39 protein-coding genes and 1 pseudogene (2 of these 40 cut by a window edge) are annotated in these 57,671 nt (G+C 65.2%); 16 read left to right on the plus strand and 24 right to left on the minus strand.

Features of this window, described 5'->3' with window-relative positions; translation table 11 throughout:
- On the plus strand, positions 1 to 442 hold the final stretch of the coding sequence (locus IPJ87_09045; protein ID MBK7942007.1) for an ABC transporter ATP-binding protein. 1,289 nt of this gene lie to the left of the window's left edge; the window shows 442 of its 1,731 coding nt (coding positions 1,290-1,731); its start codon lies off the left edge, out of view; the stop codon is at positions 440 to 442.
- On the opposite strand, the pseudogene IPJ87_09050 reads toward IPJ87_09045, so the two are convergent.
- Together IPJ87_09050 and IPJ87_09055 are read right to left on the minus strand one after the other, a co-directional pair.
- Positions 427 to 840, minus strand: a pseudogene (locus tag IPJ87_09050) (NUDIX hydrolase). The gene IPJ87_09045 and the pseudogene IPJ87_09050 overlap by 16 nt on opposite strands.
- 2 nt (positions 841 to 842) lie before the next feature.
- On the minus strand, positions 843 to 1,328 hold the full coding sequence (locus tag IPJ87_09055) for an SRPBCC domain-containing protein (GenBank protein MBK7942008.1): 486 nt from the start codon (positions 1,326 to 1,328) through the stop codon (positions 843 to 845).
- A 357-nt stretch (positions 1,329 to 1,685) separates the two neighbouring features.
- On the opposite strand from IPJ87_09055, the gene IPJ87_09060 reads away from it, so the two are divergent.
- From IPJ87_09060 to IPJ87_09085, 6 genes are all read left to right on the plus strand, one after another.
- A complete protein-coding gene (locus tag IPJ87_09060; protein MBK7942009.1) occupies positions 1,686 to 1,841 on the plus strand; it encodes a hypothetical protein in 156 nt (51 codons plus the stop codon).
- Positions 1,842 to 1,890: 49 nt separating this feature from the next.
- The gene (gene msrB, locus IPJ87_09065) at positions 1,891 to 2,397 is read left to right on the plus strand and encodes a peptide-methionine (R)-S-oxide reductase MsrB (protein MBK7942010.1); all 507 of its coding nucleotides are present in this window, start codon (positions 1,891 to 1,893) and stop codon (positions 2,395 to 2,397) included.
- A 148-nt stretch (positions 2,398 to 2,545) separates the two neighbouring features.
- Positions 2,546 to 4,273, plus strand: a complete 1,728-nt coding sequence (locus IPJ87_09070; GenBank protein MBK7942011.1) for a T9SS type A sorting domain-containing protein — start codon at positions 2,546 to 2,548, stop codon at positions 4,271 to 4,273.
- 277 nt (positions 4,274 to 4,550) lie between these two features.
- On the plus strand, positions 4,551 to 5,216 hold the full coding sequence (locus IPJ87_09075) for a hypothetical protein (GenBank protein ID MBK7942012.1): 666 nt from the start codon (positions 4,551 to 4,553) through the stop codon (positions 5,214 to 5,216).
- 44 nt (positions 5,217 to 5,260) lie between these two features.
- A complete protein-coding gene (locus IPJ87_09080; GenBank protein ID MBK7942013.1) occupies positions 5,261 to 5,752 on the plus strand; it encodes a YajQ family cyclic di-GMP-binding protein in 492 nt (163 codons plus the stop codon).
- A 3-nt stretch (positions 5,753 to 5,755) separates the two neighbouring features.
- Entirely contained in the window at positions 5,756 to 6,253 is a 498-nt protein-coding gene (locus IPJ87_09085; GenBank protein ID MBK7942014.1) for an acyl-CoA thioesterase, read from the plus strand.
- A gap of 304 nt (positions 6,254 to 6,557) precedes the next feature.
- On the opposite strand, the gene IPJ87_09090 is transcribed toward IPJ87_09085, so the two are convergent.
- The 10 genes from IPJ87_09090 to IPJ87_09135 all read right to left on the minus strand — a co-directional run bounded on the left by IPJ87_09090 (position 6,558) and on the right by IPJ87_09135 (position 14,656).
- Positions 6,558 to 6,881: a hypothetical protein gene (locus IPJ87_09090; protein MBK7942015.1), complete on the minus strand. Its 324-nt coding sequence runs from the start codon at positions 6,879 to 6,881 to the stop codon at positions 6,558 to 6,560.
- Between the two features lie 82 nt (positions 6,882 to 6,963).
- Complete coding sequence (locus tag IPJ87_09095; GenBank protein ID MBK7942016.1) at positions 6,964 to 7,629, minus strand: hypothetical protein; 666 nt, start codon at positions 7,627 to 7,629, stop codon at positions 6,964 to 6,966.
- A gap of 38 nt (positions 7,630 to 7,667) precedes the next feature.
- Entirely contained in the window at positions 7,668 to 8,591 is a 924-nt protein-coding gene (locus tag IPJ87_09100) for an endonuclease/exonuclease/phosphatase family protein (protein ID MBK7942017.1), read from the minus strand.
- Positions 8,588 to 9,085 carry a hypothetical protein gene (locus IPJ87_09105; protein MBK7942018.1) on the minus strand — a complete coding sequence of 166 codons (498 nt, stop codon included), beginning with the start codon at positions 9,083 to 9,085 and terminating at the stop codon, positions 8,588 to 8,590. Before IPJ87_09105 ends, IPJ87_09100 begins: the two co-directional genes overlap by 4 nt.
- Before the next feature lie 2 nt (positions 9,086 to 9,087).
- The gene (locus IPJ87_09110) at positions 9,088 to 10,506 is read right to left on the minus strand and encodes a B12-binding domain-containing radical SAM protein (protein MBK7942019.1); all 1,419 of its coding nucleotides are present in this window, start codon (positions 10,504 to 10,506) and stop codon (positions 9,088 to 9,090) included.
- A gap of 3 nt (positions 10,507 to 10,509) precedes the next feature.
- A complete protein-coding gene (locus tag IPJ87_09115; GenBank protein ID MBK7942020.1) occupies positions 10,510 to 12,195 on the minus strand; it encodes a DUF4173 domain-containing protein in 1,686 nt (561 codons plus the stop codon).
- Positions 12,192 to 12,488, minus strand: a complete 297-nt coding sequence (locus tag IPJ87_09120; GenBank protein MBK7942021.1) for a transcriptional regulator — start codon at positions 12,486 to 12,488, stop codon at positions 12,192 to 12,194. Before IPJ87_09120 ends, IPJ87_09115 begins: the two co-directional genes overlap by 4 nt.
- Positions 12,485 to 13,156, minus strand: a complete 672-nt coding sequence (locus IPJ87_09125) for a hypothetical protein (protein MBK7942022.1) — start codon at positions 13,154 to 13,156, stop codon at positions 12,485 to 12,487. Before IPJ87_09125 ends, IPJ87_09120 begins: the two co-directional genes overlap by 4 nt.
- 73 nt (positions 13,157 to 13,229) lie before the next feature.
- Positions 13,230 to 13,931, minus strand: a complete 702-nt coding sequence (locus IPJ87_09130; protein MBK7942023.1) for a ZIP family metal transporter — start codon at positions 13,929 to 13,931, stop codon at positions 13,230 to 13,232.
- A complete protein-coding gene (locus tag IPJ87_09135; protein MBK7942024.1) occupies positions 13,928 to 14,656 on the minus strand; it encodes a class I SAM-dependent methyltransferase in 729 nt (242 codons plus the stop codon). The genes IPJ87_09130 and IPJ87_09135 overlap by 4 nt, the downstream gene beginning before the upstream one ends.
- 61 nt (positions 14,657 to 14,717) lie before the next feature.
- Between IPJ87_09135 and IPJ87_09140 the strand changes: the two genes are divergently transcribed.
- On the plus strand, positions 14,718 to 15,524 hold the full coding sequence (locus IPJ87_09140; protein MBK7942025.1) for a hypothetical protein: 807 nt from the start codon (positions 14,718 to 14,720) through the stop codon (positions 15,522 to 15,524).
- 134 nt (positions 15,525 to 15,658) lie between these two features.
- Positions 15,659 to 16,051 (plus strand): DUF1987 domain-containing protein, encoded by a 393-nt coding sequence (locus IPJ87_09145; protein MBK7942026.1) that lies wholly within the window; start codon positions 15,659 to 15,661, stop codon positions 16,049 to 16,051.
- Here IPJ87_09145 and IPJ87_09150 read toward each other — a convergent pair.
- The 5 genes from IPJ87_09150 to IPJ87_09170 all read right to left on the minus strand — a co-directional run bounded on the left by IPJ87_09150 (position 16,048) and on the right by IPJ87_09170 (position 25,994).
- The gene (locus tag IPJ87_09150) at positions 16,048 to 19,116 is read right to left on the minus strand and encodes an ATP-binding cassette domain-containing protein (protein MBK7942027.1); all 3,069 of its coding nucleotides are present in this window, start codon (positions 19,114 to 19,116) and stop codon (positions 16,048 to 16,050) included. The two genes, IPJ87_09145 and IPJ87_09150, sit on opposite strands and share 4 nt — an antisense overlap.
- Before the next feature lie 85 nt (positions 19,117 to 19,201).
- Positions 19,202 to 19,621, minus strand: a complete 420-nt coding sequence (locus IPJ87_09155) for a hypothetical protein (GenBank protein ID MBK7942028.1) — start codon at positions 19,619 to 19,621, stop codon at positions 19,202 to 19,204.
- A gap of 2 nt (positions 19,622 to 19,623) precedes the next feature.
- Complete coding sequence (locus tag IPJ87_09160; protein MBK7942029.1) at positions 19,624 to 20,526, minus strand: hypothetical protein; 903 nt, start codon at positions 20,524 to 20,526, stop codon at positions 19,624 to 19,626.
- Positions 20,527 to 20,629: 103 nt separating this feature from the next.
- The gene (locus IPJ87_09165; protein MBK7942030.1) at positions 20,630 to 23,338 is read right to left on the minus strand and encodes a hypothetical protein; all 2,709 of its coding nucleotides are present in this window, start codon (positions 23,336 to 23,338) and stop codon (positions 20,630 to 20,632) included.
- Between the two features lie 274 nt (positions 23,339 to 23,612).
- Positions 23,613 to 25,994: a choice-of-anchor L domain-containing protein gene (locus tag IPJ87_09170; protein MBK7942031.1), complete on the minus strand. Its 2,382-nt coding sequence runs from the start codon at positions 25,992 to 25,994 to the stop codon at positions 23,613 to 23,615.
- 79 nt (positions 25,995 to 26,073) lie between these two features.
- Between IPJ87_09170 and priA the strand changes: the two genes are divergently transcribed.
- Positions 26,074 to 28,524 (plus strand): primosomal protein N', encoded by a 2,451-nt coding sequence (priA, locus tag IPJ87_09175; GenBank protein ID MBK7942032.1) that lies wholly within the window; start codon positions 26,074 to 26,076, stop codon positions 28,522 to 28,524.
- Positions 28,525 to 28,700: 176 nt separating this feature from the next.
- On the opposite strand, the gene IPJ87_09180 is transcribed toward priA, so the two are convergent.
- The 4 genes from IPJ87_09180 to panB are packed head-to-tail and all read right to left on the minus strand — an operon-like array spanning position 28,701 to position 32,219.
- Positions 28,701 to 30,110: a hypothetical protein gene (locus IPJ87_09180; GenBank protein ID MBK7942033.1), complete on the minus strand. Its 1,410-nt coding sequence runs from the start codon at positions 30,108 to 30,110 to the stop codon at positions 28,701 to 28,703.
- A 28-nt stretch (positions 30,111 to 30,138) separates the two neighbouring features.
- A complete protein-coding gene (locus IPJ87_09185) occupies positions 30,139 to 30,735 on the minus strand; it encodes a hypothetical protein (protein ID MBK7942034.1) in 597 nt (198 codons plus the stop codon).
- A 16-nt stretch (positions 30,736 to 30,751) separates the two neighbouring features.
- Positions 30,752 to 31,360, minus strand: a complete 609-nt coding sequence (locus IPJ87_09190; GenBank protein MBK7942035.1) for an RluA family pseudouridine synthase — start codon at positions 31,358 to 31,360, stop codon at positions 30,752 to 30,754.
- A 43-nt stretch (positions 31,361 to 31,403) separates the two neighbouring features.
- On the minus strand, positions 31,404 to 32,219 hold the full coding sequence (panB, locus tag IPJ87_09195; protein ID MBK7942036.1) for a 3-methyl-2-oxobutanoate hydroxymethyltransferase: 816 nt from the start codon (positions 32,217 to 32,219) through the stop codon (positions 31,404 to 31,406).
- 135 nt (positions 32,220 to 32,354) lie between these two features.
- On the opposite strand from panB, the gene IPJ87_09200 reads away from it, so the two are divergent.
- The 3 genes from IPJ87_09200 (at position 32,355) to IPJ87_09210 (ending at position 38,266) form a co-directional block, all read left to right on the plus strand.
- Positions 32,355 to 33,398, plus strand: a complete 1,044-nt coding sequence (locus IPJ87_09200; protein MBK7942037.1) for a DUF4249 family protein — start codon at positions 32,355 to 32,357, stop codon at positions 33,396 to 33,398.
- A gap of 125 nt (positions 33,399 to 33,523) precedes the next feature.
- Positions 33,524 to 35,428: a molecular chaperone DnaK gene (gene dnaK / locus IPJ87_09205; GenBank protein MBK7942038.1), complete on the plus strand. Its 1,905-nt coding sequence runs from the start codon at positions 33,524 to 33,526 to the stop codon at positions 35,426 to 35,428.
- 324 nt (positions 35,429 to 35,752) lie between these two features.
- On the plus strand, positions 35,753 to 38,266 hold the full coding sequence (locus IPJ87_09210) for a hypothetical protein (GenBank protein ID MBK7942039.1): 2,514 nt from the start codon (positions 35,753 to 35,755) through the stop codon (positions 38,264 to 38,266).
- Between the two features lie 84 nt (positions 38,267 to 38,350).
- Here IPJ87_09210 and IPJ87_09215 read toward each other — a convergent pair whose 3' ends face one another.
- Both IPJ87_09215 and IPJ87_09220 read right to left on the minus strand, forming a co-directional pair.
- Positions 38,351 to 40,033, minus strand: coding sequence for an aryl-sulfate sulfotransferase (locus IPJ87_09215; GenBank protein ID MBK7942040.1), 1,683 nt, complete (start codon positions 40,031 to 40,033; stop codon positions 38,351 to 38,353).
- Positions 40,034 to 40,223: 190 nt separating this feature from the next.
- Positions 40,224 to 40,970: a hypothetical protein gene (locus IPJ87_09220; GenBank protein MBK7942041.1), complete on the minus strand. Its 747-nt coding sequence runs from the start codon at positions 40,968 to 40,970 to the stop codon at positions 40,224 to 40,226.
- A 79-nt stretch (positions 40,971 to 41,049) separates the two neighbouring features.
- Here IPJ87_09220 and IPJ87_09225 point away from each other — a divergent pair, with 79 nt between their 5' ends.
- Positions 41,050 to 41,514: a hypothetical protein gene (locus IPJ87_09225; protein MBK7942042.1), complete on the plus strand. Its 465-nt coding sequence runs from the start codon at positions 41,050 to 41,052 to the stop codon at positions 41,512 to 41,514.
- A 547-nt stretch (positions 41,515 to 42,061) separates the two neighbouring features.
- On the opposite strand, the gene IPJ87_09230 is transcribed toward IPJ87_09225, so the two are convergent.
- Positions 42,062 to 42,244 carry a hypothetical protein gene (locus IPJ87_09230; GenBank protein ID MBK7942043.1) on the minus strand — a complete coding sequence of 61 codons (183 nt, stop codon included), beginning with the start codon at positions 42,242 to 42,244 and terminating at the stop codon, positions 42,062 to 42,064.
- Here IPJ87_09230 and IPJ87_09235 point away from each other — a divergent pair.
- Together IPJ87_09235 and IPJ87_09240 are read left to right on the plus strand one after the other, a co-directional pair.
- Positions 42,243 to 50,054, plus strand: a complete 7,812-nt coding sequence (locus IPJ87_09235) for a T9SS type A sorting domain-containing protein (protein MBK7942044.1) — start codon at positions 42,243 to 42,245, stop codon at positions 50,052 to 50,054. The genes IPJ87_09230 and IPJ87_09235 overlap by 2 nt on opposite strands.
- 257 nt (positions 50,055 to 50,311) lie before the next feature.
- A protein-coding gene (locus IPJ87_09240; GenBank protein MBK7942045.1) for a T9SS type A sorting domain-containing protein crosses the window boundary here: on the plus strand, positions 50,312 to 57,671 show its 5' portion. Its footprint extends 1,880 nt past the window's final position; the window shows 7,360 of its 9,240 coding nt (coding positions 1-7,360); it begins with the start codon at positions 50,312 to 50,314; its stop codon lies beyond the right edge, outside the window.

Here is a 57,671-nt window from a genome sequence, read left to right on the forward strand (position 1 = left end):
GAACATCCTCTTCCCCCGCCCCGACGCGACCGAGGAGCAATTGATGAAGGCCGTGAAGGACGCCTATGTCAATGAGTTCACCGACCGCATGGAGCTGGGCCTGGACACGGTGATCGGTGAGCGCGGCGTGAAGCTGAGCGGAGGTCAACGACAGCGGGTGGCGATCGCACGCGCCATGCTCGCCGACCCGAAGATCCTGATCCTGGACGAGGCCACCAGCAACCTCGACACCGAGAGCGAGGCGCTCATTCAGAAAAGCCTGAACATGCTAGTGCAGGACCGCACCACCTTCGTGATCGCGCACCGCCTCAGCACCATCCGGCAGGCCACGGAGATCCTCGTGATCGAACAGGGTCGGATCGTGGAGCGCGGCACGCACGCTGAGCTCATCGCCAAGGAAGGCCGCTACTACGAGCTGTACACCTATCAGGCGCGGATCTGAGCACGGTGGTCGGCGAGGATGCGCGCGTGATCGAAGCCCATGGGCACATCCTCACCGGGCTCCAGCCATCGGTGGGCGCGGGCTTCGGCGGTCACGGTCAGCGTGCCACCGATCACTTCGGCGCCGTAGGCGATGCTCACCACAGACCCGCGCGGGTCCCGTCCGGGCTCGGAGTAGATGCCGATGAGGCCGATGAGCTTCACTTCCAGTCCCAGTTACTCGCACACCTCGCGGATGCAGGCCTGTTCGACCGTTTCGCCGGGATCGACATAGCCACCTGGAAGGACCCAGGTACCGAAAAAGGGCTCGGTGCCACGCTCCATCACCAGCACACGACCGTACTCGTCAGTGATGACGGCATCCACGGTGAGCGCGACGCGATCCTGATGTTGCTCCATGCTCACGCGGCCAGGAGGCCTTGCTGCTCCTCGGCCACCCGCTTGATGCCCACCAGCACCTCGACCCACTCGCGCCCGGCTTCGCGGGCACGGCGCACATCATGGGGCAGGCCCGCGAAATCGCCATGCCAGAGCTCCAGCCTGGTCCGGCCGTCGCGTTCGGGTTCTAAAAGGATGTCCACAGTGGTATAGCTGGCCGGCTCGTCCGGAAGATCGCTGTCCGTAAGCAGGCAGGTATAGCGCAGGCGGCGTTCGGGCTGGCAGGCCATCACGGTTCCTTTGGCCCGGACCCGCTCCTGACCCTCCACTTTGCCCACCCAGACCACCGGGGCACCCGGCTTCCATGTGCTTCGGGCCTGGGAGCCTTCCAAGTAGAGCTTGGTCAGCTCAGGCTCGGTCAGTACGCGCCAAATGGCCCGCGGCGAAGCGTCCACCAGCAATGTGCGTTGGATGATGGTCTCACGTTCCATGATGGTGGAGCAACGCATGATCCGTGCCGATTGTGCGCCTACGGCGATCTGCTGAAGCACCATGCTCGGAAAGCCACCCTGATGAAGCCTTGCACGCTGCTGACGATCGGGCTTCTGGACCTTGGTCGGTGGGTTCCGTCCTCTTGATCTCGAGAGATCCACCTCAGTGAACGATCCTACGTGAAGCTCCGCACGAGCCGGGATACGTCGGCCGCGCGAACGACAGATCGTCATGACTCAACTACATTTCCTGCCAGATAACCGGTTCATGGACGCCCAGGCACCGATCAACCCGACGGATCAACCGTTCATACGGGTGGAAGGCTGATCCCGGCACGATTCTTCGTACCCTCGCGCTGACTGAACTCCGAGGCCATGCCCCGCAAGAAGACCCTTATCCTGACCCAGCCCGTCCCCGACGGGAAGACCATTAAAGTGCGCCTCGACGGTAGGACCATCGTGCACCTCAAGAGCATGAAGACCTTTGAGTTCTGGCGAAAGAAGTACCCAAAGGCCGAGGTGATCGGCTGAGCCCATGTTCCCTGTGCTCCGGTGGACCGGTCCTTTGGCCGCCGCGTCAATGACGTGGATGGCCTGTGGACAGGCGCCATCGACGGTGCCCACGTCTCCTTCGGTCATGCAGACCAATCCCTATTACAGCGAGACGGACACGTCCCGGTTGGACCTTCCGGACAGTGTCTGGCGCACGGTCCTTGAGCCCGAGGTGTACCACATCGCCCGCGAGAAGGGCACTGAACGAGCGTTCACGGGGTCTTACTGGGACCATGAAGGCCATGGGCGCTACCGTTGCGCCGCCTGCGGGAACGCCCTGTTCCTAGCGGACAGCAAGTTCGCCAGCGGATGTGGGTGGCCCAGCTTTTTCGAAACGGAACGAGCTGGCGGCGTGCTCTATCTGGAGGACCGGAGCCACGGCATGATCAGGACCGAGGTCCTCTGCGGCCGGTGCGGCGGTCATTTGGGCCATGTGTTCGATGATGGACCACCACCGACCGGAAAGCGGTTCTGCATGAATTCAGCCGTCCTACGGTTCGAACCATCGTCGGTGGCCCCCGTGCCGGGCCCGTGATGCCTTGGATCCCAAGAAAGGGGTCGATGCCCAGTGCGGTGATGAGCGGTTGGACGCTCTGAACGCTTAAACTTGTCCTTCCGTGGCGCGCAGGAGCCTGTTCCTGTGCGGCACTGGACGAACCCTCAACCATCCATCCCCTACGACCATGAAGAAAACCCTACTCGCATTGCTGCTCGGATCGGCCGGCCTTGGCGCTCAGGGCCAGGTGATCCTCAACGTGCTGGAGCCCGCGAACATCGCCGGCAGCTACAGCTTCACCTGGGCCGATCCCGGTGGAGGCTGGGGCAGCCCGGACCTGAACGATCCGTTGAACGCGTTGACCGATACGTTGGCATTGGCCACGGACGGCACAGCGGCCGACAGCCTCTGCTGCAACCCGCTGACGAATGGCGCGGATGTGGCCGGTAAGATCGCCGTGATCTACCGCGGCGATTGTGAGTTCGGGGTCAAGGCCTTGAACGCTCAGAACGCGGGCGCCATCGCTGTGTTCATCATCAACCGCGTGGCCGGTGCGCCTGTAGCGATGGGGGCCGGTGCGCAGGGCGCGAACGTCACCATCCCTGTGGCCATGATCACCCTGGAGGATGGGATCGAGGTCGAGGATGAGCTCGAGGCCGGCACTCCGGTGGTCGCTTTCCTAGGCTCCATCAACAATTTCTTTCAGTACAACCTGAGCGCCTACCGTCCAGATGTGCTCGTGGCGCCTGCCAGCGGCCAACCCGCTTTGGTGTCGCAGAACGCCAGCGAGTTCAGTGTGGAGCTGGGCCTTTGGATCCACAACTACGGCACGGCCGACCAGCCCGATGCGAGCCTGAACGCCAAGGTGGAACAGAATGGCACCGTGCTGTACGACCAGACCTCGACCGGAACGGCCATCACCTCCGGAGACAGCTTATTCGTGACCCTGCCACCATTCTCGCAGGCAAGCTACACGGACGCTATGTACACGGTGACGTACAGCATCTCCTCCGGCTCGTTCCCGGATGAGTTCATGGCGGACAACTCGTTCTCCTTCACCTTCCGCGTGGACTCAGTGCTGAGCTATGCTCCGATCGATGCCGGCACGGGCAAGCCAGCTCCCAACGCACACTACCGGCCGGCGGGTGACGTGGACGGCTTCCAATCGTGCATCCACTTCCAGAACCCCAATGCAAGCCGGATGGCGGCCACCGGTATCTACATAAGTGCCACGACATCGGCCGACACTTCCCTTGCGGACGAGTTCATCGGTGTGCGCGCCTACGAGTGGGCGGACAGTTTCACGGGACTGAGCGACCCGAACTATCCTGCTCAGGCCGCTTACAATCTGGTCGAGGAAGCAGCGGGCGAGTACTACTATCAATCCGACCTCCAAGGGGAGGTGATCTTCGTGCCCTTCCAGGATCCTCTTGTGCTGCAGGACAACACCCGCTATCTGTTCTGTGTGTACACGCTGTCCGAGCTCCTGTTCGTGGGGTACGATGCAACCCCGGACTACGACGAGCACACGACGTTGTATGACCAGCCGGTCTCTTTGACCGAGAACGATGGCAACTGGTTCAATGTAGGTTTCGGTACCGATGTCACCAGCGCCATCGGTGTGGAAATGATCCCCGCCGGGAACATCGGCATCAACGAACTGAACAGCGTCGACGTGACGCCCTACCCCAACCCGACCACGGACATGATCCGCGTGCCGCTTGCGGGCCTCACCGGAGCGGCCGACCTGCGCATCGTGGACCAGACGGGCAAGCTGGTGACCGAGCGCCGCGTCAACATCGCCAACGAGGTGCTGGTGCTGGACGTGACCGGTCTTTCCGGGGGCACCTACCAGTTCGCACTCAACTTCCAGGATGGAGGCCGGACCACCTTCCGTGTGGTGGTGACCAAGTGATCGGCCTTTTATCGTCAAGGAAGCGCGGGCCGGGCCCGCGCTTCTTTTTTCACTCCCTGCCGACCGCGACAGGGAACCTTTTGCACCGTCCCTCGTCTATCGCCCAGTCGATCCGCGCATGACGCTCCGCCTCCCGGCCTTGCTCCTCGTTCTGGGGGCGTTGCATACTTGTGCGCCAACCGTGCGCGCCCATGGCCCCGGGCTCATCCCTCGGACCAAGGGCGTATCGCTCCTTGCCGCGAGACCTCTACTGGATGGCCTTGGACGTGGGCGACGGTTGAGAACCCGCGGGACCAGTCCCCTTGCGCACGACAGCCATTACTTCTTCGGGCCTTCGGCGATCCCCCTCGAAGGCGGGCAGGGCTATTACCAGAACGTTAGCATCCTGATGCACTCGGCCTATTTCGCGCCGGTGACAGGACTGCAGATCGGCGCAGGCCTCCAAGTGGGTTCGCTCATCACGAGCATCGCCACGCGGTCCGGAGGACCCATCGTGCACCTGCGGGTGGGCGGAAGCGGGCGCATCGCACAAGGGGCCATGCACCTGGGCGGCTTCGCCATGGGGGCCCGTGTGACGGCCTCACCACCATTCAACGACCGGGAGCCGCTGTCCCTGACCGTGGGCATCGCGGCCATGCAGGCCACCTTCGGCGGCGACCTGTTTAACGTGACCTTGACCGGGGGCTGGGGCTATGAGAACGGCGCCCTCACCGATTCCCCGGTGATCGGTCTCAGCGGGCTTTGGCACATCACCGACCTCATCTGCTTCGTCACCGAGAACTGGCAGTTCCCCTTCGGCCGGTCGGACTACCGGGTCTTCAGCTATGGTGCGCGGTTCACTCACCGAAAGATGGCCTTCGACGCCGGATTCGCCGTGAACAAGGACTTCGCCGAGTTCTTCGTCCTGGGCGTGCCCTTGGTGGGTTTCGCTCTGCGCTTCTAGGCTGCTCATGAGGCGCGTAGCTTTCGGCACCTAATCGTATGCCCATGCCCAGCTTCGACATCGTCAGCAAGATCGACGTGCAGACCCTGGACAACGCCGTGAACACCGCGAAGCGCGAGGTGGAGACACGCTATGACCTCCGCGGCAGCAACAGCAGCATCGAGCTCGACAAGAAGGCGCTCACCATCAAGCTGAGCACGGAGGACACGATGAAGCTCGACGCGATCGAGAAGATCGTCCTGGAGCGGAGCACCAAACAGCGCATCGATGTCAAGGCCTACGACCTGAGCACGGAACCTCAGCCCAGTGGCAAACTGGTGCTGAAGACCATCAAGGTGCAACAGGGTATCGAGCGCGAAAAGGCCAAGCGCATCCTTAAGGCCATCAAGGACAGCGGGTTGAAGGTGCAGCCTCAGATCATGGACGACATGATCCGGGTGACCGGCAAGAAGATCGATGACCTACAGGCCGTGATCGCCTTGTGCAAGTCCTCGGACTTCGAGGTGCCGCTGCAGTACGAGAACATGAAAGCCTGACCCATGCACGCCATCACACTCCGCTTCCTCGCCGAACCCACGGACGTGAATTATGGCGGCATGGTGCACGGGGGTGCGGTGATGCGGTGGATCGACCAGGCGGGGTATACCTGTGCAGTGAACTGGAGCGGCCGGTATTGCGTGACGGTCTATGTAGGCGGCATCCGCTTCCATCATCCGATCCGGATCGGACACCTCGTGGAGGCCGAGGCCCGGCTCATCCACACCGGTAGCACCAGCATGCACATCGCGGTGGACATCCATGCACGAGACCCGCGGACCCATGATCGGGTGAAAACCACCCATTGCATCATCGTCTTCGTGGCCATGGATGATGATCGAGCCCCGGTGGCCGTACCACGGTGGATCCCGGATACGGACGAGGAGAAGGCCCTGAGCGCCTACGCGGTCCGGTTGATGGGCATGCGGCAGGAGATCGAGCATGCCATTCGGCCTCACCGGTCGGGCGATACGGGCCCGGGCAGAGGCTCCACGGCCTAGGCCGGACGGTTTTCCGCAAAGGGACCGCCAGGAACGAGGAAGCGCGCCTTACGGGGCGCGCTTCGTTCGTTCTCCCGATGCCGGCTTACGGGCCGGGCCAGGGTCTTCAGGCGCCCAGGAGGGCAAGGACCCTGAACATCAGGTATGCGTGTTCGGCCTTACGGGGCCTGTTGTTCAAGAGGCCTTACGGGGCCTCGTGACAGTGGAACGCAATGGGCGTGCCAGAAGTTTCGCTGGACGGGAAAAAAAGCGAAGGCCCCCGTCCGTGCGATGAACGAGGGCCTTGGAAGCGGGCCTGTCCACCTCAGAAGACCGAACGCCCCTGCAGGAAGAGCACGAAAATGAAGGTCATCATGAAATGATGGACCAGCAGCAGGACCGAGGCGAACGCGAGCACGGTCTTGCCGCTGCGCTTCAGTTCAGGGAACAGCTTCTTGTTGTTCAACGCGATGATCGGCAGCGGCACGGTGGCCAGTAAAAAGGTCACCGCCAGCGCTTTGAACACGAACACATTGTCCAGCACTCCGAAGAACAAGTGGGCGTAGTAGAACACGAAGCCCAGGGATGACAACAGAGCAAGCCGGACGAACATCTTGGCCTCGTAGACCATTTTGGCTTTTGTTTCCATGGGATAGACGCACCGCTCTTACGAGGTTGCGTCCTCCAGGGTTCCGACTTATCAACAGTGGCGCGGCTCTCCTGTAGGCAACCTAGCGCCCGATCTTGCGTACCGCGAGCCGGAACAGGCCTGACGATCCAAGGGCCGCGCCAGCCAAGGCCAACGGCCACGGATAGGTGGTCGGAACGAAGCCGGCAAGGAAGGCGTTCACGGCTGATGTGCCCAGCATGGGCTCCCCGTTCGCAGAGAGCCACCGCACCGGTTCCAGGATGAAGGAGGTGAGGAAGAGCGCAGCCGATAGAAGGAGCAGACCCCATGTGTACCGGTCGTGTACGGCGCGACGTGCACATGCCGACCCATGAAGGATGAGCACAGCGAGCAGGATCAGACCGACCGAGATCAGGATCGGAGCCCAGACGGGGCCGACCCATGGCAAGGGCACAAGGAAGAGCAGGTCCCACTCCGTGAGGGAGGCCGGCCAGCCGATCAGGATCCGCAGGAGAACATAGTAGAAGATGTCCCAAATGCCGAAGCAGAAGGCGAACCAGGCGAAGCGCTGCAAGGCCGACCGGGTGACCAAGGCCGCGGGAGCGAAGAGCATGACCAGAGTCGCAAGTTCACGTCCGATCTCCGTGGCCGCGATCGCGGGGTCGATCGGACCCAGGGGAAAGGCGAACCCGTCCGGGTAGTACAATGCACGGAGGTAGACCACGACGGCGCTTTCCAACAGGGCCATCGCCCCTGCGAACAGGGTCATCCAGGGCAGAACCTGGATCCAGGTACGTTCCATGCCGATCATGTGGCGATGTCGGCGATGAGGCCGCGGTGATCGGAGCCCGGTATGTGGAAGGTGGAGCTTCGAACGACGGCGGCACCTGAGCGTGTGAGCACATGGTCGATCGGGATGAGCGCGAGCCCGAGCACGGCGGGGAACGTGGGCCTCCACGGGGCCGTCCCGATCCGGAGACCGGCGGTGCTGCAGAGCGTCCACATCGCCCGGTCCCAGCTGACCGTGTTGAGGTCGCCCACCACGACCGCGCGAGGACCGCGCGAACGAACGAGCCGCGCCAGGTGCTGCAATTGGGTGTTCCGAAGGCCATGGTCCGCAGGACCGCCCGGGGAGTTGGCGTGCACACTGAACAGGTGGAGAGGGCCGTCACCACACTTCAGCACGGCCTCGATCGCCGGGGAGCCGCAAAGCGCATGCTGCACCAGGCGTTCCACCGGTCTGCGGCTGAAGACCGCGATGCCGTAGCACCTTTCGTTCGGCACGACCTTGAACTGCGGGTAGGCCTCGCGCAGGGACTCCACGAGCACCGCGGCCCAGGCCGGGCTCACCTCTTGAAAGGAGATCACATCGGCATCACAGGCGCGCACCATCCGGATCACCTCCTCATGCCATCCGTTGGGCTGAAGCAGGTTCACCTGGGCGATGCGCAGGTCGGCACTGCGCGGTCCGGGCCCCGGGCCGGCCACGGGCGCATCCACCTGCAGCAGCACCATGCAGGTCGAAAGCACGCTGGCGCAGGCCGGCCACACACGGCGCCTCCAGAGGGCCCAGGCGGCGAACGCGGCGAACGCGAGCGACCATTGGACCAGAAAGGCGCGTGCGAGCATCGGCAGAAAGGCGTCCGGTGCAAAGGCGAGGGCCGTGCCCAAGGCCAGCAGGCCGGCCGCGAACAGTACATCGCGGTCACGATGGGACAGGGTGGTCATCATGGGGCGGGCAAGGGCTGGTGTTCCAGGCGTTCGATCAGCACACGCACGCGCCACAACGGCAGGGCGCCCAGCACCCCGAAGGAGGCATCGATACACCGCCAGAAGAAGGGGATCCCGCGCACGGGTGCCCACAGAAAGGCCAGAGGCAGCACGAGCAGGCAGCACCAAAGCCCCCATTCGATCACCCAGCGGTCGCGGACCGGATCGCGCAGCGGACCGATGAACGCGAGGCCGATGACCACGTGCGCGAAGGCGAGCCAGTCGGTGCCGTAGAACAGGAAGGCGTGCTTCGAGCCCACCTCGGCGATGGCATCGGCACTGCGCTGCGCCCATGCATGCCACGGGCCCGGCCAGTTCCGTGTGAGGTCCGCGAGCCAGGCCGTGCCCCATTCCAGTGGCACCGCGGTGAGGCCGCTCAGCCACAGGGCGCCGATGAAGAACAGGATCCAGATGCGGATCTCGCGGCGGATGCGGTCGTGTTCGTGGATGCGCATGGTCAGGCGATGGGGTTCACGGGACGTAGGACCTTGTCCGGTGTAGCGGCATTGGGTTCACCGATGCCGACCTTGGCCAGGATGGCCTCCAGCACCGGCAGCATGTCGTTCAAGTGCCGGGTCTTGATGAGGAGGTTCCACACGGGCTCGAACTTCTTCCAGCCCGCCGTGTAGGCGAAGTGCTTCAGCACGTGCTTCGCGCTGTCGTGCCGCAGGCTCGCCCGCACGATGTTCGGCCACGAATAGAAATGGCGGTAGGCCCACCAATAGCCGGCCTCGAGCTGGTCCGGTGAAAGCTTGGCTGGCCGGTACACCACATGACGCGTATCGTAGCGGTCCCAATCGCGCGTCACGAGCCGGCCCTGTGCTTCCATGTCGCTGAACAAGCGAGTGCCTGGATACGGCGTGAGGACATGGTAGGTGCTGGTGGTGATCGCATTGCGCACCCCCCACTCCACCGTGCGGGCGAACACGTCCGGGCCATCGTCGTCGAGCCCGAAGACGAAGCTGCCGTTGATCATCACCCCGTGATCGTGCAAGCGTTGCACCGCCGATCCGTAGTCGCGTCTCAGGTTCTGCTTCTTGTTGCTCTGCCGGAGGTTCTCGGGGTTGAAGGTCTCGAAGCCCACGAAGAGGCTCCGCAAGCCCGCGTCCGCGGCCTTGCGCAGGAGATCACCGCGCAGCACGGAGTCGACGGTGCCTGCGGCCTGCCACACACGGTCCATGCCCTTCATGCCCTCGAACAGTTCGGCGGCGAAGCGCGCGTTGCCCAGCAGGTGATCGTCGAGGAAGTAGAGGTGCCGGCCAGGCAGCCGGTCGATCTCGGCCAGCGCGGCATCCACGGCTTGCGTGTAGAAGCCCGTGCCGCCGCTGAAGAAGGCATCCTTGTAGCAGAAGTCGCAGTGGTGCGGACAGCCGCGTGACACCACGATGGAATTGGGCACCAGGTAGCGGTCGCGCTTGATCAGGTCGCGGCGAACGGGCGGGATGCCTTCCAGGCTGCGCACCGCGCTCGCGTACCGTGGCTTCGGCTTTCCCGCGTGGAAATCGTTCAGGAACGCCGGAAAGGTGTGCTCTCCCGGACCCAGGAAGATGCTGTCCGCATGCGCCGCCGCTTCCTCCGGCAAGGAGGTCACGTGCAGGCCGCCCAGGCATACGTGCGCCCCCTTCGCCCGGTAGTGATCGGCGATGGCGTAGGCCCGGTACGCGTTGGTGATGTAGACCTGGATCACCACGAGATCCGGCTCGTCATCAAGGCGCAGGCGCTCCACGTGCTGGTCCTGCAGGTCCACCTCATCATCCGGGTCGAGGTAGGCGGCGAGGGTGGCCAGGCCGAGCGGAGGGAACAAGGAATACTTGATGGGGCGCCAGAACGGGCTCTCCGCCTCGGCCAGGGCCGGCAGGATCATCTTCACCTTCATGCCTCAACGTGCTGCGGGGTCCACCTCCGCGATCAAGGGCTCCTCATCCACCATCGTGTCCTGCAGGCGTGCTTCGACGGATGCCCCGGCGGTCCCGGTCGCATCATTCATCGCATGCCGGAGCCGTTCCTCCCGGGTCGTGACCGAGGCGAGGCCGCATGCCTTCAACGCTTCATGCGTCCGCTGATCCGCCCAGGTCCAGCTACGCCGATCCTGCTCCGCGACCCTGAACAGGAAGCGTTCCCGTTTGCGGTCCAGAGCCGTCCTGAAGGCATCAGGGTCCAGGTGCTCCACCCAGCGCACCCGGTTCCCGCGGTGCTTGGCCATCTGCGCCTCCACCTTGGGCAGGTCGGCATAGAGCAGCGGCAGCACCTTGTCGCTCATCGCGAGGTAGTTGTCCACGTCGATCTCGCCCTGGTTCCAGTGTGCGAGGTTGTACCGGACGATCACACCGTCCCAGTTCACCGTGCTCAGGGCCACCAGGGCCACGAACGCGGCCCAGCCGTTCACGCGAAGCAGGTAGACCAGCGTTCGCCGCTCGCGCACCTTCAGGTACAGCGTCACAAGACCCACCAGCATCAAGGCCAGGAACACGATGACGCCGATGCGCTTGTACGCCAACCCATGGAAGTGGATGTAGTGGTAGTTCCGCAGGAACACCGAGATGCCCAGGATGAAGTTCTGCGCGATCCAGGCGGCGGCGAGCGCACGCAGCAAGAGCTGCTTCGGGTGGAAGTTGAGGTTGCCCCGGAACAGGTGCAGAAGGAGGGCCATGCTGAGCAGGATGCTCAGGATGAGCAGCCAGGTGCCTTCATGCACGAACTGCTTCAGGTCGAACCCCTCTTCGACCGTGAAGCCGAACCATACCCAGGAGATGTCGACCAGGTTCACCACCAGCAACAGGGCATTCACCAACACCAGGAGCAGCAAGCCCATGCGACGTTCTCGGTCCAGTGCGCCCATGGCCAGTGGAGCGAGCCAATGTGAGCGTCGCTTCCGGACGCGCGTCAGCGCCTCGTTCATAGGCCAGGCCGGTCCTGCGAACAGGTGCGGCGCCGAACGATGGAGCAGTGCGACGCTCGCGATCAAGGCGAAGCCGATGAAGAGCACATGGGGGGTGACCAGCTCGGCGAAAAGGTCACCCAGGAGGTCGAGGAGACCGTCCATGAAACCCGCCGTGAGCGCCTCGAAGCGTGGGTTCGCGGCGCGGTAGATGAAGGTGTAGACCAGCAGCACCGCCACGGGAAGGAGCGCCAGCCGGGTCCACCTCCAGCCCGTGCGCGTGGCAGGCAACCGCTTGAGCCCGATGTTCACCGCACCAGCGACGCCGACGGGCGCGAAGAGGGCGTTGAATACCGCGGCCATCAAGGCCACCGGCAGGTTGCGCTGGGCCGGTTCCAACAGGAGCACGGCGCCCACCGCCAGGCACGCCAAGGCGCCCACCACCGCGATCACACTGCCGTGCACCACCACCATGGTGGCACAGATCAGCAGCCCACCGAGCACCCAGCGCGCCGACACCGAGGCGGAGCGGCGCAAGGCCAGGGCGACCCCCATCGCCACCACGGTGAAAAGGGCCAGGTTGAGCCCGATGTCCTGCCGCCAGAACAGCCGGTCGAAGACCAGGGCCAGGCCGAGCACGCAGAGCGCGGTACGGAGGTCGATGCGGTGAGGAGAGGAAGCGTTCATTGGCGGAGGTCCTTGTTGAGCAGTTCGTCGATGGCGTCCAAGTGCGCGCGGAACGCCGCGGTACCGGTGGGTGTGGCCTTGTAGCTCGTGTTGGGCCGTTTGCCCACGAACCGTTTGCGCACCTGCACATACTTCGATGCGTCCAGGGCGGCCAGGTGGCTGGCCAGGTTGCCGTCGGTCACCTGCAGCAGGTCCTTCAGCACCGCATGGTCCACCCATTCGTTCACCGCGAGCACCGCCATGATGCCGAGGCGAACGCGGCTTTCGAACACTTTATTGAGCCCCGCGATCATGCGGCGTCCTTTCCGGATGATTCGTAGCGGAGCCACATCAGGCCACCATAGAGGATGTGCAGCACCCCGAAGCCCAAAGCCCAGAAAAGGAGCCCGGCCCCCACCCAGGCGGTGGAGAGGAGACCGAGCACCACCTCGCTGAGCCCGAGCCAGCGGATCTCGTCCAAGGTGTACTTGGAGGCGTTGAGCAGCGCAAGTCCGTAGAACACGAGCGTGGCCGGTGCCACCAACGCCACCTGGCCGTGGGCGAGCATGGCGAGGCAGAAGAGGCCGCCCGCCACCAGGGGCACGGCGAGGTTCCAGGCAAGCCGCTTCGCGGATGGGTCCCAAAGCCGCTGACCCAGTCGTTGGGCCCGTCTCCAGGTGAACCAGGCCGCTCCGGCGAGGGCCAGCACCAGCACCAGCATCGCCAGGGGCACCAGGTCCCAGGCTGCGGCCAGAACGTCCGGCCCGGCGTAGGCATCCAGCCCCTCTTCCAAGGAGCGTGATCGTGCCGGGTCGATACCGAGCAGGAGCGCGTCATAGCGCTCCCGCGCGAGAAGCGCCCCCATCAGCGCCACCACACCGGCACACACACCGCTCAGCCCGCTCAAGGACAGGAACCGTGTGCTCCGCTCCATCAGCCCGCGGATGTGGGCGAGGTCCTGGTGATGCTCGTTCTGGATCATCTTCAAAGTACTTTGCGTTTCAAAGTTATGAACGCAGGGAGATCCGCCGCGGTATGTCCGTCCGGAAAAAAGATCAGTGGACCATCCAGAGCGCCAAGGCGGCGCCAAGGAGCACGGCGGCGAAGCGCTGCAGGTTGAACCGGTGCTCGGGAGTGGTCTCGAAGATGATGGTGGTGCCGATGTGGAGCAGCATGCCGATGGCCACGGCCAGGGCGCGATGCAGGAACTCCTCCCCCAGGCTTCCACCGCCGAGGGAGCCCACAAGAATGCCCGCAGGCGCGGCCAGGGCGAAGACCGTGATCATGGTCCAGCTGCGAAGGAGGGGCACCTGAGAACGCTGGAGCACGGTGGCCAGAGCGATGGCCATGGGGAGCTTGTGCAGGAGGACACCGAGCAGGAAGGGCAGATCGCTGTGCACTCGGGCATCGGCGAACGGCATGCCCTCGGTGAACGAGTGCAGGCACAGGCTCAGCAGGGTGAGCAGGGGGAGCGCGCGCCCAGGCGAAGTGTGCATGTGACCGTGCTCGATGCCGTGGCTGAAGAACTCGAGCACGACCTGCAGCATGAAACCGCCCAGGAGCCACGGTCCGATGCCTTCACCGGCCGCTTCATAGAGCTCGGGCATCATGTGGGTGAGCGCGACGCTCAACAGGAACGAGCCACTGAAGGCCAGCAGCAACCGGAGCGCGTTCGCTCCCGGCCTGCTGAACTGGACGATGGCGCCGGCGGCCAGCGGCAGCAGCAGGAAGAGGGCGAGGGTGGTGGACAGGATCATGTCAACGGTCGTTGCGCCCAGATCACCAACCGCTGGGAGCGGATCGGATCGAACGGCTCCGGCTCCGGGCCATCGGTGCTGTCCAGCACGACGAAACCGGCCTCGCGCACGAGCTGCATCAGGCGCTCAGGGGCCAGGGCCGACACGCGTTCCTCGAAGTGATGGCGACCGCTCGCATCCTCGGCCAGGATGCGCTTCACCACCATACCATCCTCGGAGCTTCGGGCGATGGTGAAGCGGACCCCACCGGCCTGGACGCACTCCATGGGCACCAGTTCCTTCAGCACGCGCACGCTGTTCATGAAGTCAAGCACGAAGCGCCCTCCCGGACGAGCGGCTGCGAACGCTGCCGCCAGGGCCTTCCGGTCATCATCCTCGTCCTCGAAGTAGCCCAGGCTGGTGAACAGGCACACCACCAGATCGAAGGCCGCCGAGGCGAACGGCACACGGATGTCGTGCACCGCGAAGTGGGCGGAGGGCACATCGTGGCGTGCCTCCGCGATGCTCTCCGCGGAAAGGTCGATGCCGGTCACATCACATCCGACCTCGGCGAACCATCGGGCATGCCGTCCCCGCCCGCAGGCCATGTCAAGCACGGTGGTCCCGGGTCCGGCCTCGCAGCGTCGCAGGATGGTACTGACCCAGACCTCCGCGTCATCCTCATCGCGATGGCCGTAGAGGAGCTTGTAGTAGGGCGTGCCGAACCAGGTGCGGTACCAGGCCATTCGAAGATCGGGGCCCGAAAGTACACCACGACCGCCCAGCGGCGGGCCCTACCTTCGCCGCATGAAGTCCCTGACCGGAGCCGTGCTCGCCGCCATAGTGCTGATGGCGTCGTGCAAGAAGGAGGACGACCTGGGCAGCGAGGAGGTGAACACCATGGTCGACCATGCCCATGCCGAGAACCTCATCGCCCCGCTCTACCCATTGGCGCAGGCCCTTCGGATCGGCCCCGGCCATTGGACGCCGGACAGCGCAACATTCTGCATGAGCGTGGACAGTGTGCAGGGTGATACGGCCATGTTCCCTGCGAACGGCCCTGTGACGCTTCATCTACGGTTCAACGAAGGCGGATGCCTGGATGCCGCTGGCCGAGGTCGCACGGGTCCGCTCGTCCTGGAGTACGACAGCCTTGAGGGCGACGGCCGCGCCCGCCTGAGCGCATTCCACACCTCTGGCCTGGAATGCGCCGGTTTCAGCTTCCGCTGCGCGGCCTCGGTGAGCCCGTTGAGCGATGGCAGGCACCGGGTTCTGGTGGACAGTAGCGCGATCTGGCGCCAGGGGGCCTGGAGCCGCCGTTATCATGGACGCCTGGACCATGAACTGATCGCCGGCACCATCGATTGTACGGCGGGTGATGATGTGTACGCGGTGACTGTCGAGGTGATCGGCCAGGACCGTTACGGGACCGCCTACACAGCCACGACGAGCACCATCCTGGAAGTCGCTACTGGCTGCAAGTGGGTCCGGGGCGGCGTGCTGACCTTCGTGCAGAGCGATGAGCGGGAGCGGACGCTGGACTACGGCAGTGGGTGCGACGCCCGGGCCGACCTCACGGTGGCGGACACCCGATTCGGGTTGATAATCCCGTGAATAACTCCCTGGCGAGGCGGACAACCACCGCGGCCGGGGGGGCTTGTTTTGCGGGAGAGCGCGCGCTCCACGCGCGCAGCACCGGCAAGGGCCGGTGGATGCTCCTCCGGGATCGAACCAGTACGCGAAGCACCATGGAACCGCTGATCTACGAAGGCACGGCCAAGACCCCCTCGATCCACTTCGATGCCGACCAGGGCCGCTTGGAGCTGAAGGGGCGTTCGATCCCCGAGAACTCCATCGACTATTACAAGCCTCTGATCGCCTGGGTGGACAAATACGCCCGGGCTCCTCGGCCATCCACGGTGGTGCACGTGCAGCTGGAGTACTTCAACACCAGCAGCAGCAAGTGCATCCTGGACCTGTTCAAGAAGTTGGAGACGATCCGCACCCAGGGCAACGAGCTCGCGGTGCATTGGCACTACGAAGAGGATGACGAGGATATGCTGGAGGCCGGCGAGGACTACCAGGCCATCATCAACATACCCTTCCGCATGATCCTCGTGAAGGACCAGGAGGGGTCCTAGGTGCCGCCGGAACGGCTGGAAAGCCGCTGCACGATCCAGGGGAAGACCTCCGCCCGGAGCGCGATGGCGAAGGCCAGGGACATCAACCAAAGGACGATCACATTGGCCCAGAACGTCGGGACACGGATCCCGCCGAGCCACTTCGCCGGTGCATAGAAGTGCGCTCCGAAGAAGCCCTTGCCCTGGGCCTCGAGGTAGATGGGATCGCTCTTGCGCACGAGGGCTCCACGGTCGACAGCGATGACGTTCACATCGTTCTTGTTGGTGACGAACTCGGCCAGGCTTTCGTTGCGGTGGGCGTCCAACAGGGCGAAGTAGCGGATCCGGGCCTCGGGTCCATCGGTGAGCTCGGCGATCAGCTGTTCCTTGGCCCGTTCGGCCTCTTTGTACATGCGGCGGTAGTGCACTGTGAGGTCGTTCAGCAGGCCGTCCGCGGCGTTCAGGGCGGTCTGGTCCACATGCCCCTCCGGCGTCATCCGCAGGTCCGGCACCACCAGACCGCTGATCCGGCCGGCCTCGGCCTTCAGCTCGTTGCGGAGGAGCTCCAGATCGCGCCCCCGTTGGGTCAGCTTGGCGGGATCGATCTCCACCCCGCGAAGGTTCGTCACCCGGTGCTGCAGTTCGCGCACCCACAGGTCCTTCTTCCAGTTGGCGGTCTTCATGCGCTGGTCCAGCGTATAGAACCGCCGCTCATAGGCATTGTCGACGAACTGGGTGACCGCGAGCCCCTCGTAGGCCCAGCGACTGGCCATCACGTTGCCGATCCAGGGGACACCCTGCTGGGACGAGAACCAGGGATGCAGCTTGTCGAAGCGCACGATGATGCCGCTGAAGAGCAACTGCGGGATGATCAGCACGGGGATCACGATGTAGATCACCTTGGCGCTGTTGAAGCTGGCGCTGACGTTGAGGCCGAGCACATTGGCGAAGCAACTGGTGCTGAACAGGAGCGCCCAGTGGACGAAGCCCATGTCCTGGATCCCCAGCACGCGGTCACCCACCACCACGAAGAGCAGCGACTGGATGGCCGAGATGAGGAAGAGGATGGCGATCTTGCTGAGCAGGTAACTGTTGCGGTTCAGGGCCAGGAACTTCTCGCGCTGCAGGATCTTCCGGTCGCGGATGATCTCCTCGGCGGCCACGGTGAGCCCGAGGAACAGCGAGACGATGACAGCGATGAACAGGTACTGCGGGATGTTGTCGTTGGCTCGGTAGATGTAGGTGGTACCCTCCTCGCCCGCACCGTGGTAGCGCAGGAAGAAGGCCATGACGAAGGCGAGCACGGGGGCCTCCAGCAGGTTGATCAGCACGTACTGACGATTGGCCAGCTTGGCGAGGATGTCCCGCGTGAAGAAGACCTTGAGCTGCACGAGCCATCCAGGTGCCTTGAACGTGCTCCGGGGTACGCTGCGCACCTCGGGCACCTGGGCCATGCGGCCCTCCATCTGGGCCTTGAACACCTCGTTCCAGGCCTCCGGGCTGATGCGGCGTTGATCGGTCTCCATGCCGTACTCGTCCACCAGCTTGGCCTCCAGGATGTTGAAGATCTGCTCGGGGTTCACGTTCCCGCAGGCCCGGCATTGGCCCACCTCGCTGTTCACCTGCCCGGTGACCCGCTTGAAGTATACCACCGACTCCACGGGGTCGCCATAGTACACCGGGTAGCCTTCCTGATCGATGAGCAGCAGCCGGTCGAACAGCTTGAAGATGTCCGAGCTCGGTTGGTGGATCACCACGAAGACGATGCGCCCACGGAGCGCGAGCTCCTTGAGCAGGTCCATGATGTTCTCCGAGTCGCGCGAGCTGAGGCCGCTGGTGGGCTCATCCACGAACAGCACACTGGGCTCGCGGATCAGCTCAAGGGCGATGTTGAGGCGCTTCCGTTGGCCGCCACTGATCGTCTTCTCCAAGGGCGAGCCGACCTTCAGGTCCTTCGTGTCGTAGAGACCGAGCTGTTGCAGGAGCTTCAGCACGCGGTCGCCGATCTGTGCGTCGGTGAGGTCGCCGAAGCAGAGTTTGGCGTTGTAGAAGAGGTTCTGGTACACCGAGAGCTCCTCGATGAGCAGGTCGTCCTGGCTCACGTGCCCGATGACACCGCGAATGCGTGCGGCCTCGCTGTGCACGTCCACCCCGTTGATGGTGACATGGCCGCTGCTGGGCTTGAGGTTCCCGTTCAGCACGTTGAGCAGGGTGCTCTTCCCGCTGCCGCTGCCGCCCATGATCCCCACGAGCTTCCCGCTGGTTTCGGCCAGGTCAAGCTCGTGGAGCCCGAGGCGGCCATTGGGGAAGGCGTATGTGATCCGCTCGGCCTTGAAGACGAGCCCGTCGCGCTGGCGCCCCGTCATGAAGCTGCCCAGGATGTCGCTGTAGTAGATCGGCCGGCCATGCGGGGGCCTGATCGACGAGCCATTGCTGAGCACGTAGTGGTGGCGGCCGTTCATCGGCTGCCCGTTGAGCAGCACCCGGTCCTGACCCAGGTAGCGCACCATGTACAGGTTCACGTTGGGCACGTGCAGCACCCGGAGCTCCCCATCCAGATGGGCGTGGAGATGGCGGGCCTGAGCGAGACCGTTCTCCACGGCGGCGTCGGCGTAGAGCAGGTGGGGTGAATCGACGCGTTCGCCAGCGGCCTGGGCCACGAAGGCCTGGCAGCGTTCAAAGTCCTCACGACCGATGTTGAAGGTCTCGGCCACGGTGTTGACGAACTCCTGCTCCTGCTCGGCCACCCCTCCGGCGTGGATGAACTCCAGCAGGTGCATGAGCACGATGAACTTCTGCCGCTGGGTGAGCTCCTCGTTGACCTGAACACAAATGCGGAGCACGCGGACGGAGTTCACCGAGATGCGCTTGCGTCCGGAGCGGCTCTCCCCACCGGTGTTGTGGAAGGCGGCCACATGGGCATCGAACCGAGCGAGGTGCTCCTCGACCTGTTCGGCGGTGAACTGCTGACGCAGGAACCGGTCCAGCATCAGTCGCCCGGCAGGTCGACCGGAACCGGCGGCCGCATCGGCCCGCGCGATGATCGCGAACAGTTGCAGCAGCGCGTTGAGGATCTTCTCGCTCATGAGGGGGTCCGCCGGGCAGGCCCGGAAAAGGAACATCCCTCTTTACGGGAGGGATGTCCGAAGGGTTCCGGAGGACCGGGGACGCCTACTGCTTGAATCCGATGAGCATCACGGCACAGCCGGAGCCCAGCTTGGACGGGTCGAGCTGCGCCTCGATGGTGACATCCAGGGTGTTGGCCACCACCAGGTCCCAGTACGGGCTGTTCGCATGCTCCTTGTTCGTGAAGAGAAGGTTCCGCTCCTGGTCGAACACACTGAAGACCAGATTCCCGTCGGCCAACCCGCTGCACGCCGCCACACGGTAGGTGGTGCCGCCGAAGAGCGTGAGGGAGAACTCCGCCAGCTCATCGCCCTGCAGCAGGGCGCGGTAGAACTGGCCATCAGGGATGTACGATGTGGTGATGTGCTTCGCGCAGAGGTCGGCGATGGTGTCGCACTGCGCGCTGGCCTGGCCGGCGGCGAATAAGCCGAGCACGGTGGCGGCCGTGGCGATGGTCGTCCTCATGGTCAGATCAGGTACTTGGTGCGCAGCACGGAGACCTGCTCAGCGATGGCCGACAGGTCCTGCGGGGTGATGGTCACTGCGGAGGTGCTATTGATGAAGGTGGTGCGCGAAGGGGCGTCGGTGACGGGCTTCTCGAAGGTGTAGGTGCTCTTGAGCCCGGCAAAGGCCTGCTTCAGGGTCTTCAGGTCGGCGCACAGCGCGGCACATTGCTGGTCCTTGTCGTTGGCCTCGATGAGCGCGATGAGATCGTCCAAGGCCTTGCGTTGTTCGGCGATGCGGGGCGCCAGCTTGGCCTGGGCATCGCCTGTGGCGTGTGCGAGTGCCAGGTGCAACGAACCGATCCACCCGCCGGCGAGCACCAGGGAGGCCACATCGCCGCGCTCATTCGTCTTCAGGTAGCGATCGGCGGCGCGGAACGCCTCACCGCTGAGCCGCAGGAGACTGTCCTGGGTGTTCACGTTCCGCTTGAACCGGTCCACGAGGCCCTTGTCGAAGGCATTGCCCATCTCCAGGGCGGCGCTCAGCTTCTCGATGGTCTGCAGGGTGGCCAAGGCGGTCTGTCCGTCCTTGTGGATAGTGGCGTAGGCCAGGTCGGAACCGAACATGCCCACGGCCAGAGCGCGGCCCATCCGGCCCGTCAACCCTTCAGCCTTGTTCTTGTCCATGAGCAGGTCGCGCTGGTAGGCCGCGCCGGAGCTGCGGATCAGCAGGGCGGTCTGCACCGGGGATGGGATGCTGAAGAGCTTGCCGCCCACGTTCACCACCCCACCGCCATCGGAGGGGGAGGGGGCGAGGGTGTCCTTGGCGGCGGGATCGGAGCCTTGACCTTCACCACCGCCGCCGCAAGCGGCCAGCAGCATGGACCCGGCGATGGTCAATACGAATTGGGGTCGATGGGAACGCATGGTCAATGGCTGTCCGCGGGTGCGGACCGGGGACGAAAGTAGAGGCCTCCCCCACCCTGTCCCGGGATGGTCTCCCGCACTTATCAACAGGGCAGGGTTCGGCTCAGCGCTTCACGACACGGCCCGTCGCGCTCAGCGCTCCCTCCAACCGATAGAAGTAGCTGCCCGCGGCCAGATCACGGCCCTCCACGCGAAGCTGACCCGTGGCCGGAGCCTCGATGCGACGAACGACGCGCCCCTGCAGATCCGTCAGAAGGAGCACGATCCGTTCGCCGGTCCGGGGGGCGTAGGTCATCACGAAGTGATCGTCGAACGGATCGGGCATCACCGAGAGGCCGGTATCCCCCTCCGGAGCGATGATGGCGGTGCTGAACACGCAGGCGTCCACCAGGAAGGTGAGCGGCACGGCGTAGTCCTCGTTCACCACGTCCACCACCTGGTCGATGCAGATCATGTTGGCCGGGTTCACGAAGTGGACGCGGAAGAGCGGGGTGAACCCGTTGTGACGATCCAAGAGACTGTCCACGTACGAGAGGCCGATGACATGGGCGGTGTTGCCGTTGAAGGAGGGCACGATGGGGAAGTCCAACGGGTCCGCCAGGTTGTCAACGCCGGTGATGGTGATGCCACTGAAGCGTAGCTCATAGCCCACCAGCTCCCGGTTCGGGTTCCGCACATGCACGTCCAGATACCCCGCACCGAGATCGAACGCACCGATGGTGAAGGTCACCGAGTCGTAGATGTTCACCATGTCGATCAACGGGAAGCTGCACCGGGTGTCCATCAGGCTGCTGTCGCCGAGCAGATGGGCCTGGTGGCAGTGGGCGATCAGGGCCGCATCGGCCACGGTGAGGGAGCCGTCGTCGTTGACGTCCGTGCAAGGGGCGGCCATCAGGGAGGCATCGAGGATGCCGGCCACATAACCGGCCGCATCGACGCTGTCGTTATCGGCGTCCACATCCAGGTCGCCGATGAGCCGGGCCCCGGCGCACACGCCCTCACAATCGATCTGCGCACTGCCGTAGATCTGGCCGAGGCAGTCCACGTAGGACGGGCAGTTCTGTTGCACGGTGACCACCAGGTTCGGGTTGTGCGAGATCTCGATGCAGGCCTGTCCCCAGTTGTTGTTGATGTCCATCTCGAAGCGGCCGAGGGCGTCGGGGCTGTTGTCCCAGTTGGTCCGCACCACCAGGGTGTAGCGTCCGTCCGGTACATCGGTGATGTCGATCCACTGACAGGAAAGACCGCTGCTGTAGATATCGCCGCAGCCCATGCTGATGCCCATGTTGCTGCAGCCATACTGGGCCGAACCGCCACCGCTGCACTCCAGGTCCATCACGCAGAAGCCGTTCTTGAAGCCCTGGGCCATCTGCTGACCGAGGCTGTCGTACAGAAGGTACTCGGCGTATCCTTCATAGTGCCAATGGTTGTGACAGGCGCCGTAGACGAACTGATCGGGGTTGGCACCGGGGTTGCCGATGTAGTAATCGGTGAATCCGATGTTCTGGATATGCGTGGTGAAACGCACGAGTTCGCGCGTACCGAAACCGGCCAGGCAGCCCTCCTGGATATAGCAGTCGTTGGCGTTCACCACCATCGTTTGGGCGTAGATGGAGCTCTGTAACACGTCGCTCCGGACCGTGAGGTCCGGTCCGAGCGGGCAGTTGGGATCGCCCCAGGGGATGCAGCTGCCATCGTCCACGGCGGCGAGGGGATCGTAGTTGCACGAGGCCGGGTCCGTACAACCGGCGATGGGACCGGCGTACACCAGCGACCAGTCGATCGATCCGCCGGCACAACTGGTGTCCGTGTCACCGATCCGGACATAGTAGGTCACCCCGGCCTGCAACAGCGCGTTCACCTGGGCCTGCAAGCCGCATCCGCCCTGGTCGTTGTCGTAGTAGATGGTGCCGATGTTGGAATCGTCCCAGATCAGACCGATGCAATGGTCGTAGACCCAGACCCGGGTGTCGCAGGTGTTCGTGCCGCAGGTGGAGATGCTGTACACCCCATTGCTGTCCGGCACGAAGACGTACCAGGTCTCGTTCCCGATGGTGCTGTGCTGACCCTGTTGTACCGTATCAGGCGACAGGCATCCGAAGCCGGGCGGGCAGTTCCATTCCACGCGGTCCGTGAAGTCGAAGTTGCCGCCCTGTGCGATCAACGCGCCGTCGTAATAGAGCCAGTAGCCCCCGGGTGAGAAGATCCCGTCACCATACGTGTCGTGCATGGTGAACACCAGGCATTCCGCGGTATCCACGCATACGGCTGCGCCAGTGGACGTGCCGGAGGCGAGCACAGCGCCGTTCCCGTTCCGCAGGTCCCAGCTCATCTCGTTGGGAAAGGCGTCGGGAACGATGTTCACCTGTACGGCCACCTCACCGGCCGCGCAGTTGGGCGGCGGCGGCGGGATGTTCGCGTTCAGGCTCCACACCACGGTGTCCGCCGCACAGGCGTTCTGGTAGTCACCCACCCGGATGTACACCTGTTGCCCACCGTTGAGGTTGAGCACCACGGCGCTCTGAAGGGCGCAGGCGTCATCGTTGTAGCCCAGGGCGTTCAGGTCCTGCTCATTGGTCACAAGCCCGGTGCAATAGGTGTAGGCCCAGAGCTTGGTGTCGCAATCACTGAGGCCGCAGGTGCTCAACGCGAACTGACCGGTGGCCGGCGCCGTGTACACGTACCACGCGTTGTCGAAGGGTGCGGTGTGGGTGCCTGGCGCGACGGGGATCGCGTTCGAGCAGGAACTGCCCGCTTGTGCATGCAGCATCAGTGCAACGAACGACAGAAGAAGGGTAATGGGTGTGCGCATCTGGGCCGGTTGATCGGCCCAAGGTAGGGGATCCGTTATCGGTTCACGGACCGTCTGTAATGGCGTGGATAGCGCACCCGGCGACGCACTAGAGCGTAGTATTTCCTCCACAACGGGGTGTCCAAGAGCTCCAGCAGGCTGCTATCGGCCTTGGGGAGGCGAACGGTCGGAGTGTTCATGTCCGGGGCTTCCAGCGAAAGACACGGCGTGCACCGGCATCCGTTGCTCCACGGCCACGCCAGCAGAGGACATTGATATACCGGTCCGACCGGGACTAGCGCATCAAGGTGATGTGGCCGAAGCCCTCCTTGACGTCGCCGGCGATCGCCTTCACCCGGTACCGGTACACATAGACACCACTGGGCAGAAAGGCCCCGTTCACGGTGCCGTCCCAGGCCTGGCCCACCTCGTTCGACTCGAACAGGGTGGCGCCCCAGCGGTCATGCACACGGATCCAGAACTCTTTGACCCCCATGCCCATGGCCTGGAAGGTCTCATTGAACCCGTCGCCGTTGGGCGTGAAGCTGTTGGGGATGTACAGGTGGAACTCCGGGTCCACGAGGAGGGTCCGAACGGTGCTGTCCCTGCATCCCAAGGTGTCGGCGATCACCAGCAACACCTCGTACAGGCCCGGCTCCGGATAGGTCACCTCGGGGTTCTTGTCCTGGCTTTCCAGGCCGGCCGTTCCGAAGTCCCACCACCACTGCGTGGCGCCCAGGGACAGGTCCATGAAGTAGATGGGGGCATTGTTGACCCAATAGGTGCCGTCCACGGCGAAAGAGGCCATCGGCGCGTTCACCCCGAGGCCGCTCTGATCGGTGGCCGTGATGCCGCAGGCATCCGTGACCGTGAGGGTGTATATCGTGTTGCTGTTCGGGTGCGCGGCCAGCGTGTCGGCCGTACCCCCCGGTTCCCAGAGGTAGGTGTACGGTTCCAGGCCGAGGACGGGTAGAGCATGCAGCACCGCCGTATCGCCGATGCAGATCACCGTATCCGGCGCGATGCTCACCCGCACGGTGTCGTAGGCCACGGTGACGGTGACCAGGTCCGTGGTGTCCTTGCCGCACAGATCGGTCACGGTGACCGACCAGCTGGCGGTGGTCGCCGGCGCCACTTGAACGGTCGGGGTCGAGCCCAGCCCGCCGCTCCAAGCGTAGGTGTAGCCGGGGGTCCCGCCCTGGACCGCCGCCGTCAGTTGCACCGGAGTCTCCGGGCAGAGCACGACCACATCGTTCTGGATCGTCACCACCAACGGCGGCACGATGGGTACGGTCACGGTCACCTGATCCGTCTGCGTCACCACCCCGCAATCGTCGGTGACGGTGAGGGTGTAAGTGGTGGTCTGCGCGGGCGCCACCCAGCCGCTGAGCTGCCCGTCCGGCACGCCTTGATCCCAATCGAGGACAAAGTTGCCGAAGCCTCCCGTGACGGTGGCCGACAGCAAGGTGCTGTCCACGCATTGGATGGTGACATCGTTGCTCAGGACCACATCGATCTCCGGTGCTTCCTCGATGAGGATCACCATCGACACCGTGTCACCTCCGCACGCGGTCTCGTTGATCACCATGAGCATGATGGACTCCTGGCCTTCGGTGATGGCATCCAGGATGGCGCTGAACTGGACGTTGATCGAATCCTGGCCCGGCTGGAAGATCACCTGGTCGGGCACGTTGGTGAAGTCCGCGCCCTCCGTGGCCGTGCCGCCGATGAGGATGTCCACCGTGTCGGGGTCCACGAGCGGACCGCCGCGCACCAGGAAGAGCGATGCGGTGCCGCAGCCTTCGTAGAAGAGACTGTCGATGCCACCGGAGACCACCTCGCCCACGATCGCCACCTGGTTGCTCTGGAAACTGCCGGCCTCCAGGAACACGGCGCTGTCCCACACCTGGTCGTTCGCGTCGCCCACCACGAGCTTGATGTGGTACGTCTCCCCGCAGATCACCTCGGCCAACGCCTGCATCACCACGGTGAGCCCGTCGTACTGCACATAGAACGGGTTGCTGTTGTACGGTGCGTTCGTGCCGTCGCCGTTGACCACGTAGTACTGCGGGTTCACCACATCGTTCACGGTATTGATGGTCACCGGGTCCGTGGTGCCCGGGATGAGGGCGATGTTGATGGCATTGTTGCTGAACGGCCCTGTGATGCCCGGACCGCTCAGGAAGAAGCCGAACGCGTCGTTGATGCTGTTGACGAACTCGAGGTACTCCTCCGAAGCGAACACGAAGTTGAACTTCAGCGAATCCCCGGTGGGCACGAAATCGAACTCGAGGACCGCACAATCGTTCACGTCCTGGATGGAGGGCTGGCTCTGTTGCGCGAGCAGCAGGAGGTCCGGGTCCTGCACGTTGGGCCCTGTGTTGGGCACGGAGGAACTGCCGGAGCCGTTCGGGCCGATCGCATTGGAAATGCCCCCTGTGGCCAGGATCACACCGGCCGGGATGCCCACGTTGGCGTTCGCGCTGTTGAATTCACCGGCCTGGATGGACACGGTGTTGCCGGGCAGCCCGTTGAAGGTGATGTTGCTCGCCGTCACCCCACCGCCCAGCAGCACGTTCTGCACCAGCTGGGCCGGGGTCTGCGTGTTGTTCAGGACCAACTGCGCGTGTGCCGGGCCCAGCGCCATCAGGATCACCCACAGGAGGACGCCACGCATGAAGCCGCAAGGTACGTTCATCCGCTGTGCCATGGGTCGCCAGGGACCGGCGGGTCTTCGTGGGTAAACTTGCGCACCCATGCCGCGCTTCGCCGATGTCATCCTGCCTGCGGCCGTTCCGGGGGTGTTCACGTACGGCTTGACGGAGGAGATCGGCCCGGTGTTGCCCGGCATGCGGATCGTGGTGCCCTTTGGCGCTGGACGGAAGCTGTACGGCGGCCTGGTGACGCGGGTGCACGACGTCCGTCCCGAGGGACGGAACGTTCGCCCGGCGCTGAGCGTGCTCGATGCCGCGCCGCTCCTGGAACCGGTGCATCTGCAGCTGTGGCAACGGCTGGCCGACCACTACCTGTGCTCCCTGGGGGAGGTGATGCTCGCCGCCCTGCCCGGTCCGATGGTGTTGACCAGTGAAACGCGCGTGACGGCCACGGCGCTCACCGCCGAGCATTCCGCACGGACACCGCGAGCGGCCCTGTTGCTGGATGCCCTCGAGCAGCGTCCGGCGATCACCCTGGGCGAGGCCGGCGACCTGCTCCAGGTGAAGGATCCCCTCCGCGCGATGAAGCAGTTGCTCGACGAAGGCGCCTTGGCGCTGGAGGAGGAACTGCGGTCGCTCCCCGTGGAGCGCTTGGTGCGCCATGTGGCGCTCACCGCGGAAGCCGCTGATGAGGCCGCGCTGCACGGCTGGTTCGACCGGCTCGCGCGAGCACCCAAGCAATTGGCGCTGCTCATGAAGGGCATCGAGCTCGGTCGCTGGTTGGACAACGGGGGTGGGCCGGTGGCCGAAGCGAGCCTGTTGAAGGCCGCCGGCGCGGAACGCCGACACGTGGAGGAACTGGTGCGCAAGGGCCTGTTCAGCGTCACCGAACGGCCGGCCGACCGACCGCCGCCCCGGCCTGGCAGCGGTTCCCCCACCCTCTCGCCCGCACAGGCCGCCTGCCTGCAGGAGATCGACGCCGCCCTGAAGGGCCATCGTTGCTGCCTGCTCCAAGGCGTCACCGGCTCGGGCAAGACCGAGGTGTACGCCCACCTCATCGAGCGCGCCGTGGACCAGGGCGGCCAGGTGCTGTACCTGCTGCCGGAGATCGCGCTCACCACCCAGCTGATCGCTCGGCTCCGCACACGCTTCGGCGATCGGGTCAGTGTGTTCCACAGCAGGCTCAGTGCCCGCCAGCGCGCCGACCTCTGGGGCGGCATCCTCCGCGACCCCGGTTCGCATCCCATCGTGGTGGGCGCCCGCTCGGCGCTCTTCCTGCCCTTCCGGCGCCTGCGGCTGATCATCGTGGATGAGGAGCACGACCCCTCCTACAAGCAGCAGGACCCTTCTCCGCGCTACAATGCCCGCGACATGGCCCTGGTGCTCGGCGAACTGATGGAGGCGCCCGTGGTGCTCGGATCCGCCACGCCCTCCATGGAAACGCTGTACAATGCCCGGCAGGGCAAGTACGGCCACGCCCGGCTGCTCGAACGCTTCGGCGACAGCGTGCTGCCCACCGTGGAGCTGATCGACCTGCGCGAGGCCTATAAGCGCAAACGCATGCAGGGGCACTTCACCCCGGAGCTGCTGGAGGCCGTGCAACGGACGGTGGAGCGGCGCGATCAGGTGATCCTGTTCCAGAACCGGCGCGGCTACGCCCCCGTGTGGCAATGCGAACAATGTGCGCATGTGCCGAACTGCGCGCATTGTGATGTGAGCCTCACCTACCACAAACGGAGCCACGAACTGCGCTGCCACTACTGCGGCCGCGGCTATCCGCCGCCCACGGCCTGCCCCTCCTGCGGCAGCCGACGGCTGAAGATGATCGGCCTCGGCACTGAGCGCATCGAGGAGGAACTGGCGGTGGCCCTGCCCGACGTGCGCGTGGCCCGGCTCGACCAGGACACCGCCCGCGGCAAGCACGCGCTGGAGCGGCTCATGCACGACTTCGCCGAAGGGCGCATCGATGTGCTCGTCGGCACCCAGATGGTGACCAAGGGGCTCGACATGGAGCGCGTGAACACCGTGGGCATCCTCAGCGCCGACCGGCTGCTGCGCTTCCCCGACTTCCGCGCCCACGAACGCGCCTTCCAGCTGATGGGCCAGGTGGCGGGCCGCAGCGGCCGACGCGGTGTACAGGGCCGCGTGCTCATCCAGGCGTTCGACGTCGCCCACCCCGTGCTCGGGCACGTGCTCACCCACGATGTCGACGGGTTCTACGCCCGCGAACTGGAGCATCGCCAGGCCCACGGCTATCCGCCCTTCTCGCGGCTGGTGCGCTTCACCCTGAAGCACCGCTCCGAGGAGCGCGTGGAACAGGCCGCGTGCACCCTGGTGAACCTGCTTCGGCCCGAGCTGGGCGATCGGGTGCTGGGGCCGGAGACCCCGGCCGTGGCGTGGGTGCGCGATCAGCACATCCGCAACGTGCTGGTGAAGCTGGCCCGCGGCGTCTACCACCGCGAAAAGGACGTGGTGCGAGCGGCGCTGGACCGCCTGCCGGATGAACTGCCTGAAGGCCGCGTACGATTGATCGTGGACGTGGACCCCGGTTGAACGCCGTTCTCAGAACCTGTTTGCAATACCCCCTTTTGAAGCGAGCGCTGAGGATCTGGCGACCAGACGAGACGCGAGAATAGGAGCATAGCCGGGAGCTACGTGACTGTTCTCGCGGCGAAGTATGGTCGTTAAAGACCAACGCGCAGCCAAATGCGGGTATTGCAAACAGGTTCTCAGGGCGTGCGCAGGAACCGGTGTGCCGACCATCGACGGCCGTCCGCGATCGTGAGCACGTACAGACCGGTGGACAGGCCGGAGACGTCCAGCGTGCCCGGACCGTCCATGTCGCCTGTGGCGACCACCGATCCGCGCTGATCGAGCACCGACCAACGGACGGCCCCGCCGAGCGGATGCACCAGGTGCAGCGGCCCGGTGGTCGCGGTCGGCATCACCTGCCAGTCGCGTTCGGCCAGTTCAGGCACACCGTTCCAGGTACACTCGGCCTGCAGGTCCATCAGCCAGGCGCGCACGGCGAGCAGCGCGGGGAACGCACAGGCCCCGTGGTCCAGCGCACCCATGTCCACGGCGCTCACCTGCTGCGCGCCAGCGAGCTGAAAGGCCTGCAACGCCACCTGTGTATTGCCCGGGAACACGTGGTCGTCCGCGTTGCAGTAGTGCATGCGCACCGGCGCCTCTGGCACCCAGCCGTACAGGTCGTTGTCCGCCAGTGCCAGGCGGAAGGGATGCTGTGGATCGGTGGCGAAGGCCTGAAGCACGCTGTCCTGAAGGACCTCGCTGGGCACCGACGGCATCACGGCGTCCACATCTCCGCTGCCGTGCGTGCCGTCGAACAGGGGCGGGAGCAGCGCGTCCCAAGGTGCCTTGAACACTTCCGAAGGGCTGTTGAAGAGCCCGGGATACACGGAACCATAGCCCAGCACCACATAGGGCAGGTAGTAGGGTGCGGGATAGGGCACCGTATCCACCATCACCTGGGCCTGTACCCCGCTCACGTCGTAGGGCCCCGAGCACGGCGCACTGGCGGTGACGGTGAACTCCGTGGCGAACTGCTGCTCGATGGCGCGGTGGGTGGCCATGCACGCGTGCCCGCCCTGGCTGTAGCCCGCAAGGAAGAGCTGCCCGTTGAGCAGGACGCCCTGCGCCGTACACCACTCCCGAACGGCCCGCAGCAGGTCGATGGAGGCGCTGGCCTCGGTGGCCGCGTGCACATAAGGATGAAGCCCCGGTGAATCGCCCAACCCCAGGTAATCGGGCAGGGCGCTCACGAAGCCGATCCCGCTGAGATAGTAACCGACAAGGGCCTCCTGGCTGAGGCGCGAGGGCACGGCCTCCTTTTCCAGGATGGTGCCGTGCATGTAGCATGTGATCGAGTGATAGCAGGTGTCACCGGTGGGCACCATCATGGCCCCCGAGGCCACGATGGGCTGTCCGTCCGCGTCGGTGGACCAGTACCTCAACCGGTACACCTCGATCCCGTTGATGGCGTTGCCCACACCGGTGTCGATCAGCTCCTGTTGGGTGAAGGTGAGCAGCAGCGAGTCGCTGATGAGCACCTGGGCCTGGTGTACCGCGGGAAGACAGAGCGCGGCAACACTTACGGCAAGGTGAAGGATCGTTCGCATGGGCTGAAGATAGCCCGATGCGTCGGGATCAATGCTGCACGGTCAATCGCCCGGCGTGCACGCGTCCGCCATAGGTGGCCCGGTAATGATGGATGCCGGCCGGCCAGGCACGCACGTCAAGTTCCACACGGTCGCCTCGCACGGGCACCGCGGGCCCCACCGCACGACCCGCCTGGTCGAACACCTCCAGCACGCCCTCGGCGGTGCCGGCCTCCCGGAAAAGCAGCACCACGCGTTCATGCGCTGGAGAGGGAAAGGCCAGGTGCTCACGCTCCACCAGCCGCTCGAAGCGGACCTGCTGGATCGACGAGTAGCCCTGCGCACCCAACTTCAAGCGATAGGCGAGCGTGCTCACTTCCTGGGGCTCGTCATCCGTCCAATCGTAGGCCACCGGATCGTTCACGTTGCCGCATAGCCCGGAGATGCCACCCACCTGCATCCAGTCACTACCGTTCACCGCGCGCTCCACCTGGGTGCCATCACATGTGGACCCCGCGATCATGGTCCACTCCAGCAACACCCGGTCCTCGCGCACGGTGGCACTGAAGTCGGACAGGAAGGGATGCTCCTGGGCTTGCGCCGGGGCCAGCATCACGAGGACGAGGAAAAGGAGGGCGCTGCGCATCGTTGTGAAGCAACGTTCAGGCCGGTGGAATAGTGCGCCATGGGGCCCAGGTGGGCGTGTCGGGCAGCGGCGCCTCCACCCGCAGCGCTTCCCCGGTGAAGGGGTGCTGCATGGCGATCGACCAGGCGTGCAGGGCGATGGACCGGTCGCGTTCTCCACGTCGGGCGCCGTACTTCACATCGCCCTTGATGGGATGCCCGGCGGCGGCGAGCTGCGCGCGGATCTGGTGGAACGCCCCGCGCTGCGGCCGCACCTCCACCAGCGTGTACCGATCTCCGCGCAGCACGGGCCGCAGCATGAGCGATACCGGCACGCCGTGGTCCGAGACCCGGGCCCGGTGCGCCTTCGCATCGTGGAGCAAGGTGTGCTCAAGCGTGCGGTCGCTGTTCACCGCGCCGGCCACCACGGCCAGGTAGGTCTTTTGCACGGCCCGCTCGCGGAAGAGCCGGTTCAGCGCCTGAAGCGCCTCGGTCGTTCGACTGAACAGCACCACCCCGCTCACGGGGCGGTCAAGCCGGTGCGGCAGGCCGATCGCCTCACCCGGATGCAACATCCGCACAGCGCTCAACAGGTCGGGGGCGCCGGTGGGGTCCGCCTGCACGGGCATGCCTGCGGGCTTGTGCATGGCGAGCAGATGGGCATCACCCCACAGCACGCGCGGCGCGGCCTCAGTACTGCTCGTCGGCGCTGGGGAAGTCACGCGAGCGGACATCGTTCAGGTAGCGGCCCACCGCGCCGGTGATCACGCCGTGCAGGTCGGCGTAGCGGCGCAGGAACCGCGGGTTGAAGGCCTTGTTGATGCCCAGCATGTCGTGGAGCACCAGGACCTGGCCGTCCACGCCGCCGCCCGCTCCGATGCCGATCACAGGGATGGACACGCTGCGGGCCACCTCGGCGGCCAGGGCCGCGGGGATCTTCTCCAGCACGATGGCGAAGCAGCCGGCCTGCTCCAGCAATTTGGCGTCCTCGCGCAGGCGCTGGGCTTCGGCCTCCTCCTTGGCGCGCACCACGTAGGTGCCGAACTTGTAGATGCTCTGCGGGGTGAGGCCGAGGTGGCCCATCACCGGGATGCCGGCGGTGAGGATGCGTTCGATGCTGCCGATGACCTCACGTCCGCCCTCGAGCTTCACGGCATGGGCGCCGCTCTCCTTCATGATGCGGATGGCGCTGTTGAGGGCGCCCTTGCTGTTGCCCTGGTAGGTGCCGAAGGGCAGGTCCACCACGATGAGGGCCCGGTGGCAACCCCGCACCACGCTGCTCGCGTGGTAGATCATCTGGTCCAGGGTGATGGGCAGGGTGGTCTCATGCCCGGCCATCACGTTGCTGGCACTGTCGCCCACGAGGATCACATCGATGCCGGCGGCATCGACCAGGCTGGCCAGGCTGAAGTCATAGGCCGTGAGCATGGCGATGGGCTGGCCCTGGGCCTTCATCTCCAGCAGCACATGGGTGGTCACGCGGCGGGCGTCCTTCGGTTCGCTCATGGCCAGGGCCCCACCTGGTGGCGGAGGGCGTCAAAGCTAGCGCCGGTGCGCCGAAGCACGGGTCGGAGCACCCGCTCCCCGTTCATCACGCCGTGGCTGAAGGGCGCCGTCTATCTTTGGCGCCCTTCCACGACCATGGCCCGCCACACCTTCGCCCTTCTGATCCTTCCCGCCGTATTCGCCGCCTGCAGCACCGAACTGGAGGTGAGCGCCCCGTACAAGGACATCACCGTGGTGTACGGTGTGCTGTCCACCCGGGCCACCGACGGGGTGAGCGATGAGACGCGGCACTACGTGAAGATCAACAAGGCCTTCCTCGGCGAGGGCGATGCTCTGGTGTACGCGCAGATCCCCGACAGCACCGAGTACGACGATCCCGACTTTCAAGTGGCTCCGCGCGTGGTGGACCTGGACAACAACACGGAGTTCCTGCTCAACGACTCGATGATGCCGCGGGAGCCGGGCGTGTTCAACTCCCCGCTGCACAAGGTCTACTACTTCGACGCCACGCTCGACCCCGAGCACACCTACGCGGTGCGGATGAAGGTGCGCGGCAATGACGTCAGCGCCGAGACGCCGATCGTGAACCCGCCCGCCTACCAATCGGGCTTCCTGCAGACCAACAGCAACAGCAAGTTGAATCTGATGCTGGGCAACCAGTACAACACGGTGGACATGGATTTCCGCAGCGGGCGTGATGCGCGGCGGTATGACGTCAGCTACCGGGTGCGCTACGCCGAGGACCGGTCCGGCGTGCTCACCGAGGAATCGTACACGGTCTTCCTGGGTTCGGTGCGCACCAACGGGCTCAACGGAGGCGAAGAGCTGCAGGTGGCCATCAGCGGCGAGGCCTTCTACCAGAACATGGCCAACGTGATGGAGAACGACCCGTCCATCACGCGGCGCATCTACCGGGGCCTGGACATCCTGTTCGCCGCCGCCAGCGATGAGTTCGCCACCTACCTCACCCTGGCCCAGCCGGTGAGCGGCATCGTGGAGGAGCGCCCCGAGTACACCAACATCACCAATGGCTACGGGCTGTTCGCCGGACGCCACTTCCAAACGGCCGTTGGCGTGAAGCTGGGCGATGCCTCCCTCGTACAACTGGTGGAGGGCCCCTATACGGCACCCTTCAACTTCTGCATCGAAGGCAACGGTCCGCCCTTGGGCTGCGACTGACGATCTGTCCTTCTGTCAGGTCTGTTCCGGTCGGTCCCGCAGGCTCGGGCACCACCTTGTCAGCTTTCCACGGCGATGTGGCCATGGCATACGCATTGACAAGCGGCCCGAACGAACCAACGACCATGAGCAAGATCATCGGCATCGACCTGGGCACCACCAACAGCTGTGTGGCGGTGATGGAGGGCAACGAACCCGTGGTGATCGCCAACAGCGAGGGCAAGCGCACCACCCCGAGTGTGGTGGCCTTCGTGGAGGGCGGCGAACGCAAGGTGGGTGACCCGGCCAAGCGTCAGGCGATCACCAACCCGCGCAACACCATCTTCTCCATCAAGCGCTTCATGGGCAACTCGTACGACGAGAGCTCCAAGGAGGCTTCGCGCGTGCCCTACACCGTGGAACGCGGCCCGAACAACACGCCCCGTGTGCAGATCGGCGACCGCCAGTACACCCCTCAGGAGATCAGCGCGATGGTCCTGCAGAAGATGAAGAAGACCGCGGAGGACTACCTCGGCACCACGGTGACCGAGGCGGTGATCACCGTGCCGGCCTACTTCAACGACGCTCAGCGCCAGGCCACCAAGGAGGCCGGCGAGATCGCGGGGCTCAAGGTGCGCCGCATCATCAACGAACCAACGGCGGCAGCGCTCGCCTACGGCCTCGACAAAAAGCACAAGGACCAGAAGATCGTGGTGTTCGACTGCGGTGGCGGCACGCACGACGTGAGCGTGCTGGAGCTGGGCGACGGCGTGTTCGAGGTGAAGAGCACCGACGGCGACACCCACCTGGGCGGCGACGACTTCGACCAGGTGATCATCGACTGGCTGGCCGAGGAGTTCAAGGGCCAGTTCAACATCGACCTGCGCAAGGACCCCATGGCCCTGCAGCGCCTGAAGGAGGCCGCCGAGAAGGCCAAGATCGAGCTCAGCTCCACCACGAGCAGCGAGATCAACCTGCCCTACATCATGCCGGTGGACGGCATTCCGCAGCACCTGGTGCGCAGCCTCACCCGGGCCAAGTTCGAGCAGCTCGCAGACAGCCTCATCAAGCGCACCATCGCCCCGTGCGAGAGCGCCTTGAAGAACGCCGGCCTCAAGACCAGCGACATCGACGAGGTGATCCTGGTGGGCGGCAGCACCCGGATCCCCGCCATCCAGGACGCCGTGAAGAAGTTCTTCGGCAAGGAGCCCAGCAAGGGCGTGAACCCCGATGAGGTGGTGGCCGTGGGCGCCGCCATCCAGGGCGGTGTGCTCGCCGGCGATGTGAAGGACGTGCTGCTGCTGGACGTCACCCCGCTGAGCCTCGGCATCGAGACCATGGGCGGTGTGATGACGCGCCTGATCGAGTCCAACACGACCATCCCCACCAAGAAGAGCGAGACCTTCAGCACGGCCAGCGACAGCCAGCCCAGCGTGGAGATCCACGTGCTGCAGGGCGAACGCCCGATGGCCAGCGGCAACCGCACGATCGGCCGCTTCCACCTTGACGGGATCCCGCCCGCACCGCGCGGCGTGCCGCAGATCGAGGTCACCTTCGACATCGATGCCAACGGCATCCTGCACGTGGGTGCCAAGGACAAGGCCACGGGCAAGGAGCAGAGCATCCGCATCGAGGCCAGCAGCGGGCTCAGCAAGGACGAGATCGAGAAGATGAGGAAGGAGGCCGAGGCCAACGCCGATTCCGACAAGGCCGCCCGCGAGCGTGTGGACAAGCTCAACGCCGCCGACAGCCTCATCTTCCAGACCGAGAAGAGCCTGAAGGAGTATGGCGACAAGATCCCGGCCGAGAAGAAGCAGCCCATCGAGGATGCCCTCACCCGCCTGAAGGACGCCCACAAGGCGCAGGACGTGGAGGCCTGCGACAAGCTGGTGGCCGAGCTGAACACCGCTTTCCAGGCCGCGAGCCAGGAGATGTACAACGCCGCCCAGCAGGCCCAGCCCAACGGCAACGCCCAGGGCGGAGCCACCGCGGCCGACGGCAGCGCCGAGGTCACGGACGTGGACTTCGAGGAAGTGAAGGACGGCAAATAGGAGCGCGAGATCTCGCGCCCGGTACTTGCCGGCCATGTCCGACCCGACTTGCCGGACCATGCATGGCACGAGCCCCGCGATGATCGCGGGGCTCGTCCTTTCCGGACCTCCAGCGCATCCCATGGACCTTGTGCAGCGGCGGGCGTGTTCGCTGAAGGCGCAGGGACCAACGGTCCGCGGCCGATCAGCGGGAACAGCGGCCCGGCATTTCGTTACTTCGCTACAGCACCAACCAGCCGATCAGCCATGTTCCATTCAGTTGTCGACCACTTGCGGTTCCGTGGAGCCCAGCGCATCCTTCCGGCGCTCCGTCCGGCCGCTCTGATGCGCACCGGGCTCTTCCTGCACGCGTCGTTGTTCCTGGCGATCGGTGACATCCACGGCCAGACCATCACCACGGGCAGCCTGGCCCCATACAACGGCGGCAACGGGGTGGGCGGCAACGGGGTGATCACCTTCGGGGTGACGAACACCTCCGGTGCGGACATCCTGCTGACGGACGTGGCCTCCTACTGGCAGACGGCCTCCAACGGGGCGAACACGACCTTGTGGGCTACGACCGTCACCCTGGGCGGGCCCTACTACCCCTTTGTCGCCTCGGATTGGACGGCGATCGGTACGGGTACGAACCTGTCCGTGCCCGCCAATGGCATCCACCCCACGATCACGGGCCTGACGTATCTGATCCCCGATGGTGGAGCGGTGCGGTTCATGTTGGAGTCCGACCAGAACATCCGATACAGCGGCACAGGTGTCATCAGTCCCAACACGTTCACCGTGGGCGGGATCTCCCTGCATTGCGGGGACTTCACCTTGCCAGGAGCCACGGGCATCGTGGGCTACGGCGGTGTGTTCACGAACTCCGGGAACAACCCGCGCTACTTCACCGGCACGCTCACCTTCATTCCCGCGACACCCTGCTCGGGAGCGCCCACCGCAGGCAGCATCGCCGGGCCGTCCTTCGCCTGCGCGAACACGTCGGTGGACCTGGTGGTGAACGGATCCACAGTGGGCACAGGCATTACACGCGAGTGGTACAGCAGCACCACGTCCGGTGGCCCCTACTCCACGTTCGTGGGTTCCGGAGCCACCGTGAACACGGGGACGATCACCACCGACATGTACTACGTATGCACGGTGACCTGCACCAACTCGGGACAGGACGCCACGACGAGCGAGTTCCACGTACCGGTCACACCCGGCATCTCGGGCGCCTACACCATCAACGACGATGGCAGCGGTGACCTGCTGAACTTCTCCGAGGCGGCGGCCTTGTTGAGCTGCGGGGTGAGCGGACCGGTGGTCTTCACGGTGGCGCCCGGTAGTGGCCCGTATGTGGACCGCCTTGTGCTGGGCGAGATACCGGGTGCGAGCGCCACCAACACCGTCACGTTCATCGGCGGGGGCGCCACCCTTGCGCACTCCCCCACCGTCAGCGCCGACCGCGCCGCGATCCTTCTGGACGGCGCCGACCACGTCACCATCGAGGGCCTCACCATCGATGTGTCCGGCGGCACCTACGGATATGGCGTGCACCTGTTGGACCAGGCCGACCACAACACCATCAGCGATTGCAGGATCATCAACCCGGACAACACGGCCTCGGCGAACTACGCCGGCATCGTGGCCTCCGCATCGCTCACCAACGCCACCACGGCCGGCAACAACGCGGACCACACCACCATCGAGGACAACCTGCTCCTGGGCTGCGGGGGCACCTACAAGCTGCGGCTCAACGGGGCATCGGCCACGGCACGCGCCTCCGGCAACGTGGTGCGCAACAACCAGCTGCTGAACGGATACAACTACCAGCTCTACATGAATTTCCAGGACAGCGGACTGGTGCAGGGCAACATGATCGGCCGACCCGGTCTGACCAACACCACCACGTTCTATGGCATCTACCTGAACAACAGCGTGGGCATGACGGTGGACGGGAACACCATCCAGAACGTGGGCGGGTCGAGCACGGCCTACCTGTACTACATCACTGCGTCGGACGCTCCGGTGGGTCTTGAGAACACCTTCCAGAACAACGTCGCCTACCGGTTGAACAACACCGCGGCGAACTACGGCTTCTACAACAGCGGCAGCGACCGCGCACGCTACTACCACAACAGCATCCTGATCGACGACCAGAACACCACCGCGGGCGCGGCCTATGGGATGTACCAGACCACCGCGGCCACGGGGTTGGAATACCGCAACAACATCATCAAGATCGGCCGATCGGGGACCGGCATCAAGCGCTGCCTGCACTTCGCCACGGCCACCACCACCTTCACCAGCGACAACAACGTGTGGGTGATGGCCTCCACCGGCGGCACCACCAACGAGGTGGCCTACCTCTCCACGGGCTATCCCACGCTGGCCGCCTGGCAGGGCACCGGTCGCGACGCGGCCTCTTCGGCCGCCGATCCGCTCTTCGTGAGCAACACGGACCTGACGCCGACCAACGTGGCCATCAACGACATCGGCGATGCGGGCATCGGGGCCCTGGTGCCCCTGGACCACCACGGAGGGCCGAGGCCGCTGGGCGGCGCGCCCGATCCGGGGGCCTTCGAGTTCGGCGGACCCACGGGGATCGCAGGCCCAGGCCCGCTGACCACGGTCTGGTCCATCGCCCCCAACCCGGCATCGGACCGTTGCGTACTTCGTTCCTCAGACGGAAGGACAGGCGACTGGACGCTTCTCGACCGGTCGGGGCGGTCGTTGCACCGGGGTGATGCCGTCGCCGGAGCGCTCATCCCGGTGAGTTCCCTGGCCGCGGGCACCTACGTGGTGCTCGTGCGCGAAGGCGCCACGATCACCCGGTTGCCGCTTATGGTGGTGCACTGAAGCGGCCGCATCTGACCGCACTGACCCGAGCAACGAAGAAGCCCCGCGATCGATCGCGGGGCTTCTTCGCTCGCAATGGACAGGTCACGGTGCCACCAGAGCGAAGCGCACAGGGCGGGCATCGATGCCCAAGGGAACAAGCGCGTAGGCCCCAGGGCGCAGGCCGGCCGTGTGCAGGTCGTTCCGTCCTGCGACAAAGCGTTCGCGCAGGACCGCACGTCCGCTGCCGTCGATCACCAGCACCTCCATGGGTCCGGCGACCTCGGCCACCAGTCGCGTGCCGTCTGCCACCACCACCACCGGACCTCCTTCGCCCGCAATGGGGGTCGTTCCCACGTTCAACACGCAGAACTGCTCGTTGGGCATTGTTTCAATATACCCGATGGGGTCCAGCACCAAGCCCTGAAGGCGCGGATCGGACGGTGCGATCCACTCGGCTTGGAAGATGATCGTGTTCGACCCGAGGACGGTGCCCTGATCCACGGGTATGCCGTCCTCCATGGGCACCACATAGGACCAGGCCTGGCTGCTGTCCGGCCGCAACTGCACCATCCACCCTTGTCGGCCCGATGCGACGAGCACATGTCCGTTGGGAAGCTTTTGTCCGCTGCCCTGGCCCGGGGAATACAGGTCGGGCGGGTTGGCCGTCATGAACCGCGCATCGCGGTCCAGCGGTCCGAAGGCGGTCCCGGGGACATAGGCATAGTTGCCGTTCCCGTCCACCGGCGGGGCGAAGATGTCCACCGCACTGTAATTGGATCCAACGCGATTGTTGAACACCATGATCTTCCCGACATCGGGATCGTTGGCATCCAGGCCCGGGCCCACCCAAACGGCCGCGTGGTTGAAGAAGAGGTCCCGATCGGCCGGCCCTCCGCGGTCATAGATGCTCGGGTTCCCCCAGCGATACAGCAGATCGCCGCCCCGGCCCGAGTTGCCGCCCACATGGCCGGCGGCCTCCGCCGTCGTGGTGCTGTGATCGATCACCCACACCTCGTGAAGGAAAGGCACGCTCAACAGGATCTGGTCCAGGGCCGGGTTGTAGTCAACCGAGTTGATGTGCAACCAGTCCGGATTGATGTTCTGCGTGTACACGGCGTTGATGTCCAACAGCTCCGGGTGATCGGCCACGACCCCGTAGTTGGCCGCGTTCGGGTTGAAGTCCTGCACAAGGTGGTCCCAGACGTGCCACTCCCACACCACGTTCACGGAGTCCAGGCCCACCGGTTGCAGTTCCACGATCTTCTCCGGCCAGAGGGTGCTGAAGCCGAAGCCGACAGTATCCCGGCCTGCATCCCAGGCCTCCTGGGCGGACTTCAGCTCCCACACGATGGCGAGCATGTTCCCGTTGGGCATCAGCTCCACATCGTGGTGCATGCACTCGGTGGCCGAGCTGATGGTGTGATCCCAGAGCACCGTATTGTCCCATGCCTTGAGCTGCACGTGTTCCCCGTTGCCTCCAGCGGTGAAGAAGGGATTGCCACCCGCTTCATCCACGTACGTCCGCAGCAAGGTGCCGTTGTTGCCCAGGCGGATCGAATTGCCGGGCACCGACGCGGTATCCGGCCAGCTGTGCACCAGTTGACCACAGGCGTTCACCAGGAACACCGTGCCCTGCTGGTCGGGGAAGAACAGGAAATAGCCGTCGATCATGTCCGGCTCGTAGTGCGTGAGGCCCACCGTGTTCTGCGCAACAGCGCGTTCCTGGATGGAGGCAAGCGCCGTGGCGATGATGATGGTCCGAAGGAAGGATCCGCGAAAGGGCATGGCTCGGTGTTTCGGTGAGCCAAAGTAGCGCGTACGGGCCGGACGGAACTCCTGGGTGTTCGAGACCCGAGCGCGGCGCCGGCGGGGGCCCAGAGCAGTGCGCATCATGACGCACCGGCCATCACCGGGTCGTTGAACGCGACGAGCCCCGCGCATGCGGGGCTCATTCATTTCCTGGCCGACCTGGGGCTCAACGCACCGCGTGCACCTTGCCGTCCACATACTCCTCGGTGCGCACTAAGGCCCCCTGGTCGTCGCGGTAGGTCCAGGTGCCGATGCGCTGCGTATCCATGCGCTGGGGGTTGTAGCGGGCGCGGCCCTCGCACCGCACGAGGCCTCCGGGGTGGAACTCGCGCTGCAGGAACTCCACCTTGCGCTTGTCCACCAGTTCGAGCGTGCTGATGGGTGAACCATCGGAGGCGAACAGGTCCATGCGCTCGTAGTACGCACCGCTCCTGTGCTTCTCTTCGGCGTAGCGCAGCTGACCATTGCGGTAGTGTTCCCGATACTCGAGCGCCATGCCGTCCACGAAGCGGGTCTCGGTGGCGGGCTGCCCGTTGGCATGGAAGGTGCGCAACACGGACCGCAGGGCGTCCGCGCTGCGGAACTCGCGCTCCAGCGTACCGTCCGGATGGTGGTTCTTGTAGAGCGTGAGGCGGCCGTCGACATAATAGCCCTTGTGCTTGAGGGCCCCGTTGGGGTGGTGGTCCTCCACCCAACCGATGCAGGGGTGGCCGTTGCACAGGCGCACCGAGTCGCCGCCGGTGACCGGGTTGAAGGCCTCGTAGGTGGCGATGACCGCCGCGGGGTCCTCCAGCTGGGCCGGATCGATGGGGAAGGCATCGGCGGCCATCAGGGCCAGGTCGTCCTGGGCGGGCAGGGCGGAGCGCAGCAGAAGAGCAGCGATCGCGGAAAGCGGGAAGTGTGCGGTGAGCATGGCCCCTGCTACGATGGTGCGGGGGTGCTGGTTGCGGATCGCCGATCCCCTAACTTGGGCTCCCCTAACCCCACGACCCATGATCATCCGCACCCTTTCCCTGGCCATCATCCTGCTGGCCGCGCAACCCCGCGCGACCGCCCAGACCGCGGACGTTACCCCGGCCCACTACGCGGAAGCGCAGGTGGCCTGGTTGGACGAACTGCTGAAGTTGACCCCGGAACAGGTGGTCGAATGCCGGCGCATGCTGGTGGAGCACGAGAGCCAGCAGACCGACACGCGGCAAGGCCTGCGTGCGATGATGGCGCAGTTGGAGGAGCAACAGCGCGAAGCCTGGTCCGGCCTCAACCGCTCGCTCACCACCGAGCAGGCCGAGAAGCTCCTGCGCGCCACCAAGCAGGGTGTGCCGGTGACCATGGACACGGCCGAGCCGGGCTCCACCCATGGTCATCGCAAGGAGGACGGTACGCAGGGTACGCCACCCGAAAAGAAAGGCGCCACCTCGGGCAAGCCGGCCTCCAGCCCCACCACCCTTTCCCGCTGAGGGCACGGGCCGGGCACCGGTCGTATCGCCATGGGCACGGCCACGCCCGATCGGTTGCCTCCTGTTCAAAACTTTTTTTCCTTGCTCCGCACCTAACGATCCAATAGTATTGACCGATCGGATGAAGAACCGATCCCTGCAGATGACGGTACCCTTGACATCGACCGACGGCTTGTTCCGCTCGTGCTCGAGCGTGATGGGTCGTTCCGACAGGAGCGAAAGGAACGCTTCAGCCATTCACCGGGCCGGCCTGGACGGTGGCCTTTGCCACCCGCTTCCAACCCTGCGAATACGACCACGGTGCCCCAGGGTGACCACCTGAGCAGCGCACCAGCACAGCATCATTCCACAACTCCACAACTCCAAGCCCCCAACCCCCAGTCCACACGAGTCCCCAGGCCGCCAGGCCACTCCTTGGATCGAACCTCCTTTGAACGAAGCGCCCAGTCGACCCGGTCGTCCAACACCGGTGCCGACTTACCAACGGCGGTGGCCCGTTCGCCATCACAGCTCCCTCATCCAAAACCAAACACCTACACATGAACCTTCAGAACGCAAGGCCTACGGGCCGAACGCGTCGAACGGGGTGGAAGCACGCCTTGCTGGCGGTCGCGGCCACTTGTTCGGCCGCGTTGGGGTGGTCGCAAACGACCATCACCTGCACGGGCACGTCGGGTTCGTTCCAATCCGGCTCGGTGAACTCCGCCGGTACGAAGAACGACGGCAACATGATCACGGTCAACTCCAGTGCGAACCGGGGTTGGGCGCATTACGACCTGACGTCGATCCCCGCGGGCTCGACGGTGACGGCCGTCACGGCGAACTTCACCACTTACACCTCCACCTCCTCCAGTGCGACGAACAACCTGTACGGGTTCACGGGTGACCCGGCGAGCATCGCTGGCCCTGCGTTGTACACGGCGTGTGGGAGCGGAACTTCGCTGAACGCCTCCTCATGGACGGCCAACGCGTTGAACACGAAGGTGCTCAATGCGACGGGCCTGGCCTTCATCCAGGCCAACTGCGGAACGAACAACGCCAACATCGGCTACGTCCGCGCCTCCACGAACAACTATAACGTCGGTGGCTATCCGGGCGCTCCTGCGGCCGCACCGGACCTGGTGATCACCTTCATTCCGCCGACCCCCTGCGCGGGCACACCGGCACCCGGCAGCACCCTGTCCACCCTGGCCAGCGCATGCCTGGGACAGGCGTTCACGCTGTCCTTCTCGGGCAACTTCGCCGGTCAAGGTGGCATCACCTATCAGTGGGAGAGCTCGCCGGACGGCAGCTCTTGGACGCCCATCATGGGTGCGACCAACGCGACCTACGCCACCACCATGGCGGCGTCCACCTACTACCACTGCATCGTCACCTGCACCAACAGCGGTCAGAGCGCCACGAGCACGGACCTGCAGGTGACCCTGACCTCCAACGCCTGCCAGTGCGGCGCCTACCCGGCCATCTTCGCCAGCAATGCGGCGGACGAGGAGATCACCAACGTGACGGTGGGCGCGATGAACGTGAACTCCACCTGCGCCACCCTGGCGCCCGGCGCGGGTTCCATCCTGAACCGCTACAGCAACTACGCCGGCACCTTCGGGGTGACGGCCTCTCAGTTGGACCTCGTGCCCTTCAGCCTGACGCAGGCCTCCTGCGGCGGCGCCTTCGGCAACGGCTTCCAGCTCTTTGTGGACTGGAACCAGGACGGCGACTTCCTGGACATGGACGAATTCGTCTACAACCAACCGGCGGCGGCCACGGGCAACCACACGAAGACCGGCGACTTCACCGTGCCCATCACCGCGCTGTTGGGCACCACGCGCATGCGCGTGGTGAACGTCGAAACGACCTTCCCCACCGTGACGAACTACTCCAACACGGCCTACACCTGGGGTGAGACCGAGGACTATTGCTTCACGGTGACGGCCTCGTCGGCCTGCACGGGCACGCCCGCGCCGGGCAACACCCTGAGCACGCTGGCCAGCGCCTGCCCGTCCACGAGCTTCACGCTCAGCCTGCAGAACCTCACGGTGGGCACCGGCGTCAACTACTCGTGGGAAACATCTCCGGACGGCAGTTCGTGGAGCCCCGCTGGCGGCTCGCCGAACCTGCCCTCCTGGACCACCACCCAGGCGGCAGACACCTACTACCGCTGCGTGGTGACCTGCTCCTTCAGCGGCTTCTCCGGCACCAGCACCGCGGTACCGGTGACCACCATCAACGACCTCTGCATCTGCGGCGCGTACCCGGCCTTCTTCGCCAGCAGCCCGGCGGACGAGGATATCACCAACGTGACGGTGGGCGCGATGAACGTGAACAGCGTCTGCAGCGACTTGGCTCCTGGCGCGGGCTCCATCCCGTCCCAATACAGCAACTACACCGGCACCTACGGGGTGACGGCGACGCAGTTGGACATGGTGTCCTTCAGCCTGACGCAGACCTCCTGCGGCGGCAGCTACGGCAACGGCTTCCAGCTCTTTGTGGACTGGAACCCGGACGGCGACTTCGTGGACATGGACGAATTCGTCTACAACCAACCGGTGGCGGCCTCGGGCAACCACACGAAGACCGGCAACTTCACCGTGCCCATCACCGCGCTGTTGGGCACCACCCGCATGCGCGTGGTGAACGTCGAAGCGGGCTTCCCCACCGCGACGAACTACTCCAACACGGGCTACACCTGGGGTGAGACCGAGGACTACTGCTTCACGGTGAACGCCGCGGCGGTATGCTCGGGCACGCCCACGCCGGGCAACACCCTGAGCACGCTGAGCACGGCCTGCCCCGCGCAGAGCTTCACCCTCAGCCTGCAGAACAACATCAACGGCTCGGGCGGCAGCTACCTGTGGGAGACCTCGCCGGACGGCAGCACCTGGAGCCCGGCCGGCGCACCCGACGCCCCGACCTGGACCACGACCCTGGCGGCCAGCACCTACTACCGCTGCACGGTGACCTGCACGTTCAGCGGCTTCTCCGGCACTAGCACCGCGGTGCTGGTGAACGTGGGCGGTGCCTGCGAGTGCGCGGCCTACTGCGCGGTGACCAACGCCGGCTCGGCCTGCATCACCAACGTGCAGATCAATACCCTGAACAACACCACGGCGGGCTGCTCGGGTGGCACGAACTACTCCCTGCAAACGGCCACCACCACGCTGTCCGAGGGTCTCACCTACACCTTCACGATGACCTGCGATGCCAGCGCGATCACCTCGGTGTGGTTCGACTGGAACGCCGACCAGATCTTCGACGCCAGCGAATGGTACCAGGTGTTCACCGCGGGCACCACCAACTCGGTGCAGGTGACGGTGCCGAACGGTGCCACCTTGGGCAACTCCCGCATGCGCGTCCGCAGCCGTGGGACGGGCAACTTTAACGGTGCCGGCGACGCCTGCACGATCATGGGCGGCGGCGAAACGGAGGACTACTGCATCACCATCGACCAGCTGGTCGGCTGCTCCGGCTCCCCGCCCGCCAACAGCGTCACGGGTCCGGCCAGTGTCTGCGGCGGTGTCAACTTCACCCTGGGCCTGCAGAACCCGCCGACCGAAAGTGGTTACAGCTACCAGTGGTACGTGAGCACCGATGGCGGCGCCACGTACAACCCCACGGGTGGCAACAGCGCCACGCTGAGCACCTCGCAGACCAGTGCCTCCGTGTACTACTGCGACATCACGTGCACGAACAGCAGCCAGACCACGACCTCCAGCACCTGGACGGTGAACATGAGCTCCTTCCTGAGCTGCTACTGCACGGCGGGCGTGGGCCCCACGAGCCCGGCGGACAGCCAGGTGGAGAGCGTGCAGCTCACGGGAGCCCCGGGCAGCATCAACTACACCTTCCCCAGCTGCCCCACCGGCGTGCTGGGCGTGCAGGACCTGACCGCCCTGACGGCGGATCTGGTGCAGGGAGGGATGTACACCATCTCGGTGGACTTCGGCACCTGCGGCGGCAACTACAACGGCACGGGTGAAGTGTGGATCGATTACGACCAGGACGGTCTGTTCGAGGCCGGTGAATCGCTGGGCACCCAGAGCGGAGCGCCTCCGGGGGTGGCCAACCTGAACTTCACGGTGCCGGTAACGGCCACCCTGGGCATCACCCGCATGCGCGTGATGCAACAGGAGAGCGGTGTGGCGCCGCTGAACCCGTGCGGCGGCTTCACCTGGGGTTCCGTGATGGACTTCAGCGTGAACATCAACACGCCGGTGCCGTGCAGCGGTCAGCCCAACCCGGGCAACACCCTGAGCACGCTGCCCTCGGTGTGCGCGTCGAACTCGTTCACCCTGAGCCTGCAGAACAACACGCTCGGCACGGGGGTCACCTACCAGTGGGAGACCTCGCCGGACGGAAGCACGTGGACCCCGGCCGGTCCTCCCGGCTCGACCTGGACCACCACCCAGAGCACGGCGACCTGGTACCGCTGCGTGGTGACCTGCGCGGGCAACGGCAACAATGCCAGCACCCCGATCCAGGTGCTGATGAACCCGGCCAGCGCGTGCATCTGCATCCCGACCTACACCTACGGTATCGGCTCCGGCGACCTGATCAGCGAGGTGGAGATCTTCGGCACGACGTTGCTGAACAACACCGGCACGGCGACCAGCCCGAACATCTCCTACACGTACTACACGGGCCTGCCGAACTACACGGCGAGCCTGGTGGCCGGCGGGACCTACACGATCGAAGTGACGATCGGCAGCTTCACCAACCAGAACATCGCGGTGTGGATCGACTTCAACGAGAACGGCACCTTCGAGACCCCGAGCGAGCGTGTGGGCTTCTTCGGCCCGATCAACACGGCGTTCGGCTCGGCGACCTTCCCGTTGACCCTGCCCTGCAACCCGACCCCGGGCCTGAAGCGCATGCGTGTGCGTGAGGTGTATGCCACGTCGGCCAACACGATCGATCCCTGCCTGAACTACGGCTGGGGTGAGACGGAGGACTACGATGTGACCATCCTGCCCCCGCCGCCCTGCCCCGCTCCGGGCAACTTCCTCGTGAGCGCCAGCACGGGCAGCAGCGCCTCGTTCACTTGGAACATCGCCTGTACGGAGACCGCCTGGAACATCGAGTGGGGTCCTGCGGGCTTCACCCAAGGCACGGGCACGACCGTGCCGGTGACCCCGACCCCGACGGCGACCATCGGTGGCCTGACCCCGGGCAACTCCTACGAAGCCTACCTGCAGGCCGACTGCGGTGGCAACGGCACGAGCAGCTGGGTGGGTCCGATCACCTTCAGCACCTGCAACGGCCTCTGCGCTGATGCGGTGACCGCCGTGCTGGGCGTGAACACGACCGGCCCGATCAACTGCGGCAACGGTGCCACCAACGCGCAAGCGGCTGGTGCCACGCACGCCCGCTGGTTCACCTACACGGCGACCGGCACCGGTGTGCTCACGGCCTCTGCCTGCGGCGCGGTGAACACGGGCAACGACGACACGCGCCTCACCATCCACGGTGGTGCCTGCGGCGGTCTGACGATGCTGGCCTCCGGCGACGATGAGTGCACGTGGGCATTTGGTGGAAGCGCCTTTGCCAGCACGGCATCGGTGTTCGTCACCAACGGCCAGCAGGTCTTCATCGAGTGGGACGACCGCTGGAACCCGGCGGGCTTCAACTGGGACCTGAGCTTCACGCCCTGTACGCCCGACCCGGCCGACCTGTGCGTGAACAAGAACCCGGCGGCCAACCCGATCTCCATCGGCAACCCGGCCGTGGTCTTCACCGGTACGCTGGATTGCCAGACGCAGGACGGCATCTCGCCGAACCCCTTCGCGCAAGCGACCGGTTGGGAGTGGGTGGCCTTCGAGCTGACCCAGTGCGCCAACGTGCAGATCAGCTACTGCGGCACGCCGAGCTTCCAGTACGGTGCGCTGAACATGTACGGGGATTGCGGCACGCTGTTCATCAACTCGCAGACCTACGACTTCGTCACCTGCGTGGACGGCAACCCGACCATCTTCTTCGAGGACCTGTCTCCGGGCAACTACTACTACCCGGTGCTGTGGTCGCTGCCGCTGAACATGGTGGGTCCGTACCAGATCAACGTGACGGCCACTGCGCCCACGAACCCGTGCGCCCCGAACATCAACTGCGCCGGTGCGCTGCCCCTGAGCTGCCCCGGTTCCGTGACGGGCAATACGAACAACCAGTTCCCGACCCTGCCGGTCAACGGCTGCCCCTTCACGGGCAACACCAGCGGTGGTTCGCTCTGGTACACCTACACGGCCGCTGCGGATGAGAACATCATCCTCAGCACCTGCGGCATCACCACGGTGTTCAATACCCGCATCAGCGTATACACCGGCGGTGCCTGCGGCAGCCTGAGCTGCTACACCATGAGCGACGACTTCGGCGGTGCCTGCACCAACCGGAGCCAGGTGGAGTTCTTCGCCCAGGGTGGCCAGACCTACTACATCGCGGTGCACAGCCCGTCCGCTTTCGATGACGGTGCCTTTGAACTGCAGGTGGGTTGCGGCCCGGTGTGCCCGCGTCCGACGAACGACGGCTGCTTGGGTGCGACGGGGCTGACCAGCTTCCTGGCCGATGGTTCGGGAACCCCGACCGGCGGCGACAACAGCTGCGCGCAGAACGATGCCTTCACCACCTGCAGCCCGGTGCTCAACAATCAGGGCATGTGGTACAGCTTCAACAGCGGCAATAACTCGATCCACGTGCTTGACCTGCTGGGCTCTCCGCAGAACGGTGCGCTCACCGCCAGCCAGTTGAACTACGCGCTCTTCAGCGGTGGTTGCAACGGCGACCTCAGCGCGTTGGGCCAAGTGGGCTGCGACGACGACGGCGATGGTTACGACATCGTCCTGACGGGCCTGACCTACCCCGCGGACTACCTGCTGTACGTGTACAACCCGGGCAGCACGGGCTTCGAGGGCACCTTCGAAGTGATGGTGGAGCACCCTGGTCGGAACGACGCGGGCGTCACCGCCATCAACGCGCCGACCGGTCTGGTGTGCACCTCGTTCCTCGAGCCTGAGGTGGTGCTGACCAACTTCGGCGAGAACACCCTCACCAGCGTGAACATCGTCTACGACCTGGACGGTGGCCTCACGGGTCCCTTCGTGTACAACTGGACGGGCAGCCTGCCCTACCTGGGTACTGAAGTGGTGCAGCTGCCGGGCTTCACGGCCCCGTACGGCACGCACACGCTGAACGTGACGGTGCAGAACCCGAACGGCCAGGTGGACGAGATCCCGGGCAACGACCTCACGAGCGAGCTGAACATCGACGTGACGGGTGAGACCGTGATCGTGCGGATCACCACGGACAACGATCCGACCCAGATCTACTGGGAGATCCAGGACCAGGCCTTCCAGGTCGTGGCCGCGGCCCCTGCCTATGGCGCGGGCAACACCACGGTGGATGTGACGACCTGCCTGAGCACGTTGAACGGCAACTGCTTCAGCTTCTACCTGTTCGACTTCCTGGGCGATGGCCTGAGCGGTATGGGCAACGGCAACGGCAGCTGGAGCCTGCGCACCCTGGGTGGGCAGACCCTCCTGGGTGACGACTTCAACGGCACGATCAGCGGTCTGCTCAGCCCGAACAGCCCGCCTGCGACGGCCGGTTACGTGAGCGGCCACGAGTTCTGCCTGCCTCCGGGTCCCAGCACCCTGCAGGCGGGTGAGTGCGGCATCTTCACCAACCTGCTGCAGAACAAAGTGTACGCCACCACCGTGCCCGGTGTCACCACCTACCAGTTCGAGTTCTCCGACCCCGACGCCGGATTCCGCCGCCGTATCGCGGTGCCGCGCAACTGGGTGAAGTTCTCCGAGATGGTGACCAGCCCGCTGCAACCCGGTGTGCGCTACTTCACCCGTGTCCGTGTGGACCAGGGTGCGGCCGGCCTCGCCGACGATCGCTTCGGGACGGGTTGCGAGATGGGTCTGGATCCGACCGCCGTGCCGGGCTGCACCGGTCTGGTGGACGACATCGGCTTCCCCGCCCACAGCTGCGGCGTGATCAAGACCTTCGGTGGGTCTGACAAGATCTTCGCCCAGCCCGTGGTGGGTGCCACGCAGTACCGCTTCCGCTTCGAGAACATCGGCGAAGGCTACCTGCGCACGATCGTCCGTCCGAACTACATCTGCCCGCTGAACTGGGTGACCCTGCCGCTCGTGAACGGCAGCACCTATCAGGTGAGCGTGGAAGTGCTGTACAACGGACAGTGGAGCGGTTACTGCGGCCCGGTATGCTCGGTGACCATCCTGAACCCGCCGGCCATGGCCCAGCAGCGTGATGCTGAGGTGGTGACCAACAGCGGTCTGCAGGCCTGGCCGAACCCGGTGCGCGACGGCGTGGTGAACCTCCGCCTGGACGGCCTCACGGCCGGCACCCAGCGCGTGAGCCTGGAGGTGTACGACCTCACCGGCAAGCGCGTGGTGGCCCAGGACATGGAGAACAGCGGCCCCGTGTTCAACACGGTGCTTGACCTGGATGGCTTCGCCGGTGGCGTGTACATGGTCCACCTCAACGTGGACGGTGCCGTGCACCAGCAGCGCATCAGCGTGGTGAAGTAGTCCCGCTGACCGACCTTATGCGAAAGCCCCCCGCCGGAGCGGGGGGCTTTTCGCGTTCGGGGGGGGCACCGATGGTCACATCCTGAACGCGTTGCCCGGATAAAGGCCGAGTTTTCAACAATTCGACCAACAGTTCACCGAGCCCGCTTAGCTTCGGCATCGCAACGCAGGCCACCTGCTGTCCTGGCCTTCATCGGCGGCGGACCGTCGGACCAGCGTAGCATGTCTTTCACATTCCGCGCCCCAAACCCACTCCCATGCGTTCATCTCTGCTCCGTTGGCCCACGCTCCTTGCGTTGCTCCTGCTGCTTGGTCTGTTGCCATCCACACAGGCACAAACGATCACCACAGCGGGCTCCAACCCGCCGTACAACGGAGGGAACGGCGTCTCCGGGAACGGGGTGATCACCTTCGGTGTCACCAACACCTCAGGAGGGGACATCCTCTTGACGGACCTCGCCTCGTATTGGCTGGCCGCATCCATTGGCGCGAACACGACGTTGTGGGCGACGACGGTCCCGGCGTCCATGGGCGGTTCGTACTTCCCCTTCGTTGCGGGGAACTGGAGCGTGGTCGGCACCGGAACGAACCTGTCGGTGCCCGCGGATGGGATCCAGCCCACCATCTCGGGCATGACGTACCTGATCCCCAATGGGACCTCGGTGCGCTTCCTGCTGGAATCGAACCAGAACATCCGCTATAGCGGGACCGGGGTCATCAGCCCGAATACCTTCACCGTCGGAGGCGTTTCGCTTCAGTGCGGGGATGTCACCCTTCCAGGGGCTTCCGGTGTGGTCGGTTATGGAGGATTGTTCACCAATACAGGCAACATCAATCGCTACTTCACCGGCTCGGTCACGTTCATTCCGGCGACGGCCTGTTCCGGCCAGCCGACAGCGGGTACGATCAGCGGCCCACCGTTCGTGTGCAACGGCGGCACGGCCACGTTGAACGTGAACGGCAGCACGACCGGTACCGGTCTCACCCGCGAATGGTACAGCAGCAGCGTCTCCGGCGGACCCTACAGCACGTTCGTCGGCAGCGGCACCTCCGTGAACACCGGCGTGGTGACGGCCAACACCTACTACGTCTGCGTGGTGACCTGTACGGCGTCCCCGCTGCCCAACTCGGACCAGACGCCGGAGTTCTTCCTGCCGGTCACGAACGCCGGGCCTGGTGGCACCTTCACGATCGACAACTCGTTGCCGACCGCGGGGTTGAACTTCAACAACTTCACGGACGCGATCACCTACCTCAATGGGCTCTCCATCTGCGGACCGTTCACGGGGGCCTATACCTTCAACGTCACGGCCGGACATACCTTCACGGAGGACCCTCCCCTGCTGACGGCCTCGGGTGCGGCGGGCCTGCCCATCACCTTCCAGCGTTCGGGCGTTGGTGCCAACCCGGTGATCGCCGCCACAGGCGGCGCGGGCACCACGGACCATGCCTTCGGCATCCGGGGTGGCAATTACATCACGGTGGACGGGATCGACATCAATGGCGGGGCGGCCGTGGAATACGGCTACTACATCGCCAACGCGAGCGCCACGGTGTCGGCGAACAACAACACGATCAAGAACTGCACGATCGATCTGGACCGCACGAACACGAACAGCCGGGGCATCATGTGCACGAGCAGCACCACCGGCGGCGGTTTCACGCCCACGGCAGCCAGCGGTAGCAACAGCAACAACAGCTTCCTCAACTTCACGATCACCGATGTCTATTCGGGGATCTTCGTCACTTCGGGTTCGACCAGCTGGCCCGGCACGGGCAACATCGTGGGCACGGAGGCCGGCGGCACGTCGACCATCGGTGCCGACTTCGTGGGGCTGCCCACCCCGGACATCGGCGGCAGCACGACGCTGGCCTTCGGAGTGCAGTTCAACAGCCAGAGCGACGGTCAGATCTTCGACGTGACGGTGCGCAACACCGCCAGCTCGGCGGGCATCAACCGCGGCATTTCCTGGGTCGGCTGCGGTGGCAACTCGGTGGTGCATGGCAACCGGGTGTATGGCGTGCGCAACACGAGCACCACCAGCACGAGCGGCCAACGCGGGATCGATGTGGCGACCCTGACCACGGGCACGCACAACCTGCGGGTGTACAACAACTTCGTGAGCAACATCACCGGTGCCTACACCGGAGCGGCGACCACCACGCGGATGGTCACGGGGATCTACGTGTCGAACGGTGCGGCGGGAATGACCTATGAGATCGACCACAACAACGTGTCCCTGGACAACATCGGGGCGGCGAGCTATTCCACGGTCTGCCTGGACTTCATCAGCGCCACGAGCGTGAACCGTGCCCGCGGCAACACGCTGGCCAACTACACCGGCAACCAGACCGGTACGGCGGTGCACTTCGCGATCCGCACGGCGGGCACCACCACCTTCGGCGCAGCTGGTTCGGAGAGCAACTACAACAACCTGTACATCGCGAACGCCGGCAACGGTCACATCGGCCAGACCAGCGCCACGAACCGCACGCTGCTCACCGATTGGACCGGTGCGCTGACGGGCAACCCCGGCACGGATGCGAGCTCGATCGGCGCCGACCCGCTGTACGTGGACAACAACAGCGACCTGCACGTCACCGGCCCGGACAACGACGGTGCCGGTCCGATCGCGGGCCTGGCCTGGATCACGACGGACATCGACGGCGACCCGCGCCCAACGCCTGCTGACATCGGTGCGGACGAATACGCGCCCGCCAGCTGTTTCCCGCCCACCGATGTGGCGGTGAACGTGCTGAGCCCCACCAGCGCGGATGTCACCTGGACCTCGACCGGAGCCCTGAACTACGATTACGAAGTGCGCACCTCCGGCGCCGCAGGTTCCGGACCTACAGGACTGGCCTTCAGCGGTACCATCGCCGGCAGCCCGATCAACCTCCTTGGCCTGAGCGATCAGACCACCTACACGGTGTACGTGCTGTCCAATTGCCCCGGTCCCATCGCCAGCAACTGGTCCACTGGAGTGAGCTTCACCACGCCCTGCCTGCCGGTGAGCACCTTGCCGTGGACGGACAGCTTCGAGGGGGCGACGATCGACAACGGCGACCCGCTGATCTGCTACACGCGCGAGATCATCACCGGCACGGGAGCGAACACCTGGCGCACCCGGGTCACCCCGATCCGCAATAGCATCGGCCCCCGGACCGGAACGGATTACATGGCGCACAGCTTCAATGCGAACAGCTGGCTCTTCACGCCGGGCATGCAGCTCACCGGCGGCCAGACCTATGAGTTCTCGTTCTGGTACGTGCACACCGACGCGATCGCCGGACATACGCTGAACGTCGGCGTGGGCAGTGCGGCGAACGCCGCTTCGATGAGCCCGCTCGGCAGCATTGTCAACGTGGTGAACACCACCTACGAGAAGGCCGCGTACCTCTTCACCCCGGTGAGTTCCGGAGTGTACTACTTTGGCGTACAGGACGTGTCGCTCAATACGTCACCGTGGTACATCTGCACGGATGATTGGCGCGTGGGCGATCCGCCGAGCTGTCCGGCCCCGGCCTCCTTCGCCAGCACGGGCGTCACGGCCACCGAGGCCAGCTTCACGTGGGTCTGCGCCGGCTGCACCGGACCGTACTGGATCGAATACGGCGCGCCGGGCTGGACGCCTGGCACCAACGGCAGCCCCGGTGTGGGCGGCACCATGGCCGGTCCCTTCGCGGGTACCTCCGGCACGGTGACGGGCCTCACGCCCGGCACCAGCTACAGCGCGGTGGTGCGACAGGATTGCGCAGGCACCTGGAGCTTGAACAGCAACAGCGTGAACTTCGCGACCACGGCGCTGGTGAACACCTTCCCGAGCTGCCAGGACTTCGAGCTGGCGGTGAACTGCCTGCCCTCGACCTGCACCTCCGTGCTGGCCTGCACGAGCACCTCGCTGACGCCGGTGGGCTGGGAGAACTCGACCGCGGATGGCACCGGCAACTGGAGCGTGGACGAAGGAGGCACCTCCTCCACGGCCACGGGTCCGGGCACAGGCGCCGGCACCGGGCAATCGGACTACGTGCCCGGCACCACCACGGGCAACTACGTGTACATGGAATCGGGCTCCTGCGCGGGCAATACGATCATCGCCAACTCGCCGGTGTACGATGTCAGCAGCTTCGCGAACCCGAACGTGCGGGTGCAGATGGCCTACAACATGTATGGCGCCACGATGGGCACCATGGCCATCGACATCGAGGACCCCGCGGGATCGAACACCTGGACCCAGTTGTGGAGCCTGAGCGGCGACCAGGGCCAGGGCTGGTTCCTGACCCCGACGCTGGACCATGCCTACACGGGCACCCAGGTGCGCTACCGCGTTCGCGGCATCTCGGGCAGCAGCTTCACCAGCGACATGGCCTTCGACTACTTCTGCGTGAGCGAGGGCCCGGCCTGCACGGCACCCACGGCCACCACGGCCATCGTGGAGAACTGCCTGGCGGGCACCTTCACGGTGGAGGTGACGGTGACCAGCACCGGCGACGGTGCCACCGTGGACCTGGTGAGCGACCTGGACGGTGTGGAGCACGCCGCAGTGACGGCGAGCCCCACGCCCTACGTGATGGGCCCCTACACCGTGGGCCAGACCGTGGTGATCACCATGGAGCATGAGAACAACGTGGACTGCAACGTGGGCCTGGGCAGCTTCGCCAGCCTGTGCCCGCCTGTGGTGAACACGTTCCCGTATTGCGAGGACTTCGAGGGAGCGACGCTCTGCCAACCCTCGACCTGCACCTCCGTGCTGGCCTGCACGGGCACTGCGCTGGAGGCCGTGGGCTGGGACAACAGTGAGGCGGACGGCACCGGCAACTGGAGCGTGGACGAGGGCGGAACGACCTCCACCGCCACCGGTCCCGGCAATGGATCGGGCAGCGGCCAGCCGGACTATGTGCCGGGCACGTCCACAGGTAATTATGTGTACATGGAATCGGGCTCCTGCGCGGGCAACACCATCGATGTGCTGTCCCCGGTATTCGACGTGACGGGCATGGTGAACGGCAGCATCCGCGCCCGGATGGCCTACAACATGTACGGCGCCACCATGGGCACCATGAGCGTGCAGATCGAGGATCCCGCGCTGAGCAACAACTGGACGACCCTGTGGACACTGAGCGGTGATCAGGGCCAGGGCTGGTTCCTGACACCGAACATGGACCACGTGTTCACGGGACCGGCAGTGCGCTACCGAGTGCGCGGCGTGTCCGGCACAAGCTTCACGAGCGACATGGCCTTCGACTACTTCTGCGTGCGACCCACCCCACTGTGCACGGACCCGGTGGCGACGGTGACCGGCGCCACTCCGGACTGCTCGACCAACAGCCTGACGGTGGGCGTTGAAGTGACGAGCATCGGCTCGGCCACCAGCGTGGCGGTGGAAGCGTCCATCAACAACGGCCCGTACACCACGGTGTGCTCGCTGAACGCTTCGGGCCTGTGCAACATCGTGGCCGGATCGGCCGATGTGGTGGCCGTGCGCGTGCGTAACGAGCAGGATGGGGACTGCCTGATCGACCTCGGCGAGTACGATGCCGGGGCCCTGAACTGCATCACCTGCGGCGCAGCGGCCACCAACGAGACCTACTGCTACGTGGCCAGCGACAACAAGAGCTGGCTCTATTCCAGCCAGGGCAGCGGAACCCTGCGGCTGTTCTTCACCCGCGGCACGATCGAGACGAGCAACTTCGACGACCTGATCATCTACGACGGGCCGGACAACACGTACCCGGTGCTTTTCGCCAACCCGGCCAATACAGGCAACCTGGGCCCGGCGGGCAGCGGCATCCTCACCACCGATCCGGACTTCTTCGCAGTGGATGTGACCGCCACGGGGAACTTCATCTTCATGACCTTCACGAGCGACGGCAGCGTGCAGTGCGCCACCAGTGCCGTGTACGACCCCTGGGAGTGGACGGTGGTCTGCTTCGACTGCACCTTCCCGACGGCGACGGCCACGGTGAACGACAACTGCGGTGCGGGCACCTTCACCATCACGGTGGATGTGACGGACGCCACGAGCTCGGGTGCGGTGGACATCGTGACGGATTACGTGGGCGATACGGAGCCGAGCGGCGTGGGCGTGGGCCAGTATGTGCTGGGCCCCTACCCCAACGGCACCATCGTGGACGTGACGGTGCAGCACCCCACCGAAGCCTTCTGCACGATCACCCGGTCCGACCTCACCAGCTGCTGCAACGCCACCTGTGCGGGTGCACTGCCCGCTGTGGTGGGCACCAACAGCCACGGCCCCATCAACTGCGGCACGGCCACCAACGCCCTGGTGAACGGCACGGTGCCGACCGGTGCGCGCTGGTGGAGCTACACCCTGCCGGCCGACGGCAAGGTGCGCGTGAGCTCGTGCAACCCGCCCAACACCACCAACGACGACACCTTCGTCACGATCCACGAGGGCACGTGCGGGTCGTTGGTCCCCTACGGTGGGGACGACGATGGTTGCACGGCGTTCAACTTCGCCTCGGACGTGACCTTCACCGGTGCCGCCGGACAGACCTTCTACATCGAGTGGGACAACCGCTGGAACGACAATGGCCACGACTGGAACCTCGAGTTCACCGCCTGCACACCTCCGGCGAACGACCTGTGCAGCAGCGAGAACCCGGCGGCCAGCCCGCTGAGCATCGGTAGCCCGCTGGTGTTCACCGGCACCCGCGACTGCGCCACCAAGGACGGCACGCTGAGCAACATCCGCTTCTGGGACGGCGTGGACGAGGACGTGAGCGGCTGGGTGTGGGAGAGCTTCCTGCTCACCGAGTGCGCCAACGTGCAGATCAACTACTGCGGTTCGCCGCTATCGGGTGTGGTGGCCCTGAACATGTACGGCGACTGCGGCAGCCTCTTCGTGAACTCACAGAGCTACGACTTCACCACATGTGCACCGAACGCCACGATCAACTTCGCGAATCTGGCACCCGGGGCCTACTACTACCCGGTGCTCTGGGATGCGCGCCGTGCGAGCGGGGCATACACCCTGAACGTGATCGCCACGGCCCCGACGATCCCCTGCGTGGCGAACATCGTGTGCAGTGGCGCCATCCCGCTGAGCTGCCCCGGTTCGGTGATCGGCAATACGGACAACAAGCTGCCCACGCTGCCTGCCAACGCCTGCCCCTTCACCAACAGCGCGGTGAGCGGTGGTTCGCTCTGGTACACCTACACGGCCGCCTCCGATGAGAACATCATCCTCAGCACCTGCGGCGCCGGCACCGCGTTCGACACGCGCATCAGCGTGTTCACCGGTCCGGACTGCAACACCCTGAACTGCTACACGATGAGCGACGACTTCGGCGGCGCCTGCACCACGCGGAGCCAGTTGGAGTTCTTCGCGCAGAGCGGCCAGACGTACTACATCGCCGTGCACAGCCCCTCGCCCTTCGCCGACGGCCAGTTCGAGCTTCAGATCGGTTGCGGTGCCGTATGCCCGCGCCCGGCCAACGACGATTGTAACAACGCCCAGGGCATCATCAGCTATCCGCAGGACGGCAGCGGCATCTCCACCGTGGGTGACAACAGCTGCGCACAGAACGATGCGTACACGACGTGCACCCCGGTGCTGAACAACCAGGGCGTGTGGTACAGCTTCTACAGCGGTC

The organism is Flavobacteriales bacterium, from assembly GCA_016713875.1.
Taxonomy (GTDB): Bacteria; Bacteroidota; Bacteroidia; order Flavobacteriales_F; family PHOS-HE28; genus PHOS-HE28.

Excerpts from the sequence above, each read along its gene's own strand:
- IPJ87_09055 (MBK7942008.1), bottom strand. The coding sequence starts at position 1,328 with ATGCGTTGCTCCACCATCATGGAACGTGAGACCATCATCCAACGCACA.
- IPJ87_09155 (MBK7942028.1), bottom strand. The coding sequence starts at position 19,621 with ATGAGGACGACCATCGCCACGGCCGCCACCGTGCTCGGCTTATTCGCC.
- IPJ87_09140 (MBK7942025.1), top strand. The coding sequence starts at position 14,718 with ATGAAGTCCCTGACCGGAGCCGTGCTCGCCGCCATAGTGCTGATGGCG.
- dnaK (MBK7942038.1), top strand. The coding sequence starts at position 33,524 with ATGAGCAAGATCATCGGCATCGACCTGGGCACCACCAACAGCTGTGTG.
- IPJ87_09110 (MBK7942019.1), bottom strand. The coding sequence starts at position 10,506 with ATGAAGGTGAAGATGATCCTGCCGGCCCTGGCCGAGGCGGAGAGCCCG.
- IPJ87_09105 (MBK7942018.1), bottom strand. The coding sequence starts at position 9,085 with ATGCGCATCCACGAACACGACCGCATCCGCCGCGAGATCCGCATCTGG.
- IPJ87_09230 (MBK7942043.1), bottom strand. The coding sequence starts at position 42,244 with ATGTTGCCGTCGTTCTTCGTACCGGCGGAGTTCACCGAGCCGGATTGG.
- IPJ87_09185 (MBK7942034.1), bottom strand. The coding sequence starts at position 30,735 with ATGCGCAGCGCCCTCCTTTTCCTCGTCCTCGTGATGCTGGCCCCGGCG.
- IPJ87_09130 (MBK7942023.1), bottom strand. The coding sequence starts at position 13,931 with ATGATCCTGTCCACCACCCTCGCCCTCTTCCTGCTGCTGCCGCTGGCC.
- IPJ87_09200 (MBK7942037.1), top strand. The coding sequence starts at position 32,355 with ATGGCCCGCCACACCTTCGCCCTTCTGATCCTTCCCGCCGTATTCGCC.
- IPJ87_09100 (MBK7942017.1), bottom strand. The coding sequence starts at position 8,591 with ATGATGACCACCCTGTCCCATCGTGACCGCGATGTACTGTTCGCGGCC.
- IPJ87_09225 (MBK7942042.1), top strand. The coding sequence starts at position 41,050 with ATGATCATCCGCACCCTTTCCCTGGCCATCATCCTGCTGGCCGCGCAA.
- IPJ87_09085 (MBK7942014.1), top strand. The coding sequence starts at position 5,756 with ATGCACGCCATCACACTCCGCTTCCTCGCCGAACCCACGGACGTGAAT.
- IPJ87_09210 (MBK7942039.1), top strand. The coding sequence starts at position 35,753 with ATGCGCACCGGGCTCTTCCTGCACGCGTCGTTGTTCCTGGCGATCGGT.
- panB (MBK7942036.1), bottom strand. The coding sequence starts at position 32,219 with ATGAGCGAACCGAAGGACGCCCGCCGCGTGACCACCCATGTGCTGCTG.
- IPJ87_09150 (MBK7942027.1), bottom strand. The coding sequence starts at position 19,116 with ATGAGCGAGAAGATCCTCAACGCGCTGCTGCAACTGTTCGCGATCATC.
- IPJ87_09220 (MBK7942041.1), bottom strand. The coding sequence starts at position 40,970 with ATGCTCACCGCACACTTCCCGCTTTCCGCGATCGCTGCTCTTCTGCTG.
- IPJ87_09235 (MBK7942044.1), top strand. The coding sequence starts at position 42,243 with ATGATCACGGTCAACTCCAGTGCGAACCGGGGTTGGGCGCATTACGAC.
- IPJ87_09120 (MBK7942021.1), bottom strand. The coding sequence starts at position 12,488 with ATGATCGCGGGGCTCAATAAAGTGTTCGAAAGCCGCGTTCGCCTCGGC.
- IPJ87_09115 (MBK7942020.1), bottom strand. The coding sequence starts at position 12,195 with ATGAACGCTTCCTCTCCTCACCGCATCGACCTCCGTACCGCGCTCTGC.
- IPJ87_09135 (MBK7942024.1), bottom strand. The coding sequence starts at position 14,656 with ATGGCCTGGTACCGCACCTGGTTCGGCACGCCCTACTACAAGCTCCTC.
- IPJ87_09145 (MBK7942026.1), top strand. The coding sequence starts at position 15,659 with ATGGAACCGCTGATCTACGAAGGCACGGCCAAGACCCCCTCGATCCAC.
- IPJ87_09190 (MBK7942035.1), bottom strand. The coding sequence starts at position 31,360 with ATGCACAAGCCCGCAGGCATGCCCGTGCAGGCGGACCCCACCGGCGCC.
- IPJ87_09060 (MBK7942009.1), top strand. The coding sequence starts at position 1,686 with ATGCCCCGCAAGAAGACCCTTATCCTGACCCAGCCCGTCCCCGACGGG.
- IPJ87_09170 (MBK7942031.1), bottom strand. The coding sequence starts at position 25,994 with ATGCGTGGCGTCCTCCTGTGGGTGATCCTGATGGCGCTGGGCCCGGCA.
- IPJ87_09080 (MBK7942013.1), top strand. The coding sequence starts at position 5,261 with ATGCCCAGCTTCGACATCGTCAGCAAGATCGACGTGCAGACCCTGGAC.
- IPJ87_09070 (MBK7942011.1), top strand. The coding sequence starts at position 2,546 with ATGAAGAAAACCCTACTCGCATTGCTGCTCGGATCGGCCGGCCTTGGC.
- IPJ87_09125 (MBK7942022.1), bottom strand. The coding sequence starts at position 13,156 with ATGATCCAGAACGAGCATCACCAGGACCTCGCCCACATCCGCGGGCTG.
- IPJ87_09165 (MBK7942030.1), bottom strand. The coding sequence starts at position 23,338 with ATGCGCACACCCATTACCCTTCTTCTGTCGTTCGTTGCACTGATGCTG.
- IPJ87_09215 (MBK7942040.1), bottom strand. The coding sequence starts at position 40,033 with ATGCCCTTTCGCGGATCCTTCCTTCGGACCATCATCATCGCCACGGCG.
- IPJ87_09180 (MBK7942033.1), bottom strand. The coding sequence starts at position 30,110 with ATGCGAACGATCCTTCACCTTGCCGTAAGTGTTGCCGCGCTCTGTCTT.
- IPJ87_09095 (MBK7942016.1), bottom strand. The coding sequence starts at position 7,629 with ATGACCCTGTTCGCAGGGGCGATGGCCCTGTTGGAAAGCGCCGTCGTG.
- msrB (MBK7942010.1), top strand. The coding sequence starts at position 1,891 with ATGACGTGGATGGCCTGTGGACAGGCGCCATCGACGGTGCCCACGTCT.
- IPJ87_09090 (MBK7942015.1), bottom strand. The coding sequence starts at position 6,881 with ATGGAAACAAAAGCCAAAATGGTCTACGAGGCCAAGATGTTCGTCCGG.
- priA (MBK7942032.1), top strand. The coding sequence starts at position 26,074 with ATGCCGCGCTTCGCCGATGTCATCCTGCCTGCGGCCGTTCCGGGGGTG.
- IPJ87_09160 (MBK7942029.1), bottom strand. The coding sequence starts at position 20,526 with ATGCGTTCCCATCGACCCCAATTCGTATTGACCATCGCCGGGTCCATG.